52 protein-coding genes (2 of these 52 running past the window's edge) are annotated in these 56,273 nt (G+C 66.5%); 24 read left to right on the top strand and 28 right to left on the bottom strand.

Features of this window, described 5'->3' with window-relative positions; genetic code table 11:
• The 3 genes from PO78_RS18450 to PO78_RS18440 form a co-directional block, all read right to left on the bottom strand.
• A protein-coding gene (locus PO78_RS18450; protein ID WP_043745844.1) for a hypothetical protein crosses the window boundary here: on the bottom strand, nt 1-220 show its beginning. 452 nt of this gene lie to the left of the window's left edge; the window shows 220 of its 672 coding nt (coding positions 1-220); it begins with the start codon at nt 218-220; its stop codon lies beyond the left edge, outside the window.
• A 111-nt stretch (nt 221-331) separates the two neighbouring features.
• The gene (locus PO78_RS18445; RefSeq protein WP_043745841.1) at nt 332-571 is read right to left on the bottom strand and encodes a hypothetical protein; all 240 of its coding nucleotides are present in this window, start codon (nt 569-571) and stop codon (nt 332-334) included.
• 280 nt (nt 572-851) lie between these two features.
• The gene (locus PO78_RS18440; RefSeq protein ID WP_043745838.1) at nt 852-1,364 is read right to left on the bottom strand and encodes a hypothetical protein; all 513 of its coding nucleotides are present in this window, start codon (nt 1,362-1,364) and stop codon (nt 852-854) included.
• A 129-nt stretch (nt 1,365-1,493) separates the two neighbouring features.
• Here PO78_RS18440 and PO78_RS22535 point away from each other — a divergent pair, with 129 nt between their 5' ends.
• Nucleotides 1,494-1,724 carry a hypothetical protein gene (locus PO78_RS22535; RefSeq protein WP_082047890.1) on the top strand — a complete coding sequence of 77 codons (231 nt, stop codon included), beginning with the start codon at nt 1,494-1,496 and terminating at the stop codon, nt 1,722-1,724.
• On the opposite strand, the gene PO78_RS23475 is transcribed toward PO78_RS22535, so the two are convergent.
• Nucleotides 1,695-1,919, bottom strand: coding sequence for a hypothetical protein (locus PO78_RS23475; RefSeq protein ID WP_043745835.1), 225 nt, complete (start codon nt 1,917-1,919; stop codon nt 1,695-1,697). The two genes, PO78_RS22535 and PO78_RS23475, sit on opposite strands and share 30 nt — an antisense overlap.
• Nucleotides 1,920-3,017: 1,098 nt before the next feature.
• Between PO78_RS23475 and PO78_RS18430 the strand changes: the two genes are divergently transcribed.
• The 4 genes from PO78_RS18430 to PO78_RS18415 all read left to right on the top strand — a co-directional run bounded on the left by PO78_RS18430 (nt 3,018) and on the right by PO78_RS18415 (nt 11,054).
• Complete coding sequence (locus tag PO78_RS18430; RefSeq protein WP_043745832.1) at nt 3,018-3,320, top strand: hypothetical protein; 303 nt, start codon at nt 3,018-3,020, stop codon at nt 3,318-3,320.
• A gap of 114 nt (nt 3,321-3,434) precedes the next feature.
• Nucleotides 3,435-8,576 (top strand): nSTAND1 domain-containing NTPase, encoded by a 5,142-nt coding sequence (locus PO78_RS18425; protein ID WP_156147850.1) that lies wholly within the window; start codon nt 3,435-3,437, stop codon nt 8,574-8,576.
• An 80-nt stretch (nt 8,577-8,656) separates the two neighbouring features.
• A complete protein-coding gene (locus PO78_RS18420; RefSeq protein WP_197068807.1) occupies nt 8,657-9,877 on the top strand; it encodes a DUF6531 domain-containing protein in 1,221 nt (406 codons plus the stop codon).
• 223 nt (nt 9,878-10,100) lie between these two features.
• The gene (locus PO78_RS18415; protein WP_043745823.1) at nt 10,101-11,054 is read left to right on the top strand and encodes an IS1595-like element ISTha4 family transposase; all 954 of its coding nucleotides are present in this window, start codon (nt 10,101-10,103) and stop codon (nt 11,052-11,054) included.
• A 129-nt stretch (nt 11,055-11,183) separates the two neighbouring features.
• On the opposite strand, the gene PO78_RS18410 is transcribed toward PO78_RS18415, so the two are convergent.
• Entirely contained in the window at nt 11,184-12,392 is a 1,209-nt protein-coding gene (locus PO78_RS18410) for an integrase domain-containing protein (RefSeq protein ID WP_082047888.1), read from the bottom strand.
• Nucleotides 12,393-13,581: 1,189 nt separating this feature from the next.
• Between PO78_RS18410 and PO78_RS18405 the strand changes: the two genes are divergently transcribed.
• The 4 genes from PO78_RS18405 (at nt 13,582) to PO78_RS18395 (ending at nt 15,923) form a co-directional block, all read left to right on the top strand.
• Complete coding sequence (locus PO78_RS18405) at nt 13,582-14,625, top strand: PRTRC system protein D (protein ID WP_043745821.1); 1,044 nt, start codon at nt 13,582-13,584, stop codon at nt 14,623-14,625.
• On the top strand, nt 14,622-14,900 hold the full coding sequence (locus tag PO78_RS18400; protein WP_043745818.1) for a hypothetical protein: 279 nt from the start codon (nt 14,622-14,624) through the stop codon (nt 14,898-14,900). Before PO78_RS18405 ends, PO78_RS18400 begins: the two co-directional genes overlap by 4 nt.
• Nucleotides 14,860-15,381, top strand: coding sequence for a CFI-box-CTERM domain-containing protein (locus PO78_RS23650; RefSeq protein ID WP_443080479.1), 522 nt, complete (start codon nt 14,860-14,862; stop codon nt 15,379-15,381). The genes PO78_RS18400 and PO78_RS23650 overlap by 41 nt, the downstream gene beginning before the upstream one ends.
• Nucleotides 15,382-15,518: 137 nt before the next feature.
• Nucleotides 15,519-15,923: a hypothetical protein gene (locus PO78_RS18395; RefSeq protein ID WP_052484455.1), complete on the top strand. Its 405-nt coding sequence runs from the start codon at nt 15,519-15,521 to the stop codon at nt 15,921-15,923.
• 215 nt (nt 15,924-16,138) lie between these two features.
• On the opposite strand, the gene PO78_RS18390 is transcribed toward PO78_RS18395, so the two are convergent.
• From PO78_RS18390 to PO78_RS22990, 5 genes are all read right to left on the bottom strand, one after another.
• Nucleotides 16,139-17,989 (bottom strand): UvrD-helicase domain-containing protein, encoded by a 1,851-nt coding sequence (locus tag PO78_RS18390; RefSeq protein ID WP_231570759.1) that lies wholly within the window; start codon nt 17,987-17,989, stop codon nt 16,139-16,141.
• A gap of 53 nt (nt 17,990-18,042) precedes the next feature.
• A complete protein-coding gene (locus PO78_RS18385; protein ID WP_043745810.1) occupies nt 18,043-20,013 on the bottom strand; it encodes an ATP-dependent nuclease in 1,971 nt (656 codons plus the stop codon).
• A 200-nt stretch (nt 20,014-20,213) separates the two neighbouring features.
• Nucleotides 20,214-21,680, bottom strand: a complete 1,467-nt coding sequence (locus tag PO78_RS18380) for a hypothetical protein (RefSeq protein WP_043745807.1) — start codon at nt 21,678-21,680, stop codon at nt 20,214-20,216.
• Nucleotides 21,677-22,636 carry an MvdC/MvdD family ATP grasp protein gene (locus PO78_RS18375; protein WP_043745804.1) on the bottom strand — a complete coding sequence of 320 codons (960 nt, stop codon included), beginning with the start codon at nt 22,634-22,636 and terminating at the stop codon, nt 21,677-21,679. Before PO78_RS18375 ends, PO78_RS18380 begins: the two co-directional genes overlap by 4 nt.
• 197 nt (nt 22,637-22,833) lie before the next feature.
• A complete protein-coding gene (locus tag PO78_RS22990) occupies nt 22,834-23,019 on the bottom strand; it encodes a hypothetical protein (protein WP_156147848.1) in 186 nt (61 codons plus the stop codon).
• Nucleotides 23,020-23,419: 400 nt separating this feature from the next.
• Between PO78_RS22990 and PO78_RS18365 the strand changes: the two genes are divergently transcribed.
• Complete coding sequence (locus PO78_RS18365; protein ID WP_231570758.1) at nt 23,420-23,776, top strand: hypothetical protein; 357 nt, start codon at nt 23,420-23,422, stop codon at nt 23,774-23,776.
• 14 nt (nt 23,777-23,790) lie between these two features.
• Here PO78_RS18365 and PO78_RS23470 read toward each other — a convergent pair whose 3' ends face one another.
• Nucleotides 23,791-24,897 carry a hypothetical protein gene (locus tag PO78_RS23470; protein ID WP_231570757.1) on the bottom strand — a complete coding sequence of 369 codons (1,107 nt, stop codon included), beginning with the start codon at nt 24,895-24,897 and terminating at the stop codon, nt 23,791-23,793.
• A gap of 723 nt (nt 24,898-25,620) precedes the next feature.
• On the opposite strand from PO78_RS23470, the gene PO78_RS18355 reads away from it, so the two are divergent.
• Complete coding sequence (locus PO78_RS18355; RefSeq protein ID WP_043745798.1) at nt 25,621-26,535, top strand: YihY/virulence factor BrkB family protein; 915 nt, start codon at nt 25,621-25,623, stop codon at nt 26,533-26,535.
• A 35-nt stretch (nt 26,536-26,570) separates the two neighbouring features.
• On the opposite strand, the gene PO78_RS18350 is transcribed toward PO78_RS18355, so the two are convergent.
• Together PO78_RS18350 and cobA are read right to left on the bottom strand one after the other, a co-directional pair.
• Entirely contained in the window at nt 26,571-28,013 is a 1,443-nt protein-coding gene (locus PO78_RS18350; protein WP_043745795.1) for a putative nucleotidyltransferase substrate binding domain-containing protein, read from the bottom strand.
• 52 nt (nt 28,014-28,065) lie between these two features.
• Nucleotides 28,066-28,959: a uroporphyrinogen-III C-methyltransferase gene (cobA, locus tag PO78_RS18345; protein ID WP_004301736.1), complete on the bottom strand. Its 894-nt coding sequence runs from the start codon at nt 28,957-28,959 to the stop codon at nt 28,066-28,068.
• Between the two features lie 253 nt (nt 28,960-29,212).
• Here cobA and PO78_RS18340 point away from each other — a divergent pair, with 253 nt between their 5' ends.
• The 12 genes from PO78_RS18340 (at nt 29,213) to PO78_RS18285 (ending at nt 41,188) form a co-directional block, all read left to right on the top strand.
• Nucleotides 29,213-30,895 carry a cytochrome D1 domain-containing protein gene (locus PO78_RS18340; protein ID WP_012585579.1) on the top strand — a complete coding sequence of 561 codons (1,683 nt, stop codon included), beginning with the start codon at nt 29,213-29,215 and terminating at the stop codon, nt 30,893-30,895.
• Between the two features lie 68 nt (nt 30,896-30,963).
• On the top strand, nt 30,964-31,575 hold the full coding sequence (locus PO78_RS18335; protein ID WP_043745792.1) for a NapC/NirT family cytochrome c: 612 nt from the start codon (nt 30,964-30,966) through the stop codon (nt 31,573-31,575).
• A 42-nt stretch (nt 31,576-31,617) separates the two neighbouring features.
• Nucleotides 31,618-32,496: an ethylbenzene dehydrogenase-related protein gene (locus PO78_RS18330; protein ID WP_043745789.1), complete on the top strand. Its 879-nt coding sequence runs from the start codon at nt 31,618-31,620 to the stop codon at nt 32,494-32,496.
• A gap of 140 nt (nt 32,497-32,636) precedes the next feature.
• Complete coding sequence (locus PO78_RS18325) at nt 32,637-32,966, top strand: cupredoxin domain-containing protein (RefSeq protein ID WP_012585576.1); 330 nt, start codon at nt 32,637-32,639, stop codon at nt 32,964-32,966.
• Nucleotides 32,967-33,148: 182 nt separating this feature from the next.
• Nucleotides 33,149-33,532 carry a c-type cytochrome gene (locus tag PO78_RS18320; RefSeq protein ID WP_040828605.1) on the top strand — a complete coding sequence of 128 codons (384 nt, stop codon included), beginning with the start codon at nt 33,149-33,151 and terminating at the stop codon, nt 33,530-33,532.
• Between the two features lie 104 nt (nt 33,533-33,636).
• Complete coding sequence (locus PO78_RS18315; RefSeq protein ID WP_043745785.1) at nt 33,637-34,845, top strand: cytochrome D1 domain-containing protein; 1,209 nt, start codon at nt 33,637-33,639, stop codon at nt 34,843-34,845.
• Nucleotides 34,845-35,894 (top strand): siroheme decarboxylase subunit beta, encoded by a 1,050-nt coding sequence (gene ahbB / locus PO78_RS18310; RefSeq protein WP_043745782.1) that lies wholly within the window; start codon nt 34,845-34,847, stop codon nt 35,892-35,894. Before PO78_RS18315 ends, ahbB (PO78_RS18310) begins: the two co-directional genes overlap by 1 nt.
• Nucleotides 35,887-36,390, top strand: coding sequence for an Lrp/AsnC family transcriptional regulator (locus PO78_RS18305; RefSeq protein ID WP_004301749.1), 504 nt, complete (start codon nt 35,887-35,889; stop codon nt 36,388-36,390). The genes ahbB (PO78_RS18310) and PO78_RS18305 overlap by 8 nt, the downstream gene beginning before the upstream one ends.
• A gap of 68 nt (nt 36,391-36,458) precedes the next feature.
• On the top strand, nt 36,459-36,959 hold the full coding sequence (gene ahbB, locus PO78_RS18300) for a siroheme decarboxylase subunit beta (RefSeq protein WP_231570786.1): 501 nt from the start codon (nt 36,459-36,461) through the stop codon (nt 36,957-36,959).
• 113 nt (nt 36,960-37,072) lie between these two features.
• On the top strand, nt 37,073-38,281 hold the full coding sequence (gene nirJ, locus PO78_RS18295) for a heme d1 biosynthesis radical SAM protein NirJ (protein ID WP_004301753.1): 1,209 nt from the start codon (nt 37,073-37,075) through the stop codon (nt 38,279-38,281).
• Complete coding sequence (locus PO78_RS18290; protein ID WP_082047886.1) at nt 38,278-39,921, top strand: cytochrome D1 domain-containing protein; 1,644 nt, start codon at nt 38,278-38,280, stop codon at nt 39,919-39,921. The genes nirJ and PO78_RS18290 overlap by 4 nt, the downstream gene beginning before the upstream one ends.
• 79 nt (nt 39,922-40,000) lie before the next feature.
• Nucleotides 40,001-41,188, top strand: coding sequence for an NnrS family protein (locus PO78_RS18285; RefSeq protein ID WP_004301758.1), 1,188 nt, complete (start codon nt 40,001-40,003; stop codon nt 41,186-41,188).
• 164 nt (nt 41,189-41,352) lie between these two features.
• On the opposite strand, the gene PO78_RS18280 is transcribed toward PO78_RS18285, so the two are convergent.
• From PO78_RS18280 to PO78_RS18235, 10 genes are all read right to left on the bottom strand, one after another.
• Nucleotides 41,353-42,114 (bottom strand): Crp/Fnr family transcriptional regulator, encoded by a 762-nt coding sequence (locus PO78_RS18280; RefSeq protein ID WP_012585574.1) that lies wholly within the window; start codon nt 42,112-42,114, stop codon nt 41,353-41,355.
• A 4-nt stretch (nt 42,115-42,118) separates the two neighbouring features.
• Entirely contained in the window at nt 42,119-44,032 is a 1,914-nt protein-coding gene (locus tag PO78_RS18275; protein ID WP_043745779.1) for a nitric oxide reductase activation protein NorD, read from the bottom strand.
• A 4-nt stretch (nt 44,033-44,036) separates the two neighbouring features.
• Entirely contained in the window at nt 44,037-45,056 is a 1,020-nt protein-coding gene (locus tag PO78_RS18270) for a 4Fe-4S binding protein (RefSeq protein ID WP_012585572.1), read from the bottom strand.
• Between the two features lie 17 nt (nt 45,057-45,073).
• Nucleotides 45,074-45,481, bottom strand: a complete 408-nt coding sequence (locus tag PO78_RS18265) for a hypothetical protein (protein WP_004304121.1) — start codon at nt 45,479-45,481, stop codon at nt 45,074-45,076.
• 16 nt (nt 45,482-45,497) lie between these two features.
• Nucleotides 45,498-46,298, bottom strand: coding sequence for a CbbQ/NirQ/NorQ/GpvN family protein (locus PO78_RS18260; RefSeq protein ID WP_043745777.1), 801 nt, complete (start codon nt 46,296-46,298; stop codon nt 45,498-45,500).
• Nucleotides 46,295-46,576 carry a cytochrome C oxidase subunit IV family protein gene (locus PO78_RS18255; protein ID WP_004304117.1) on the bottom strand — a complete coding sequence of 94 codons (282 nt, stop codon included), beginning with the start codon at nt 46,574-46,576 and terminating at the stop codon, nt 46,295-46,297. Before PO78_RS18255 ends, PO78_RS18260 begins: the two co-directional genes overlap by 4 nt.
• Nucleotides 46,577-46,586: 10 nt before the next feature.
• The gene (locus PO78_RS18250; RefSeq protein ID WP_004304115.1) at nt 46,587-47,201 is read right to left on the bottom strand and encodes a cytochrome c oxidase subunit 3; all 615 of its coding nucleotides are present in this window, start codon (nt 47,199-47,201) and stop codon (nt 46,587-46,589) included.
• Between the two features lie 66 nt (nt 47,202-47,267).
• Nucleotides 47,268-48,314, bottom strand: coding sequence for a type I glyceraldehyde-3-phosphate dehydrogenase (locus PO78_RS18245; protein WP_082047948.1), 1,047 nt, complete (start codon nt 48,312-48,314; stop codon nt 47,268-47,270).
• Nucleotides 48,315-48,579: 265 nt separating this feature from the next.
• Nucleotides 48,580-49,962: a cbb3-type cytochrome c oxidase subunit I gene (locus PO78_RS18240; RefSeq protein WP_012585570.1), complete on the bottom strand. Its 1,383-nt coding sequence runs from the start codon at nt 49,960-49,962 to the stop codon at nt 48,580-48,582.
• 31 nt (nt 49,963-49,993) lie between these two features.
• The gene (locus tag PO78_RS18235; RefSeq protein WP_012585569.1) at nt 49,994-50,419 is read right to left on the bottom strand and encodes a c-type cytochrome; all 426 of its coding nucleotides are present in this window, start codon (nt 50,417-50,419) and stop codon (nt 49,994-49,996) included.
• Nucleotides 50,420-50,687: 268 nt separating this feature from the next.
• Here PO78_RS18235 and PO78_RS18230 point away from each other — a divergent pair, with 268 nt between their 5' ends.
• Nucleotides 50,688-51,431, top strand: a complete 744-nt coding sequence (locus tag PO78_RS18230) for an N-acetylmuramoyl-L-alanine amidase family protein (protein WP_012585567.1) — start codon at nt 50,688-50,690, stop codon at nt 51,429-51,431.
• Nucleotides 51,432-51,507: 76 nt separating this feature from the next.
• Here the strand turns inward: PO78_RS18230 and PO78_RS18225 are convergent, their stop codons facing one another.
• The 5 genes from PO78_RS18225 to PO78_RS18205 form a co-directional block, all read right to left on the bottom strand.
• The gene (locus PO78_RS18225; RefSeq protein ID WP_004304105.1) at nt 51,508-52,596 is read right to left on the bottom strand and encodes a BMP family ABC transporter substrate-binding protein; all 1,089 of its coding nucleotides are present in this window, start codon (nt 52,594-52,596) and stop codon (nt 51,508-51,510) included.
• Nucleotides 52,597-52,693: 97 nt separating this feature from the next.
• Nucleotides 52,694-53,701 carry a quinone-dependent dihydroorotate dehydrogenase gene (locus tag PO78_RS18220; RefSeq protein ID WP_004304102.1) on the bottom strand — a complete coding sequence of 336 codons (1,008 nt, stop codon included), beginning with the start codon at nt 53,699-53,701 and terminating at the stop codon, nt 52,694-52,696.
• Nucleotides 53,702-53,743: 42 nt separating this feature from the next.
• Nucleotides 53,744-54,472, bottom strand: a complete 729-nt coding sequence (locus PO78_RS18215; protein WP_004304100.1) for an arginyltransferase — start codon at nt 54,470-54,472, stop codon at nt 53,744-53,746.
• A gap of 30 nt (nt 54,473-54,502) precedes the next feature.
• A complete protein-coding gene (gene aat / locus PO78_RS18210; protein ID WP_004304098.1) occupies nt 54,503-55,210 on the bottom strand; it encodes a leucyl/phenylalanyl-tRNA--protein transferase in 708 nt (235 codons plus the stop codon).
• Nucleotides 55,207-56,273 carry the 3' portion of an ABC transporter ATP-binding protein gene (locus PO78_RS18205; RefSeq protein ID WP_004304095.1) on the bottom strand. It continues 43 nt past the right edge of the window, so only the last 1,067 of its 1,110 coding nucleotides appear in the window; the start codon falls outside the window, past its right edge; its stop codon occupies nt 55,207-55,209. Before PO78_RS18205 ends, aat begins: the two co-directional genes overlap by 4 nt.

Genomic DNA, 56,273 nt, shown 5'->3' with positions numbered 1-56,273 from the left:
TCAGCGGGGACCGGCTCCAGGCCTCGACGGCGGTGGAGTACTTTTCGTAGCCGGCGAGGGTGGCGTAGTCGCCCTCTGTGAACGCGAGGTCGGACCGGCCCAACTGATGGGCGATCTGGTTGGCGTGATCGCGGGCGTTGGCAAAGCCTAGGCAGCTGTAGCCCCCGCCGCAATCGATCACGTAGCGTTGCTGCTCCGGATCGATGCTCACCTTGTTCATGTCGGATTCCTTTCGAAATACCGTGGAACCCGACACCCGCAGGGTGTGAGCCCCACGGAAGTTGGGTGGTTCGCTGCGCCAGACAGCGGCTGGCGTACCGAAAGTGTTGATTCAGGCCGCTTGCACTGCCGGCTGGAAGGCTTGCTCAACGACGCTGTCATCGGCGACGACGACCTGGTCGGACAGCAGGCGGTCCAGCTTGAGCAGCAAGGCGTCCGCGTGCTCCTGGTCATCCGGGTAGAGGGACGGGCGCAGTTTCTCGACCTCCTTCTTGATGAGGCGAAGCTCCGGCACGATGGCGCACTCAGCGTGCGCTTCGATGGCATTCAGGACGGCGGTGATGGTGATCATCAATGGCTTCCTTTCATTGCTGGAAAAACGGACCGGCATGCCAGGGGCAAATCGGCGGGCGGATTGGGACTCGACGGGGCGCGGGTCGTGCATCGGCGGGTCTCGGTGTCAGGCGCGGTCGCCTCGCAGGCAATCGCGGGCGTGCAAGTGGGGGTGGGATCGGAGCGAGCACCGCACGCACCGCTGGGTGAACAGCGGGCGTGGGCGTTCGACGATCCGGATGCGGCGACGGGTTTGCCGCATCACACGACGGGCCGGTGATGGCCCGGCGCTTCTCGGGTCAGGCGGCGCGCGATGCCTTGGTGCCGGATGAGCCCTGGGTCTCGGCTGACGCTGCTGCCGTATCGGCCGCCGGCGAGGTGGCCTGCTGCTCGAAAGCCGCGTGTGCCGTCGCGAACTCGGCCTCTCCGGCCAGGCGGTGCACCTGGGCCACGGCCGGTTCCTTGGCCACTTCGGGCAGGCATTCGACGGCGACGTCGCGGCCGTGCCGCAAACCCGCCTGCAGACTGCGCCAGGGCTGGACAAACAAGCCGTGGCATAGCCAGCGGACGAACTGACCGATCCGTTGGTGGCGTGCCTGGCGCGCCTTGTGCCGGCGCAGGGATTCCTTGCAGCACAGGTACAAGGCCAGGTGGGTGCGCTTCATTTCCTGATCGGACTCGAGCTGGGCCACGACTTCGGTCGCGATGGCCGGATCACGGCCGACGCGCCGATAGAAGCCGACCCAGGCACGCTCTTCCTCGGACTCGATGCTGGTGCGCCGTGAGCGAGGACGGGGCTTCTCAAGGGACATGGTGTTTTCTCCAAAGACGAACAGAGGGAACACCTGTCCCCGTTCGGGGAGGCGGTGGACTCCCCGGGGTTGCACGGACATGCGGCGCTGCTAAGCTGAACGCTCACATCCCATGAGGGCCCACACATCATGCTTCGTGCAGGCGACGCGCTACGGTTCACGCCCGACGAAATCGATGCCTACCGAAAACTCGGTCTCGACTTCGACGGGGCGCGAGCACGGGATGACATCGAACAGGCATTGACCCGGTGGACCGGTACGCTGAACGATGAACGTCCCGATCTATTGGAGAAGATCGCCGTGGCAATGGCGAAAGCCAGGGGCATCAAGCTACCCGCGCGTTTGACGCGGGTGCGCTGACGCGGCCTTGTTGCCATTTGCCTCGGCAATCCTCATCCAACGGTCGGCGATCCGGTCCAGGTAGACCAGATCGTCGGCTTCGATCTCGCCCGACTCTCGCAAGCGGGCGATCACCTCCTTGACCAGGGACGGGTCGTCTTTGGCCAGTTGGACCACGGTGGCGGCAATGCGCCGGCGGTAGAGGCTGATCGACATGATCAACCGCCTGCCGCACGGAACTCGGACGCCCGGCCGGACCGCTTGGGAGCGATCGGCCGCGGCCTCAACAACGCCGGCACGGCCTGTGTGCGCGGGGCCGGCCGGGCATGGCCCGAACCGCCCAGCAACACGGCGACCGGGCGCGACGCTCTGGTGACGGGGATTGCGAACATGGTGTTCTCCTTCGGAAATGAAAGGGAACACCCTTCCCTGGCGGGGAACTCGGAGTTCCCCGTTCGGGATGCTCGGCCGTGGACGGCAGAGCGGCTCGGCGACGTGCCGGGCGGCACGCACAGGATGAAGGCCCACGGTTCTTGCGAACGGGGCCTTCGCTCGATGCCGGGCGGCCCGAAGGTCGCGCGGCGGGACACAGCGTTCAGCCAGGCGGCTGAACCGGACACTCGGCCAAAGACACGGCCGGACCCGACCGAAGCCGGGGATCCACGAGGCAGGTAACGACTGCGACGCCAGCAAAGCTGGACTTCAGGGTGGCCGAAGCCACCGATGAAGGCTGTGTAGACGCGATGTCCACAGAAAGCTCCTGCAGTATCGCGGCAGGATCAATGAGACTCAAGTCCGCGACACGGGTTGCCACCCGCAAGCGCCGGGAATTCGGGGCGATCCCCGCAAGTGACATTCAACGCCGCGTGCGGATTCCTGTCGCTCGTAACCGCCGAAACCGATTCAGAGTGCTCTGCGTCAGCGCATTCGTTGTGACGAGCGTCAAGCCGGGGCCCGGGCGGCTAGCGTCACGCTGATGCTGACGCACCCTCGAAGTGCTCGATCGTCTGGCCGCCCTGATCCCACTGCCGCACCGGCATTGCCACGGCCACCTCGGCGTGCTGAAGCCGAACTCACCGCTGCGCGCGGCAGTGAACGTGCTGGTGGGTCCGCGGGCCTAAACGCCGGGCGAACAGTCAGCGGTTGCGGCGCCCGCCGCAGCGCCACCCGCCCGCGCAAGCGCATCCGCCCAGGGGGCACAAGCCGCCGAGGACCCGCTCCATCGCCGGGAGGCGCGCTACGCCTGGGACCTACCTACTGCTGGCCCGCATCTATGAGTTCTTCCTGCTACTGTGCCTCAAGTGTGGCGGAGAGATGCGCATCATCGCCCTCATCAAGGAGGCGATCGCCGTTGGCGAGATCCTCGCGCATCTTGGGAGCCCACATCAGCGCTGCGCATGGCGCCGGCCAGTGGTCCGCCGCTGTGGAAGGTGCCCGATGGCGGGACGGGCGAGTGCGACCCGCAGGCTGTTCCGGCGCCGGACTACGCTCGATCAGCGCAACGCTTGGTGGCGCGACGAGGATCCGATCTTGCGCGTCGGGGAGCGCGCCGAGACGGCCTTGGCGCCCGCACCGGCGACCCATGTCAGGAACTCGGTGATGATTCGGGGGCGGTGATTCAGGTTTCAATTGTAAGCAGCTCCCCGCGTGAGGACTGCCGACACTGTTTTGTAGTGATCCGGAATACCTGGGATACCTATAATAGGGTGTTGTATTTCCTATCCTTCTTCGATGACCGCTCAATTGCGTGTTTTCATCTCCTCTCCCGGCGACGTCGCAGCCGAACGCGAGGCGGCGCGGCAGGTCGTCGCCAAGTTGCAGACATGGTACGGAACGGAACAGGTCGACCTCGTCCCGCTGCTGTGGGAAGACCTCCCTCTTCAGGCCGTGACCTCGTTCCAGGCCGGGGTCGATACGGTCCTGTCGGCCACAACCGGGGTCGACATCGCCGTCTTCATCCTTTGGTCGCGCCTGGGAACGCCCCTCGGGCTGGAAATTCGCAAGGCTGACGGCAGTGTGTACCGCTCCGGTACCGAACGGGAATTCGATCTGATGCTGTGTGCCAACCGCCAGACCCAGGGCGAAAGGCCCGCAATGCTGGTGTATGTGCGCAAGGACGACGCCGCTTTCCATCACCGCCTCAGCGGCCGGAAAACCGGCGAACTCAAGGAGATGGTGGACCAGCGCGACGCCGTCGAACACTTCATCCGTACGCAGTTTCAAGACGCCGAGGGACACAATCGCGGCGCTTACCACGGGTATTCCGACCCGGCGAGCTTTGCGCTGCGGCTCCGAACGCACCTCAGAGAACTGATCGACGCCCGCCTCCAGTTGTCGTCCGGGCGCGACCCCTTGTGGACCGATACGCCCTACCGAGGCCTCGATTACTTCGACATCGATCACAGCCGCATCTTCTTCGGCCGTGGCCGGGAAACCTGCGACGTCCTTCAGTTGCTGCGCGATCGGGAAACACATGGCGAAGCCAGCTTCGTGTGCATCGTAGGCGCCAGCGGTGCGGGAAAGAGTTCGCTGGCGCGTGCCGGCGTCGCCGCCACCCTGCGCGACGAGTTGGACGACACAGAGCTTGGCCCCTGGCGGATCGGTATCCTGGTTCCTGCCGAGGCCGACGGAGTGCTCCAGCGCGGTTTGCTCAAAGCATTGATGCGGGCGTTTCCCGAACTGGCGGAGACTCTTGGAACGGAGCCGTCTACTGATCTGAGTTTCGACAATCTGGCCTTCGGCTTCGACACCGCTGTCAAGAATCTGCTCACAGGGCTTGACATGGAAGACAAGGACGCACGGCTGCTCCTGATCGTCGATCAACTCGAAGAGATCTATCTCGATCCGCGTATCGGCCAGGAACAACGGGCCAGCTTCTGGCGGTTTCTCGGACACGCAGCCCGCAGCGGTATCGCTTCGGTGGTAGTAACCCTGCGCAGTGACTTCTACGCCGCCGCCCAGAAGGATGAAGGCTTTCTCGATCTCAAGGGGGCGGCCGGCATGCTGGACCTGGGCCCGCCCCGGCCCGAAACCCTGGAATCGATCATCCGCCGGCCCGCGGCCATGGGTGGCCTGACCTTCGAACACGATGCCGACGGCCACAGCCTGAGCTCACGCATTCTGGCCGACGCCCAGGCACACCCCGAATCGCTTCCGTCGCTGCAGGACTTGATGCGCGCCCTGTACGAGCGCCGCAACCACGGCACGCAGTTGACCTATGCGGACTATGAAGCGCTCGGCGGTATCGCCGGCGTCATCGGCAGGCGCGCCGAAGCAGTGTTCGGCGCGTTACCGCAGTCTCAGCGCGATGCCCTGCCAAGACTTCTGCGCCGCCTCGTGACCATCCGGCCCGATGACGGCGTGGCAGCAGCGCGCGCGGTGAATCCAGCGGATCTCAAGCCGGAATCGCCGGAACGCCAACTCGCCAACGCCCTGCTTGCACCTGAAGCCCGCCTTCTCGTGGCGCGTGCGGATGGCCTGCGGATCGTGCACGAATCGCTGCTGCACAATTGGCCGCTCGCCGCACGGTGCATCGAAGACGATCGCCCGCACCACCAGACCCATGCCCATCTCAGGAACGACTTCGAACAGTGGATGGAGGCGGGACAGACCGACGATCTGCTGCTTCCCGAAGGCCGCAAGCTCGAACGCGCCCGGTCGCTGATCCTTGCCTGGGGCGACGACGTGGTGGGCGACGCGATTGTCCGGTATGTGAGGCGGTCGGGCGAGAAGGTCGATGGACGGCGCAGCAGGAGACGCGTCGTTGTGTCCATTGTCGGCCTTGTAGGGTTGCTGATGGCTGCACTTGGAACACGATGGTTGATTCAGGCCCGGGCGGAGGCCGACAGCCGGCTCCATGCCGAGGAGTTGAGCCGCATGGAACAAGCCGCGCGCCGGGGAATGGAGGGAATCGATGCCTCCAAGCGCGGCGAACTGAGCCTCGGCTGGTACTTGGCCGCCGAAGCGGCAGCCCTTGTGCCACGCGAGGGCACCCCACCCGCGCAAGTGGAACTGTCGCTCGACGAACTTCACTCGCACCCGCGCCCGCCGGTCGTCCTGCGCGGCCACGATGGCCCCCTTACGCGGGTGATCCTGAGCCCGGACGGCCGGCGTGCGCTGACCGCGTCCGAGGACGGTACCGCGCGCCTGTGGGAAACCGAAACGGGACGCCACCTCGCGACACTACGCGGCCACCAGTACACTGTCGCGGCGCTTGCCTTCAGCCATGACGGTACGCTCGTGGCCACCGGTTCGGACGACGCGACGGTCCGCCTGTGGGAGACCCGGACGGGACGGGAGAGCCTTCCCTCGCTCGACGCGCACAAGAACAACCACAAGGACAACATCACCGGAGTGTCCTTCTGCGGTACTTGCGCCCGGCTACTCACAGCGTCGAGAGACGGCACGGCCATCGTCTGGGACAGTGGCAGCGGCAAACCCGTCAGTGTGCTGCCGGAGCACGAGGGGCCGATCTTGGTCAGCGCACTGAGCCCGGACGGGAATTACGCGCTGACAGCATCCGACACCAACAAGGCCCTGCTGTGGAAAGTCGATTCCGACGCACCGCCGAAGATCCTCGATCATCCGGCCACTATTGCACTCGGAACCTTCACCACCGACGGCAAGCACGTCGTCACCGCCACGAATAAGGGCGCCATCCGGGTCTGGGATCTCTCCGGCAATCCGCTTGGCGCCTGGGACGAAAGTGATGCGATGCCTGTCGAAACCGACGGCAGGCAGATGATCCTGCAGCGCTTCGAGGCGAACCGCTGGAGGGTGATCTTGGTTGAGGTGGCGACCGGCCAGCGTGTCAGTGAATTCGATAGCGACGCGCGCATCGTAGCAGCCGGGTTCAGCGCCGACGGCAAACTGCTTGTAACGGCCGCTGAGGACGGCGCGGCCCGTCTTTGGGAAACGGCTTCGGGTCGCGAACTGGCAGCATTTCGCGGACACCGGGCGGCGCTGACCTCGGTCGCGATCAGCGCCGATGGCAAGCGCGCGATCACCGGCTCGGACGACGAGACGGCGCAGCTCTGGGACACGTCCGAGCCGCAGACCAACTTCACGGTGGCTGCATCGGCGAGCGCAAATGCCGTGGCGTTCAGCCCCGACGCTCGCCGCCTGCTCGCCGCTTTCGATGACAAGACCGCGCGCCTTTGGGACATGAAGGGCCACGAGTTGGCGGTGCTGCGAGGGCACGACAATGCGCTCACCAGCGCGGCTTTTGGGCCGGCAGGAAATTCGATCGTGACCGGCTCGCTCGACGGCACGGGTCGCCTGTGGGATCTCGATGGCCAGGAACTTGCCATGTTGAAGGGGCACGAAAACGCCCTGCGGTCCGTCGCGTTCAGTCATGACGGAAAGTTGATTCTCAGCGCCTCGGTCGACGGCACGGCGCGTCTGTGGGACGCGGCGACGGGTCGCCCTGCCGCGGTCATGCGCGGCCATCGCGGCCCAGTGCGGCAGGCGATCTTCGCGCCGGACGGACAGCGCGTGGCGACCATCTCCGCCGACGAAACCGCGCGCCTGTGGAATCTCGACGGCAAGGCACTCGCTGTGTTGAAGGGACACGACGACGCCCTGCTGTCCGTCGCATTCAGCCCGGACGGCAAACTGCTGGCCACCGGATCGCGTGATGCGACGGTCCGCGTGTGGGACGCCGGCACCGGTCACCAGATCAAGGTTCTCACAGGCCATCGCGGTTCTGTCAAGGCCGTTGCCTTGAGCCCAGACGGAACCTGGCTGGCCAGTGGCGGCAGCGACAAGGACGTGCGCATCTGGACAGTGGAATCAGGGCAGGAACGGGCGGTATTGCGAGGTCACGACGACGCGATCAATGCCCTAGCCTTCAGCCCGGATGGCACCTCGCTGGTCTCGGCGTCCGATGACAAGATGGCCCGCGAATGGGATGTCGCCACGTGGCGCCAGACAGGCAAGTTCTCCGGGCACACCCACTGGATCGGCGCACTCGCGTACAGCCCCGACGGCACGCGCATCGCCACCGGCTCCGAAGACCACACCGTGCGCATCTGGCCGACACACCGAAACGTGCGCGACCAGGCCGACTACGCACGCGCAATGTCCCCGGAATTCGCCGATGCCGCACTCGTGGAACGCCTGGGGCTGACGCTGGAACCGCGCTTCGAGCGCGCCATTCCGCAGCGCGGCACGGCCACCCCATGCGACCAACTCGCCGCGCATCCCTTCGATGGCGCGCGCGTGGCAGGCGGGGTGGCCTGGAACAAGCTCGACGGCAAGGCAGCGCTGACCGCCTGCACGCGTGCCGCCGAAAGTGATCCGGGTAACGCGAGACTGAGCTATCAACTCGGTCGCGCACTGGAAAAACTCAAGGATCCGGCTGCCCGCGCACCATTGCAGAAGGCCGCTGAGGCCGGATACGCGCGCGCCCAGGGCGCCGTCGGCGACTTCCTGATCGACACACAGAAGGACGAAAATATTGGCAGCGGTGTCGAGTGGCTGAGGCGGGCAGCGAATGCGGGCGATCCGGTGGCGCAGGACACGCTGGCCGATCTGCTGGTTCACGGCGAACGCGTGCCACAGGATCTGCGGGAGGCGAAGCGCCTTTTCGGTCTTGCGGCGACACAGGGACTTCCGTACGCCCACCAGCACCTTGCCGAACTGGCCGAAAGCGGTGACCCATCGGCTGGTGTCGAGCCAGACTTCGCCGCGGCCTTTTTCCATCACGCGCTGGCGGCGCGCTGCGCGCAGGCCGTTGCCGACGAAGGCTCCGCGCGCGCCGAATCCGAACGCCGAGCGGCCATCGCGCGCCTGCTGCCGGAAGAGACCGTCATCGCACTGTGGCGCAAGGCTTCGCAGTGGAAACCCGGCCAAACGCTGGACCTTCGACCTTAGACGCGAGACCGATCATGTTCCGGCTTTGCCTTTCCGCTGCTCTCGCCCTGCTGGCATCTAACGCGCTGGCGATAGTCGACATGAAGAACGCCAACTACTCCAACACCTGGGTCGACTTCCGATTGCCGGCCGTCCCTTCGGGTGTGGATCTGACGCTGCAAAGAACGTACAACAGTAGGACGCTGTTCAACGGAATGTTCGGGTTCGGCTGGTGCACGCGCTATGAAACCTCACTGACGATCACCGCGGAGGGCAACCTCAAATGGAAGGATTGCGGCGCCGGAAGCGAGCAGGTGTTCGTCGCTGCACCGCTAACACGTGCAGACCTCGAGGCGAAGGTCGACGAGATCATCGGCAAGTTGAAATCCTCGGCTACCGAGTACCGGGATGAACAGGCCTGGCGCAATCTGCGCGCCGAACTGCTGGAATACGACGATCTTCGTGCCGAGCGCGCGCATGAACTCGGGCTGCTGACTCGGCCGGTGGACGGCGGCAAATACCTGCAGCGTTCATCTGAGCCCGACACCGTGGTGGAGTCGGGCAATGCGCGCCAGGTGACCGATGAGGAATCCGGGCAGGTCGTGTTTCAGGACGGGATCTTCCGCTTGACGTGGAGCGATGGCAGCCGGCAATACTTCGATCGCCGCGGCAAGCTCTTGCGCTGGGTGGACGAAGCGGGTCACGCGCTCGAACTGGACTACTTCGACAACGGACTGCTGCGCCGCGTCACCGACGGCGAGGGCCGCTGGCTGCGCTTCGAGTACTACCCCGCGAACAGCAAGATCGCCAAGGTCGTCGCATCCGACGGCACCGTCGCCCAATATCAGTATCGGAACCAGGATGACCTGACCTACTCGATCGATGCGAAGCGTTTTGCCACCGCATACAGCTACGACGATCTACACAACGTCGTGAAGATCGTCTTCACGGATGGATCGAGGATCAGGCTCCGCTATGACAAAGATCATGACTGGGTCGTCGAACTCCTCGATCGTTGCAACTGCCAAGAAACCTACACCTACGAGATCGACGCGAAGGATCCGAAGGGTCACTTCTGGTCGACGGTGAGCAAGGTTTGCGACGGGCAGGAGACGGCGAGAACGCGATACGAGTTCTGGTTCAAGCCCAATGCCGTTGGCGAATATGTGCTGGACAAGATCGATGTGAGTCCTGGAGCAATGCATGCTGCAGCGACCTGCGGCAAGCCGTTCTCACCGCCGGACGCGCCCAATTCATTGCCCATCTACTGCGCGGGAAAGGCGCTCGAGGTGGAAGCCGCGGTTGGCGCGTGTCCACGGTAGGCGCGGCAACGACACAGGTGGATGTTTGTGCCCCGCGACTTGTGAGCGAGCCGGAATAGGACACGGCCCTGCCATTGCTGGTGGGGCCGTCGCTTGTGGATCGGTGGATAGAATCTAACGGGCCGGGTTCGAATTGAATTCCTGATTAGCAACGATGCTCAGCCAGGCACCCCAACGGGTCTATACTGTACGGAAATACAGTTTTTCTGCCGGGAGGTGCGCCATGCCGATGAACCGAATCCAGTTTCAAGCCGGACTGTCCATGCCCGAGTTTCTCCAGCGCTACGGAACCGAGCCGTCCTGCGAGGCGGCTTTGGAGAAGGCACGCTGGCCTGCGGGGTTTCGGTGTCCGCGCTGTGATGGCGTTACTTACAGCCGGGTACGCGGGCGAACCTACGCGCTGTTCCAGTGCCAGGCGTGTCGACATCAAACGTCGCTGATCGCCGGCACCGTGATGCAGGGCACCAAACTGCCGCTGACGACCTGGTTCCTCGCGATCTACCTGATCAGCCAGGCCAAGACCGGACTGTCGGCGCTCGCACTCAAGCGCCACCTCGGGGTGAGCTATCCGACCGCTTGGCTCATCCACCACAAACTGATGCAGGCGATGGCCGATCGTGAGACGCGTTACGTGCTCGATGGCCAGGTCCAGGTCGATGATGCCTACCTGGGCGGCGAGCGCAGCGGTGGCAAAGTCGGCCGGGGCTCGGAGAACAAGGCCCCGTTCGTCGCCGCCGTCTCCCTCAGTGACGAGGGCCACCCCCTGCGCGTCAAACTCACGCCTGTCTCGAGCTTCAGCATGGTCGCAATCGGCCAGTGGGCCAAGACCCATCTGGCTCCGGGCAGCACCGTGTTCTCCGATGGACTGGCCTGCTTCGGTGCGGTGAGCGGTGCAGGTTGTGCGCATCAGCCAACCGTCGTCGGCAAGCGCAAACCGAAGGACTTGCCCGAGTTCCAGTGGATCAACACCGTACTCGGTAACCTCAAGACGAGTTTGAGCGGCAGCTACCATGCGTTCGACTTCCGCAAATACGCAACGCGATACCTGGCCGCGTTCACCTACCGATTCGACCGCCGATTCGATCTGCGCGCGCTTCACACGCGACTGCTCGTGGCTGCCGCCACCTGTGTGCCGCAGCCTCAGCGGGTGATTCGGTCGGCTGAACATCATTGCTAATCAAGATTGAATTTGGTCTGAAGAATGTCGATGCGCGTCTAGAAGGAGTGGCTTCCTCGCCACCAATGAACGCTTGGGCGCCAAAGCGCCGCGCCCAAGCATGACCCTGGGCCGCAGCGGGTGTAGTTACTAAGCCGTGCTGGGCAGCGCATCGGTAGCTTCCTGAGGGGAGGCGGCCGCAAGGCCCTCGTCCGTCGTCGCGGGTGTGTGACGCGATGGCCTGGCTCCCAAGTACGCGCCAGACGCCCTGATCCTCCCGTGGCCAGCCATTTCGGCGACGGCCTGACGCGCAGCTTGGTCCAGGTCGGGGGGAAGGGGGCCTCCGCCGCGCACCGGCGGCGCCTCGCCACCGGTTTCATCGCCAAAGCGCCGGATCAACGCTTCGTGGCGCAGCCCATGGGCGGTGATCCCGCGCTCGCTCGACGTGATGCCGAATTTTTCCATCACATAGTCGAAACGGCGCAGATTGCGCTTCAAGTCATGCCGAGGATCGCCCAGGTGCGCGTCGTCACCTTCCGCCACGGCACGGGCGTAGTCGAGGGCGGCCATGCCGGCTGCACTGTCCAGCGCCACAAACCGTAGCCGTCCCCCCTTGCTACCCTCCTTGATCCGCACGTACTGGTCCGCCCGCCGTTCGTCAGGCGACAGGCCGGTGGCCTCAAAGGGCACGACACAACGGTGCGGCCGGATCATCACCGATTCCTTGCGCCGCAACCCGAAGGCGTGGATCAGCCGCAGCGAGGCGCCGACATGGCGGTCGTAGGCGCAGACCTGCTCGATCAGCGCGTCGATATCGACACCCTGGCCCGACCAGCTCTTGTCGCGCTGCGCATACTCGTGCCGCTGGTATTCCTCGGTACTCAGCCCGTAATCGGCCGGTTTGCGGATGAAGCCGGGCTTGCCCAGCCACATCGCCAGGCCGCGCAGGAAGCTCAGGTAGGTCTGGATGGTGGCCGGCGCGAGCTTCTCCGCCTGCCAGATCTTCACCATCGCCCGGATGTGCCGTTCGCCGAGGTTGCGTGGGTCGGGCAGGGTCTTGAAGCCGGCCTTCGTTTTGAGGTCGCGGAAAAAGCGGCGCAGGAAGTCGGCGCGCTCCTGCCGGGTCTTGTGCGAGACCGTCTTGTCGAGCGAGGTGTGCAGGCTGTTGAAGAGTCCGAGCAGCACCTCGAGCACCTTCATGGGGTCGGCCTTGCCAGGCTTGTAGCGGGCGAGGATGGCCGCAGGCGGCAGATTGGCCTGGGCCTGATCGCGCGTGGGCTGCAGCGGGGCGGCACGGCCCAGCCCGGCAGTGCCTTGGACGCGGCGACGGGTGGATGCGGTGGGATTGGCAGTGGACATGGCTTTCCTTCGAATGAACGCCGTGCGGCCGTCCCGGCGGCGCATAGCACAACAATGGATGGAATCCCGGCATGGCGGGCGAGACGGATTCCGGCGTCTGGCCCGCCCGTGGTTGCAGCCGTTCAGTGCAGCGCCTGACCACGGACAGCGCTGCACCTACCCAGGGATTTGCCGATGGGCTGCTTGCAAGCGCAGGCATCGGCTCGGTCGGTCTTAAAAATGAAACGGTGATCCGTCCCACTCACGCATTTCTGCGCTCGCGGGCTTGGGGATGCCGCCATGCCTCTGGGGCAGGGCACGGCATCGGCACGCCGGTCGAGCCGGGTGCAAGTGGTGGATTAGTCCTCGATTCGTAACGTCATCCACCTGCATGGGTCCGCCCCTGACCGAAAGTCCAGGGCGGTGCCAGGTTGACGAGCGAAGACACACGGGGAGCCCATCACGGGCAGGCACGGCCGTGTGCGGCGCAGGATGCGCAGGCTCGAAGGATGACGGGAACAGCGGGGCGGCATCGGGTGCCGTCCGGACCGTTTGCTCAAGGCATCGGCGCGTCCTCGAAGGAACGCCCAGCGGACAACTGCTGGCAAGCCGGTGCAGGCACTACGAAATGAAAGTTCTCGGGGGCGAGGCCTTGAAGGCCACACCCACCCCGACTCGACAGGTCGGGGCGTTTGAAGGGCGGGTAACGACCGCAACGCCTTTTGCTCCGCGATGGAGCTGGCCAGGAGGCCACGGGAGCCCACAGTTGACTCCTCCCCCTCGATGGCGTCAACGACCGACGGCCGCAAGCCCATCGAATTCCGTGGGCTTGCAGGTGGCACTTGAAATCGGGGTCTGAGGGTCGCTTATTTTTCGGGCGAAGACGACAACCGGGCGCAGCCTGCCCTTGACGAGCAAATCTTTGGCCTCTGGGGCCGACCGGGACCTGTCCAGCGCTGGCGGGCACCCCCAGCCAGTCCGGCACATGGGGTTGATATCCGCAGTTTGAATGAGAGCGTAGTGACACACACGCAGCCCCGCCGGGCGATGACGCTTTCAGGTGTCAGCGAAACGTCTGTGCATCGCCGGTTCGCTGACAGCGGGCCGGACCCGATGCCGAAATCGGGCTCATTGAGTGGGGATTCCGTGTGGCGGGATCAGGTCGCCGTGTCGATGCTGATCGACCTCAACCCTACCTCGGAGCCTTGCCATGGAATTGATCGTCAGAGCGGTGGATGTCGGATCGGGCAACACCAAGTTCGTCACGGCCGCAGCCGGTACCGACATCCGCTGCGCCAGCTTCCCGTCGGTGGCCTATCCGTCGAGCGACGACACGCCGTCGTGGCCGGCGAGCGAGCGCAAGAAGACGGTGTGCATCCCCATCGGCCCGCTGTTCTACGAGGTCGGGCCGGACGTGATCCTCGCCGCCGACACCTTCCGTGCCAAGCAGTTGCACGACGAGTACACCGAGACGCCCGAGTACATGGCGCTGCTGCGGGGGGCGCTCTCCATGATGAAGCTGAGCCGCATCGACTTGCTGGTGGTCGGCTTGCCGGTGGCGCTCTTCGCCGTCAAGAAGGTGGCACTGGAGAAGGCCATGACCGGTCGCCACGACATCGGCGGCGGCAAGGCGGTGACGGTGGGCAAGGCCCTGGTCGTGGCCCAGCCGCAGGGGGCGCTGGTGCATTACGCCTCCGAGCACCAGAAGATGGCGGTCATCGGCAACGAGCAGAGTCTGATCATCGATCCGGGCTCGCGCACCTTCGACTGGCTAGTGACCAGGGGCATGCGGCTCGTGCAGAAGCAGAGCTACTCGTTCAACCGCGGTATGTCCGATGTGCTGCGCCTGCTGGCGGCCGAGATTAGCAAGGATATCGGCTCGCCCTACCGGGACTACGACGCCATCGACCTCGCACTCCGGACGGGCAAGCAGCCGGTGATCTTCCAGAAGCCCTACGACATGAAGCGTCTGCTGCCCCTGGCCGAAACGGTCGCCGAGCAGGCGGTCTCGACCATGAAGCAGTGGATCGAGGCGCCCCACAGCCTGCAGAACATCATCCTGGTCGGCGGCGGGGCCTTCCTGTTCCGGAAAGCGGTGAAGGCGGCGTTCCCGAAGCACCGTATCCATGAAGTGAAGGAACCGATGTTCGCCAATGTGCGGGGCTTTCAACTGGCGGGGCAGAACCACGCGCGCAGTGTGATGGCCGCCAACGGGAAGGAGCGGGGCCAGGACGATTCCGGAGAAATCGAATGAGTACCGATACCGGGAAGGACTTCAGGCCGATTCGTCTCGTCTTCGAACTGGCGCGGGCCGACCATCCGCGCCTGTACGACGACCTGATCCGGTTCCACAAGGGCACCAAGCGGGTCAACCGTCTGCGCGTGCTGGCCTACGACGGCTTGCTGGCCCAGAGCGGTGTGTTCGCCGGGATGGGGTTGGGCTTGTCCTTTCAGCCTTCCGCAGGTGGCGCAGAGGAGGGCAGTAGCGATGTCACCAACGACATCTTCGCGCCAGCGATCGACGGGTGAGGCGGCCATGGGAAAGCGATCGCGCCATTCGGCGAACAATCGGATGGTCAGTGCTTCGGAACTGGCCCAGATGGGCCGCTGCGAACGGCTGGTCATGTTCGAACATCGGCATGGCAGCCGCCGCACCGCTCGGCAGCAGCGCGCCCGGGAGCGCGGGATGGTCGAGCATGAGCGCTTCTATCGGGAAGGCCTGGCGGCGTCCGCACCGGCCGCCCGGAAGGGGCGCTGCTTCATCGCCACCTGCGTGTTCGGCGAGGGCTGGCAGACTCTGGTGCTGCGCGGGTTTCGGGACGTTGCGCTACGCTCGAACGCTTGGGGGCGTCGCGTAATCTGGTTCTACTACCGAGTGGCGCCTAGCATCTGCAAATGCCTGCGCCGATGGCCTGCCTTGCAGGCTCCGGTACGCGTGGTCTTGGGTGCGATGGCGGCGTGCCTTCGATGGTGGCCAGGTTTGCGCGGAGGCGGGCAATGTCGGCGGTAGGATGGGGCGTCCTTGGCGGTCTTGTCGTCGTATGCCTCGCGCTGGTCATAGCGTGGCGGCGGTCGGTTTCAACCGATCCTGCATTGGCTGAGCGAGCCTCACGACCGGCAGCGTTGCAAGATGCCGAGTTGGTCTATATGGAGAGACTGTTCCGGGCCCTCAGGCCTGTTGGAGTGGTGGCGAAGATTGATCGGGCATACCGCCTGCCTTCCGGTCTGCTCGTGCTGGTGGAGCTCAAAACGCGCTGGATCAACCAGCCCTGCCTGTCGGACGTGATCCAGTTGTCGGCGCAGAGGGTGGCGGTAATGGGTCAGACGCACCAGGCCGTAGCGCCCTACGCGTATGTAATGGTGAAAGCGCCGACGGGGCGAGCCTTGCCGATCGCGCATCGTGTCCAGTTGATGACCGACGAGCAGGTGGTTGCCTTGGTCAAGAGGCGGGAAGACATTTTTGCAGGCCGGGTCTTGCCGCGCTCGTCATACTCTCAGAAGGCGTGCCTGACGTGCATGTTTCGAGCGCAATGCGACCATCCCGGTGTTTGAGGGAGCTCGACATGAACTCTCCATATGTGGTCTCCGCCATATTGAGTGCGAATTCTTAGTGGCCGGACGCCAGGGTAGTGCAGTGAGATCGGGTGTCCTCGCTGCGCTGCGGGCCGTACCAACCCGGCGCTTAGCTCCTCGATGCCGCCCGTCCGCGCGCTCCTGAGTGCCGCGGGCGGTGAATTCAGGAAAGACGGTGGCAATGAGGCCTCGCTCTAAGCTATCGAGGTTGTTTGCACGCCAGCCGCAGCCAGAAGGCCATATAGCGGCGCAATGTTGGTTCGTGCCCCGCGCTCCGGCGTATAGGTAAAGATCACCCGCTGCTTTGCTCGCGTGAACGCCACGAAGAAGCCTGCAGTGGCGTCGGCGGTGTCCTGAGCGTAGCTCCACCAAGCCGAGTCGTCGAGGCCTACGAAGATCACGGTGTGGTACTCCAGCCCCTTGCTCTTGTGCAGCGTCATGAGCGGAAGTGCCTTCGTCCCCTCGTAGGCCTCAAGTGCCGCATGCCAGTCGGGCGCCTGGGCGGCGCTCGACTGCAGGTGCAACGCCAGGCTGTTCTCGACCTCCTCTAACCAGCCCCCTTGCCCGTAGGGAGTGTAGGCCGCGATGAGGGCATTGCGGCCTAAGAAAGCGATCACGTCCTGGACGATTGAGCGGGCAGCCGCCTCCGTATCGGGAGGTCGGGGATGCTGCTTGCTGAACTGGCGTGCAAAGGCATCCAGATCTTGGGCCAAGGCGCGGCGAGCGCGGTCGTCGGTCGGCGCAATGCCGTGCAGGTCTGCCAGCACATGCTGCGCTTCGCTCCAGGTCGACCCGCTCCGGGCGGCGCAGGCGAGGCGAAGGATCAGCAGCACCAATTCCGACAGCGGCTCGGTAAGCAGCTCCTGCAGCATCTGGGAACCGACATAGGCGGCTTCGTTGCGCAGCGGGATCCCTGCGGTCACGAAAGCGGGTGTCAGGACCTGCGCATAGTCTTCCGCCTTCTGCCGCACCAGCAGCACGAAGTCGTTGGGCCGCAGGTTGTGCTCGCGCATCTGTGACGCAACATACTGGGCCAGGGTCAGGGCTTCAGCGTTCACGGTGGAGAAGTCCCAGATGGCACAGCAGGCGTCGTGGATGCTGGCCGGGGCTTTTGACTGCGGGTGCACCGCGGCCGTGTCGAGCGCTTGCGCCAGCACGTGCTGAATGCGGACGAGTTCGGGCGAGGAGCGGTAGTTGCTGAGCAGCGGGATTCGCTGCGCGCCGAAAGACTGTTCGAAGGCGCCGAACGGATCGTCCATCGCGAGTGCGAAGCGCATGATCTGCTGCTTGTTGTCGCCCACGGCCGTCATGATCGTCGGCGTGCCCAGGAAGATCGCCTGGACGAGGTCGAACTGAGCCTGCGTCGTGTCCTGGAACTCGTCCATGAACACGTGCGAGTAGGTCAGCGCCAAGGCGTTGCGCACGGAGGCGTTGACGCGGATCAGCAGTTCAGCCAGTCGGCTGATCATGGGGAAGGTGAGGTAGCTGCGCGCGATGCCGCGCAACTGCTCGTCCCAAAACCGCTGTCCGGCCCAGCGGCCCGCAGTTACCGGCGGCCAGCCGGCCTCGGGCAAGCGCTCATCAAGCACATGGCGGCGCTCGAAGTAGTTGACTGAGAGCCCCTGCACCGCGGCCTGCCCAAACAGGTTGTCCTGGGCGAGACCTGCGCGCCGTAGGAAGTCAGCCCAGTGGGCCCGCTTGGGGAACAGGATGCCGTAGTCGGCCGTCGGCCGCCAACGGTCCGGCAGCGCCTGTCCAAACCGATCCACGAGACCCTTCGCGAATGCATCGAAGGTCAGCGAGTCGAAGCGGCTGGCGTGGTCGGGGTGACAACGCTGGCGCACGCGTCGCGCAAGATTTCGTGCGGCATCTCGTTTGAAGCTGATGGCCAGGATGCGCTGCGGAGCGGGGGATGCGCCTGTCTGCAGCAGGAACGCGGCGCGCTGCGCGAGCAGTTCCGTCTTGCCGGCGCCGGGCCCGGCGAGCACCGAGCAGTGTTCGCCGGACCTCACCACGGTCAGTGCATTGGGTTCCAGGCTGTCCACGCCGACCGGCTGCCAGTCGCCGGGCGGGACGCGTCTCGGCGGCAACGACATGGTCACAGCCCCGACAACTGGGCAGCGATGTGCCGCAGAACGCGCTCGAGCGGCGCCGGCATGCCGGCCTTCAAAGCGGGCAGGTCGACATGCGTCAGCGCGCGCAGGTGCGTGGCGGGTTTGCTGTGCGTCAGAAAATGGTACCGATACGCAGCCATATGGTCGCGGAACGCCAGTGCGTTGCCGGTGTAGCTGGCCAGCCCCGGTCCTGCAGTTCCCAGCACCACCTCGGCGGCGTCTTCGTTGGTCATGCGAGGCCCGGTGCCGTCGATCGTGGCCGCGTAGGCGGCCGGGAAGGCGGCCAGCATCGCCAGGTCGAGGTCCAACGGGTAGGAGAAGAAGACCGCAGACGAGTTTTCCAGGTAGCTAAGCCAGCCCTCGAGATGGGCTGTGTCCCAGGTCTCCATCTTGGCCAGGCTTTCATCGCTGACGTAGGTGCCGTCCGAGAGCGCAAGGATCTGCTCACGCGGAACCCCGAGCGTCAGCAGTTGCTGCAGGGCATTCTTGACCCGGCCGAAGCCTCCACCGTCGCGACCCAGGTCGAGATCGAGCAGGGTGGCGTAGGAAATACCCAGGCCGTGGAGCAGGCGCCAGAAGTGGTTCACGTGGCGGCCACCGAGCGGCACGATCGCGACGAACGATGGATCGACGAGCAGGCCCAGCGCCTCGGCGAGGCGCGGTAGCACGATGCGCTCCGAATCGCCTTCGACCAGCAGCACGAACCGCGCGAAGTACAACTCGGGGAAGGCCAGGAAGGCGTTGCGCACGAACTTGATGGCCTCGACGTCGCCCGCCGGCATGGGGATGGGCAGCACCGTCGACACGCCGGTCGCCATGTCGCGCCGGCAGTAGCGCACGTCGTCGGGCGGGACGCGCCCCAGGACCGACGGCGAATGGCTGGACACAAAGGCCTGGCCGGCACCCGTCTCCACGAGGGTGCGGATCTGCTGCAGGATGCGCGAGAGGTAGTAGGGCACCAGGTGGTTCTCAGGCTCCTCGACCGCGAACAGGGTGAGGGCGGGCACGCTGAGCTCCTCGGCGCGGAACCCTTTGATTTGGCCTGCCACCGCCGCGCGTTCCACGTCGAAGACAGCGGCCGCGAGTGCGAAGTAGAAAAGGGACTGCTGTCCATCGCTCAGCGCCTCGAGTCCCCGGTCCTCGCCGGCCGGCCCCCGCTTGAACATCACGCCGATACGCGCGACGACCTCCTCGAAGCGCCGGCTCATCAGGCTGAGTTCGGGTTCGCAGTCGATGTCGCCGTCGTGCAGCTTCCCCCAGCGCTTGGACAGGGATTCGCTGATGGCCTGGATGGCTTTTTCGCTGCCGAACGCGGTCATCAGCTGCTCGCTGGCCGTGTTGACCGCCTTTTCCGTGTCCTCCGACCACTCGATGGCCTTGAGCAGACGAGCGGCCAGGGCTCCCGTCGTGGCCCGGATCTGCGTGGCGGCGTCCCTGCTGGCGGGCGTGTAGAACAGTTGGATCAGTCCGCGGTCGCCTGGCGCCACCGGCGATGCCTGATCGTCGCGAACGACGTCGTCAACCGTATTGATCCAGTTCAGGTCCTGGCTGACGGCGCCCTCGGCCGTGCCGTCATCATCCCAGCGCGCACGCAGCCGCAGGCGGCACAGCGGGGTGCCGCCGGGACGCTCAATGCGCACATGGCGGAACACGGGCGCGACCGTCGCGGCGGTCGCGCTGCCCTCCACCAGTTCCGGCAGACTCAAGCGCACGTCGATCGTCAGCGTCCGCGACTTGGGGCGCTCGGCCTCCGTCGTCGCGACATGGAAATCGGAGGGGACGATCGTGCGTTGCGCCCGGGTGACCCCAAAGAGCCGCATGAGTGCCTGCAGCACCGCGGTCTTGCCAGAAGCATTGGGTCCTACGATCGCGGTGAGCCCTTGGCTGAACAGGATAGTCGCCGGGGTGGGGCCGAAGCAGCGGAAGCCGGTGATCGTGACGCGCTCGACATGCATTGACGATGCTCCCTCTTAGTCGATCTATGGATAGCTTGATACGGATTGTCGCAATTCATACCGCATTTTGGTGCGGGCGTCGCGCTACGGCGCCGACACCTGTTGTTCTTTGAGCTCGTCAGCGGGATGGCGTGGTGGCTTCACGGGAAGCCGATTGGCCGATTGCCTTGACGCGGGCATTGCCCCGGTGCAATGGGTGCCTACCTTGGGGCGGTAGGAGGGGAGCAGACAACAGGATCGGGCAGGTCGACGGTACCGTTCGTGTTCGTGCCGGCATTGACCAGGGCGAAGACATCGACGGCCCTGTCGGATTGCAGGTCGTTCGTTGCGACCGACGCGCCGATACCGCGAGCGCCCCCCACCGTGATGACCGCGTGTGCTAAGTCAAAGGATGGCCGCGCAGCAAGAAACTGCCGGGCTACCCAGGTGGCCCGCGACATGGCTAGGGCTTGGTTGGAGCCATAGATCGCCGCTCGCGCCGTCGTCAGTTGCCGCTTGTCGACTCGGCCGACGATCTCCCAACCGCTGATGCGCATCCCGTTGTATTGGTCGAGTGCGGACGAAACGCACTGGGCGACCTGCTCTTCTGCCAGCGAGTGATCTCCGTCGGGGAAGGGGCCCACGGTCACCAGGCGCCTGATGTAATAAGCCGGTTGCGGTCGGAGCGGGGGGGCCAGGGACAATTCGAACTGCAGTTCGCCGATCAGCTTGTCAATCTTGAAGATCGCATTGTCAAGCTTGGTACCGGCCAACACGCTCATTCCGAGCCCACCGAGGGTCATGGTGATGCCCACGATCCGTCGAGTGCTTGTGCCGCCAGCCGCGAACAATGCGATCCCCAGTGTCGTGATGCAAGTTCCAGCGGATATCAGGATGACGGGCAGGCTCACGTCTCGGCCGGTTATGCCGTATTCATTCCCTGGCGGGTGTTGACTGCCGGGAGAGGGTATGGACGGCAGCTGTTGGGTGTTTGGCCCGCACGGATTGCCGTTTGGGCACGTCGCTGCAGGAGGAGATGGCGGCCACACCAGCGAAACGACGCTCGCGGTAACCGCCACGCCGAACAGACCCCACAGGAAATTGCGCATTGCGCAGTGTGCGATGTTGAGCTGGTCCAGCTTCCCGTTGTTGATGCCGCGGTGCTCCGCGACTCGGCCCAGCAGTCGCTCAACACGTTCGCGGAGGTAAGCGGTGCGCTTGAGGCCATCCCGGGGCAGCAGTTCGTGAGGTAGGTCTTCGACGTATCCCCTGGCCTGCAGGCCCTTGATGGCAGCATGGAGTGCTGCAACCAACTGAACGGCGAGATAGAGGCATCCGAGAGTCAGGGTGATTCTCGCCCAAGGCGCGCTCAGCGTCAGTTTCTCGCTGGCCAGCGAAAACAGGGCACCCAGAACGACCGTGCCAGCGATGGAAACCAAGCCGGCAGCGTTAAGAAGCCGCGACTCGATGCCCCCTTTTCGCGAATTCTCCGTCTCCAGGAGCTTTTCGCTGGCCGCCAGATAGCCCTTCAGTTCGTCTTCATTGGGGCGAAGCTTGGTGACGGCCTGCTTGATGGCCTGCATTTCCGTATCAAGCCGCTCGCGCTCTTGAGCCGCGTGTTCGTTTGCGTCTCCGTCGAGTGATGGCCATATGAGGTCTACCGCGGTGTCGATGAACCTGGCCGTCATTTGCTGGCCAGCCAAGCGACGATGGCGTCAGTGATTCCGAGTTGAAGCTGGTCCTCTATCCAGAGCCACTGCCCGTTCGGGTTTACTTCAAGGAATACGAAGTCATGATCGGGAGTCTCGACCAGGTCGACGGCTCCGAACGTCAAGCCGAGCGCTTGCATCAGCGCCAGAACACCTTCGCGCACTTTGGAAGGTAATTCGATTGGCAAATGCGGAAGGTTCGGGTTGGCAGTATGTCGCCAATCGACGGCTGCGGCGGGGTCACTTTGAGAGTCGATGGCGGCTGCGAAGATCTCGGTTCCGACGACGGTTGCGCGGATGTCGTAGCGTTTGGGGATCTGCTCTTGGTAGATGGCGGGACTCAAGCGCGCCTCTTCCACGAACTCCAGGTGTTCAGCCAATAGGCGAGACGTGTAGATTGAGCGTTCTTCGCCGTCTACAACGGCGTAGCCGCTACGACACGGTTTCACGATCATCGGGCCGAACGTGTGAAAGGCGTTCCGTATGGCGTCTGGGGCATTGGTGACAAGCGACTTCGGTACGCGCAGCCCTACTTGCTCCGCGAGAGCCAACTGATACGGTTTCAATTCGGCGCGCCAAACGTCGGCCGGATGGCTCATCCAGGTAGTCTGGCGGCTTGCAATGCTACCCAGCAGTGCTGCACGGTTTTCCTGCAGGCAAAATTCGTAAACACCTTCCTGCATTTCAGACGGCCGCGATGGCGAACGGACACGCCGATACCAGACAGCCGAAGGTTGCGCAATTTCGTGATCGTCAAAGGCAAGGGACGATGCGCCTCTACCGCCCAAGGACAGCGTCAAGGTCCGCGAGAACGGTAAGTCCTCCGTGTTGATGCGGTGATGCGCAACCCCGCGCCGCGCCAGACCATGGACGACGTAGTCGGTTGCAACGTCCGCGATCGTGCTGACGATGAGCACTTGGCGGTCAGGCGTCATCCGTGGTCTCGGCTTCCACCCGCGTGACTCGCGTGCCAGCGTGATGGGCCGTGGTCGACGTGGCGTCGACCCACCGGCCAGCCACGTCAACCAGTGAGACTTGGCGCACGGGATCGTACTTCACCCTTACCGGCTCTTGCGCCGGGATGGGCTCGGAGAACCGCAGCAAGAACGGCGTCGAGCGGGTGGTCCAAGCATCAGTTGTCATCGGTCGTCTCCCGCTTCACCTCGGTCAGGCGTGTCTCACGGTGTGCCACCGCGCCGTCTTTCACTTCGACGATGCACGGCAGGCGTTCGTCCGCAGTGATGTCCGGCTCACGGCACGCGTCACTTCGAACTTCAGGCATGCCGATATGCATGAGTAATGGCGTTGCTGCAGTCATCTCTTTCTCCCTTGTTACGAGATCTTGAACGTCCAAGTCGATGCATCAGGTATCGTCCGTCGTTTCACGTTGGACGGCCGTCGTCCTCGACTTACGAACGAGGGAAGCGGAACCTGCGTCTCTGTCGAGGACGGTTGCGGTCTGCTCAAGGCAGGTGAGGCTGTCGTCTGCGGCCGCACTGCGTGATTCGTTCGACATCGCTGCCCGCAACGTCAATGGCAACTGGGGGGCGAGCGTAGGCGTTTCCATTGCATTCCTCGTACTTTGTCATACTGTGTAGATTTTGCACGCCGAGTTTCAGCGGCTCAAGCCCTTGCCAGTCCCTCTCGAACTGGCAAGGGCCAGTGGTCAAGATTTTCCCAGACACTGCGAAGAAGATCACCAGCCCGACCGATACTCGGTGCCGGGCGCGGTGTTGGGGCAAGGGCTGGGCTCGGCGAGACCCCAGGGAAGCCTGCGCCTGCCCTGCGTCACCGAACTGTTCACCGAATTGCTGGACGCCAGCGTCCCCGACGACAATCAGCCATCGTGTTCGGTCCGCGTGTCGCTCGCCTCGCGCGGGCTATTCGTCAACGACGTGGCGGTACGTTTCGCCGCGCAGTTGCTCTACGAACTCTTCTCCAAGGAGAGGCTCGACCAGCATCGGGTCGTGGTCAATCTCGACTCGGAGCATGCCGGTTCCATCGAGGGCGATCCGAAGACCTGGGCGCACTTTGGTTACGTCGTCTGGGCGGATGAACGGGAAGCGACGACGTAACCGGGGTGTCTGCGCTAGCGGTCCCCGGCATGCTGAGAACGGCGTTTGGCGAGATGGTCGGCGATGACAATCAGGCCGCCCCAGCACCAGAGTAGGAACACTGCCAATTGCACACCCCCCAACGCGGTTTGAAGTGCGTTGCCGCTTCCGGTTGTCTGCCAGCAAACTGTCGCCACGACGACCACGCCGGACAGTACCGATACGGCACGCAACGCGCCTGGAAGTCCCCAACGTAAGGTGTCCAGGAAGTCGCCATAGGCGAGATGGGCCACGCGGCCTTTAGCGTGCAGCGCGAGCAGGGCCACGATGCTTGCGGCCAGCAGCAGGACGATCAGAGACCAACCGAGGCCTGCCGTGAGCTTGAACGCCCATACGGCGAGTAGCGACGTGCCCCATCTCCAGCCGAGCAGGCCGATTCCCAATCCGACACCGAACCAAAGCAGGGAGGTCGAATCGCGGAAGTGACGAAAGCGCAGGTTGAAGGTCGGTGCGGCGTCGTTCATGGTGGATATCCAGATGAGACAGGCCAGTATAGGGGGCGGGTAGGGGCATTCTGAAATTTCCTTGGCTGGTTGGCCCCCCTCCCGGATAACAGTCAGACGTCTTTCTGAGCTTTTCCGTGGGGGGACGGCGACGTCTCGCGGTCCTGCTGACGAACCCAAATACGCGCCAGCGGCGCGAACGCGGTTATGGCCTGCGGGCTGCGCTGCTGCGAGCGTCGCAGTGGCGTCCACTTCGGGCGGAACCGGGCCTCCTCCCCGCACCGGCGGAGCCTCGCCGGCCTTGCTGATGTAGCGGTCGATCAGCGCCTCGTGACGCAGGCCGTGCGCCGTGGCGCCCAAGCCATGCGCCGTGACGCCAAACCGCGCCATGACGTAGTCGAATCTTCGCAGGTTGCGCTTCAGGCTGTGCAGGGGATTACCCAGGTGGGCGTCCTCGCTCCCGGCCTCTGCCTGCGCGAAGGCCAGTGCCGCAGTGCGCTGCGGCGTGTCCAAGGGCACGAAACGCAGCCGTCCCCCTTTCGCACCTTCCTTAATCCGCACGTAGTGGTCGGTTTCCCGTTCCTCGGCCGGCAGGCCGGCCGCCTCGAACGGCACGACGCATTGATGTGGCCGGAACATCACCGATTTCCTCAACAGCCTTGAGCAAAGGAAGGCGACCGCTCAGATGGGAAAAGTGCTGTCCGTCTGTAGCCGCTTTGGCATCGAGGTGAGACTGCGCTGGCCAGGAGGGACGACATGAGCGCCTTGACCGTCCTAGCCAACGGAATTCGGGTCGGTATTGGAAGATGCCCTCGGACAGGCGGTTGGGCGTGGGGGTGTCGATGCGTCCTTTTAGTGCTGCATCGGTAGGCTTTCGTGGTGCTCTATGGCACCGCGTGACACTGACTTGACGGAATCAGATAAGGGGGCGGGGCCCTTCAGTCGCTGATACCGTCAAAAATACGCGGCGACTTCCGGGGCTGATACCGTCTGGCCCACTGAAAACGCTGCTGCTGCGATGGTTAGAGCAGGGGGGAAGGCTGCCTTTGATACCGTTAACCGTCAGCATTCGACGCGGTTCCGCCCGTTGGAAGGGGCTTAACCACCCTTCAGTAGGGCAGTCTTGAGGGCCCCGAAAGCGATGTCGGTACGATGGGACAGTATGAGCCGATATGGTGCTATCAGATGATCTCGGCGAGGCGTGGCAATTTGTCGGTATCGCTGTCGGTATTAGCCGCCCGCATCAGGCCAGAAAGCCTTCCTATACAACGGTTTCCACGGTCCTGTTGACAATCGAGTGGGAGTGAGCTGAGGGGCGCGTTCTGGAAGCGGCTTCCAGGGCAATGGCGCTAACATGCGGCCATGACCGAAGCCCGACCGTCGATCCTGCAATACTGGTCCGCCGTGATCCGGACCACCGTGAAGCTGTGGCTGGAAGCCCAGGTCTTCGTACATGCGGCTGCGCTGGCGTTCTTCACCGTGTTCTCGGTGGCGCCGGTGGTGATCATCGCGGTCAGCCTGGTGGGCCTGGTGCTCGGCGAGAGTGCGGCTCAGGGCCGCATCGCCGAGCAGCTCGAGGTGGCGATCGGGCCGGAGGTGGCGGCTGCGATCCAGACCGCGGTGGTCAACAGCCGCATCCAGCACAGCGGGCTGCTGCCCACGATCGCCGGCGTCGGTGCCATCGTGTTCGGCGCGACGACGGTATTCACCCAGATGCAGGAATCGCTCAACGCGATCTGGGGAGTGGCGCCGCGGCCCACGCGCAGCGGCGTGTTCATCCATCTCAAGACGCGCCTCCTGTCGCTCGCGGTGGTGCTCGGCATCGGCTTCGTGCTGCTGGTGTCGCTGTCGCTGAGCATCTTCGTGCGCGCGCTCGTCGCCTTCGCGCAGGACTGGCTGCCGGTGCCGGTGGGGCTGATCATCGGGCTGGACTGGGCGATCGCGCTGCTGGTGGTGACGCTGCTCTTCGCCACCATCTTCCGCGTGCTGCCCGAGGTGGTGCTGGGCTGGCGTGACGTGCTGCCGGGCGCCTTCGTCACCGCGCTGCTGTTCGCGCTCGGGCGCGCGCTGATCGCGATCTACCTGTCGACCACCGCGACCGCGTCCACCTACGGGGCGGCGGGCTCGCTGGTGCTGCTGCTGCTGTGGGTGAATTACTCCTCGTTGATCCTGCTCTTCGGCGCCGCGTTCACGCGCGCCTATCTGGAGGCGCGCGGCCGGACGGTGCGGCCGCGCGCGACGGCGGTGCTGGTGCATCGCCAGCTGATCGAGGATTGAGTCCGCTTCCCGTGGGTAGCTCGGCCGCGCTCCGCTCAGTTGCGCAGCAGCTGCAGCTTGAAGTGCTGCTGGATGAAGGCCTGGAAGTTGGCGACGCCCTCCAGGGCGAGGCGCAGCTCGCCCTGCTGCATCGCGTTCAACTGGTCGAGCGCGATGTAGTTGCCCGGCGTGCGCCCGCCGCGCAAGGCCTCGACCTGGCCGCGCAGGCGCATCCGCACCAGGAAGTCGAAGGCCGCGCGCAGGTCGGCGACCTGTTCGGGCTTGAGCACGCCGGCCTCGACCAGCGCCTCCATGCGGTCGTGGGTGCTGCCGTCGAGCCGGCGCGCCTCCATCGCCAGCGCCTTGATGCCGTCGGTGATGGCGAAGATGCCGGCCTTCTTGAGGTCGACCTCGCCGCGGCGCTCGCCGGATTTTTCCACCTTGATGCGGCCGAACCAGCCCAGCGGCGGGGCGAAGTTGACCATGTTCTGCGCCATCCGCACGAGGAAGCCCTGCTCGTGGCTCATGTAGTGCAGCGCGTGTTCGCGCAGGGTGTCGGCGAGCTCCCGCCGACCGTAGAGCGGGCGCAGGTCCATGAACATGCTGCCGGTCATCACGTTGTCGGGCGTCGGCGTCGATAGCCACTGCGTGAGCTCGCGCTTCCAGGCCGTCAGACTGCGCCGCCAGGCGGGGTTGCGCGCCATGATGCCGCCGGGGCAGGGCGGCACCCCGATCGAGATCAGGGCGTCGATGAGGTCGTCCGAGAAGGCTTCGAGGCGTGCCAGCGCCTCGCCTTGCACCGCGTCGGCGTAGATGATCGCGTTGTCCTGGTCGGTCGATAGCGTCTGTTCGCCGCGCCCTTCGCTGCCCATCACCACGAAGGCGAAGTCGGTGGTGAGATCGGGGTAGCGATCGCGGCGCAGCAGGTCGATCAGGCGGATCAGGACCTGGTCGTTGAGGTTGGCGATCAGCTTCACCGTGTCGCGGATTGCGATGCCGGTGCCGGCGAGATGCACGATCAGCTGCTGGATGCGCTGATGCAGCTCGCGCAGGGCGTCGATCGATTCGGCCTTCTCGATGTCGAGCACGAGCTGGTGGGGCGAGTGCGCCTGCAGGCGCAGCAGGTCGGTGACGGTGACGATGCCGGCGAGTGCGCCCTTGCGGTCGACCACCACGAGGCGGTGGATGCCGTGGCGCGACATGCGGTAGAGCGCCTCGTAGAGCACGTCGTCCTCGCCGATGGTGATCACCGGCGCGCTCATCACGTCGCGCACCCGGAGCCCCGCCGGGTCGCGCCCAGCGGCGATCACCTTGTTGCGCAGGTCGCGGTCGGTCAGGATCGCCGTCGGGTGCGTGCCGTCGACGACGACCACGCAGGAGATGCTCATCTCGCGCATGCGGCCGACGATATCGACCAGCGCGTCGTCGGCGCTGCAGCTCACCACGCGGCGCTGCTCGATCTCCCGGATCGGACGAAAGAACTCGTTTTCTCCTGCCATGGCTGCTCCCCGGGGTGCGTCGAATTCGCCATTTTACCCGGGCGCGGCCGTTTCAGCCCGCCGTCGCCGCGGCTGCGAGCAGCGCGCCGGGGTCGAGTGCGACCACCTCTCCGATCATGATCAGCGCCGGCGCGCGGATGCCGGCCGCGCGCACCGCCCCGGGCAGGGTCGCGAGCGTGGCATGCACGCCGCACTGCCGCGGTGTGGTGGCGGCGTGGATCACCGCCGCCGGCGTGTCCGCCGCCAGTCCGTGGGAGATCATCTGCGTACAGATGATCTCGAGCGCGCCGAGGCCCATGTAGACCACCACGGTCTGGCGCGGGCGGGCGAGCGCCGCCCAGTCGAGGTCGACGGTGTCGTCCTTGAGGTGGCCGGTGGCGAACACCAGGGTCTGCGCGTGCTCGCGGTGGGTGAGCGGGATTCCGGTGGCCGAGGCCGCGCCCGCCGCGGCGGTGATGCCGGGCACGATCTCGCACTCGACGCCGGCCTCGAGCAGGGCCTGCATCTCTTCGCCGCCGCGCCCGAAGATGAAGGGATCGCCGCCCTTGAGTCGCACCACGTCGTGCCCTTCGCGTGCGAGTTCGACGAGCAGGCGGTTGATCTCGTGCTGGGCGAGGGCGTGGTTGCCGGCTTCCTTGCCCGCGTACAGGCGACGCGCGGCGGGCGGGATCAGCGCCACCACCGCCTCGCCGACGAGATGGTCGTAGACGACCACTTCGGCGCCGGTGATCAGGCGCAGCGCCTTCACGGTGAGAAGGTCGGGGTCGCCCGGGCCGGCGCCTACCAGATGGACCTTGCCATGTCCCTGCGCACGCGTGGATCGCGGCCGCTCGCCGATGCCCTCGGGCGTGCCGCGGGGCGGCAGGGCGGCGCGACTGGCGCGAAGGGAGCGCGGCTTGGCCGCGCCGGCCGGCGAAGCATCCGATCGAAAGGTTCCTGCCTGCATGATGTGGGCTCCAGCACGGTCTCGGGAAATCCGTTGCGGCGAAAAATCGGTTCCGCCAGGGGCCGGAAAACGCTTGTCCAGGACACCGCGAAATCCGCGGGCGTGCGCATGGCGACGTCGTTCCGGCGTCCCCGAACTTTATCCTCGGCGCTGGTGTGGAAAATTAATTCACATCAAGGATGGGCCTGCCCCGGAAAAACCATACTGCCGTCGCAATGTTGTTTCACATCCCGTGTCGTGTAAGGAGAGGGCTATGCAAAAGAAAGGTTTGATCGGATCGGCGTTTGCCATGGGGGTGCTGTCCCTCGCGATGAGCAGCGCCTGGGCCCAGGAAGCGCCCAAGCTGACCGCCGAGGAGATGGAAAAAGGCAAGCAGATCTACTTCGAGCGCTGCGCAGGTTGCCACGGCGTGCTGCGCAAGGGCGCCACCGGCAAGAACCTCGAGCCGCACTGGACCAAGACCGCTCCGGACGGCACCAAGCTGGAGGGCGGCACCCTCAAGCTCGGCACCGAGCGCCTCGAGAAGATCATCTCGTACGGCACCGAAGGCGGCATGGTCAACTACGATGACATCCTGACCAAGGAAGAGATCAACCTGATGGCGCGTTACATCCAGAACACGCCTCCGATCCCGCCCGAGTTCTCGCTCAAGGACATGAAGGACAGCTGGAAGCTGCTGGTCCCCGTCAAGGACCGTCCGACCAAGCAGATGAACAAGGTCAACCTGAAGAACGTGTTCGCGATCACGCTGCGCGACGCGGGCAAGCTCGCGCTGGTCGACGGCGACACCCACAAGATCTGGAAGATCCTCGATACCGGCTACGCGGTGCACATCTCCCGCCTGTCGGCTTCGGGCCGCTACGTCTACACCGTCGGTCGTGACGGCCTGACCACCATCATCGACATGTTCTACGAAGAGCCCACCACGGTCGCCACCGTGCGCCTGGGTTCGGATGCCCGTTCGGTCGATACCTCCAAGTTCAAGGGCTACGAGGACAAGTACCTGATCGGTGGCACCTACTGGCCGCCCCAGTACTCGATCATGGACGGCGAGACGCTCGAGCCGATGAAGATCGTGTCGACCCGTGGCAACACCGTCGATGGCGACTATCACCCCGAGCCGCGCGTGGCCTCCATCGTGGCCTCGATGACGAAGCCGGAGTGGGTGGTCAACGTCAAGGAAACCGGCCAGATCCTGCTGGTCGATTACTCCGACATCAAGAACCTGAAGAGCATCGCGATCGAGTCCGCCAAGTTCCTGCACGATGGCGGCTGGGACATGTCGAAGCGCTACTTCATGGTCGCCGCCAACGCGTCCAACAAGGTCGCCGCGGTCGACACCAAGGAAGGCAAGCTGGCTGCGCTGGTCGATACCGCCAAGATCCCGCACCCGGGGCGTGGCGCCAACTTCGTCCATCCGAAGTTCGGTCCGGTGTGGTCGACGGGTCACCTCGGCGATGCCGTGGTCTCGCTGATCTCGACCGCTTCCGACGATCCCAAGTTCGCCAAGTACAAGGAGCACAACTGGAAGGTCGTCGAACAGCTGAAGATGCCGGGCGCCGGCAACCTGTTCGTCAAGACGCACCCGAAGTCGAAGCACTTCTGGGCCGATGCGCCGATGAACCCGGAGCGTGAAGTGGCCGAGTCGGTGTACGTGTTCGACATGAACGATCTGTCGAAGGCGCCGGTCGCGCTCAACGTCGCCAAGGACTCGGGCCTGCCCGAGAGCAAGGCCATCCGCCGCGCCGTGCAGCCGGAGTACAACGAGGCAGGCGACGAAGTGTGGATCTCGCTGTGGGGCGGCAAGACCGACCAGTCCGCGATCGTGATCTACGACGACAAGACGCTGAAGGTCAAGAAGGTGATCACCGACCCGGCCATCGTCACGCCGACCGGCAAGTTCAACGTGTACAACACGATGCACGACGTCTATTGATCGATCTTCCGGTCAAGCTCTGAAAAACCCCCGCGCCCCTGGCGCGGGGGATCGAGGGGAAGAGTTCCATGTCTGATCAAAACAGCGACAACTCCAAACAAGAAAATCCGGGCGGCCTGTGGGCACGCCTGCGCCGTCCTTCCGGTAAGTCGCTGGGCGGCCTGTTGGCTGTTGGATTCATGGTGGGCGTGTTGTTCTGGGGCGGCTTCAACACCGCGCTGGAGGCCACGAACACCGAGAAGTTCTGTATTTCGTGCCACGAGATGTATGACAACGTGTACATGGAGTACAAGGAAACCATTCACTACAACAACCGGACCGGCGTGCGCGCGACCTGCCCGGACTGCCACGTGCCCAAAGACTGGACGCACAAGATGATCCGCAAGGTTCAGGCGTCCAAGGAACTGTGGGGCAAGATGGTCGGCACCATCGACACGCGCGAGAAGTTCGAGGCCAAGCGCCTGCAACTGGCGCGCAACGAGTGGAAGCGGATGAAGGCGGCCGACTCGCGCGAGTGCCGCAACTGCCACAGTTTCGAGAGCATGAATCCCGAGGCCCAGAAGCAGCGTGCGCGCAAGCAGCACGAGATGGCGAAAGAAGACAACATGACCTGCATCGATTGCCACAAGGGCATCGCCCACCACAAGCCGGAAGGCATGACGGACGCGGACGAGGAGTAAGATCCCTCGTGGATCACAGGCCAACCCAAGCACAGCGAGGATATGACGATGAAGAAGAACCTGATTGCCGGCGCCGTCGGTGCTCTCCTGGCTATCGGTACGGGTAGCGCGCTCGCAGCCGCGCCCGACTGGAGCAAGGTGCAGGGCAAGGACATCACCGCCTTCTACCCCGGCGTGTCGCCGCTGGAGTGGATCCAGAAGGGCACCGAGCACGGGGGGGCGCGTGCGCTCAAGAAGGGCGAGACCTGTGCCGACTGCCACAGCGACGAGGCGGGCGACATGGGCAAGAAGATGGCCAGTGGCCAGAAGATCGAGCCTAGCCCGATCCCCGGCAAGGCCGCCTTCATTCCGGTGAAGGTGCAGGCTGCGCACGACGGCGAGAACCTCTACATCCGCTTCTCCTGGAAGCAGCCGGCCGCCTCGGGCGCCGCCAAGATGGACGACAAGAACCCGGTCAAGATCGCGTTCATGCTCGAGTCGGGCGGCAAGGTCGAACTCGCCGATCAAGCGGGCTGCTGGGCGACCTGCCATACCGATTCGCGCACCATGCCGGGTGCGGACGATGCCAAGACCAAGTACGTCAAGGGCGGCTCGGTTGCCGAGGGCAAGTTCTACGACCTCTACCAGTGGCGCAGCGGCGAGAACAAGGGCTACAACGGCTACGTCGCCGACAAGCGCGTGATGGAGGGCGGTAACGCCCTGGTCAGCGCCGAAGGCAAGAAGGACGGCGACAACTGGTCGGTGGTGTTCACCCGCAAGCTCGCTGCGGGTGACGGTGACGTGAAGCTCGAGTCGGGCAAGGCCTACAACTTCGGCTTCGCGATCCACGACGACAACGCGGCCGGTCGTTTCCACCACGTTTCGCTCGGCTACAAGCTCGGCCTCGACACCGACGGCCACATCAAGGCGGCCAAGCAGTAATCCGGTCCGACCCCGCCCGTGCTCCTGGGCGGTGTTCGATACGGCGGAAGCATCCGGCGAACCCGGGGCTTCCGCCGTTGTCCTTTGCGGTGGATCCATCGCGACTGCGTGGTCGCGTGGGCATGAAACGGGAGATTTCCATGAACGCCAGACTCGTTCCGGCAAGTCTGTTCGCGGTCGCAATCGGGCTTTCCGCGGCCGTTCCGGCGCAAGCCGCCGAACATCAGGTCGTGGTGGAGAAATACGCCTTTTCGCCGATGGAGTTGCGCATCAAGCGTGGCGACACCGTGACCTGGGTAAATAACGAAAAGCGGGTGAGTCATTCGGTGCTGCTGATCGGCCGCAACGAGGAGTCGGAGCGCTTTTTTCCCGGCGAGAAGTGGTCGCGCGCCTTCCCGGAGGCCGGGCGCTTCGAGTACCGCTGCGGACCGCATCCGGAAATGCTCGGCGTGGTGATCGTCGCCGAATGATGCGCGCGTGGCTCGCCGACGGATTTCGCTCGTGGGCCCGGGCGGTCGAGGTGGAAAGGGTGCGTGAGCGGATGCAGCGGGTGCGGCGGAGACCCCTCGCCCTTCGAGGTTGATGCGAGTCAAGGTTTCGACCCGGTCGAGGCCCCATGCTCTTCACCGATGCCTTACCGTCGGATGCCAGCATGAAGATTCCGCCACTCCTCGCCCACGCCGTCGTCTTCCTCGGCGCAGCGCTCGTCTCGGCCTATGCCGCAGCCTCCGGGCACGTCCCGGTCGAGCCCGCTCCGGCGCGTGCGCGCGAACTGGTCCACATCGTCCGCCAGGATTGCGGTTCCTGTCATGGCCTGACCTTCAAGGGCGGGCTCGGCCCCGCACTGACCGCCGAGGCGCTTGCCGACAAGCCGGCCGAGGGCCTTGTGGCCACCATCGTCGGTGGCCGTCCGGGGACGCCGATGCCGCCTTTCCAGTCCATCCTCTCCGAAGCCGAGGCGGAGTGGATCGTGTATTGGCTGATGCGCGGTTTTCCCGCCGATGCCGGCCTGCCGCAGGCCCCCGCGCGCAACTGAACCATCGCCGTCCGTCGTACGGCCCCCGTGCCACGCCCCTGTTGGCGAGTGCGGACGGCAGTCTTCCCGGTGGCCCTCCGCCACCCCAAGTTCCCGGAGCTCCCATGTCTTGCCGTGAAGTTCGTCTCGCACCGCCCGCCCTATGGGGCGTGGTCCTCTCCGCCATGGTCGTGCTGCTGTCGGCCTGTTCGAGCGTGCCGCCGGTCGCCGTGCGCGGCACCGGCGACCTCGGCGTGGTGATCGAGCGTGCCGACGGCAAGGTCAAGGTGATCGAGACCACTGGCCGCAGCGTGCTGGCCACCGTGGATGGCCTGGGCGATCTCTCCCACGCCTCGGTGGTTTTCTCGCGCGATGGCCGCTACGCCTTCGTGTTCGGGCGCGACGGCGGGCTGACCAAGGTCGATCTGCTGGCGCGCCGGATCGTCGGCCGCAAGGTCCAGGCGGGCAATGCGATCGGCGGCTCGATCTCGCACGACGGCAGCCTGGTGGTGGTGCAGAACTACGAACCGGGCGGCATCAAGGCCTTCGACGCCGACACGCTCGAGCTCGTCGCCGATGTGCCTGCGACCACGGACGACGGCACCCGCTCCAAGGTGGTGGGCCTCGCCGACCTCTCGGGCAAGCGCTTCATCTATTCGCTGTTCGAGGCGGGCGAGATTCGCATCACCGACTTCTCCGACCCGAAGAATCCGCTGACCCGGCGTTTTGCCGGCGGCAAGCAGCCCTACGATGCACTGGTCACGCCCGATGGCCGGTACTACATCGCCGGCCTGTTCGGCGAGGACGGCCTTGCCCTGATCGACCTGTGGAACCTCGACAAGGGCAGCCGCAAGATCCTCTCCGGCTACGGTCGTGGCGAGCAGCCCCTGCCGGTGTTCAAGATGCCCCACCTGCGCGGCTGGTCGATCGCCGGCAATCGGGCCTACCTGCCCGCCATCGGTCGCCACGAGGTGCTGGTGGTCGACACCGCCACCTGGCAGGAGGTCGATCGCATCCAGGTGAAGAGCCAGCCGGTGTTCGCCATGGCGCGCCCCGACGGGCGCGAGATCTGGGTGAACTTCGCCTTCCCCGACAACGGCTGGGTGCAGGTCATCGACACCGTCTCCGGCAAGGTCACCGACACCCTGCAGCCGGGCCGCGGCATCCTGCACATGGAGTTCCTCTCCAAGGGCCACGAGATCTGGCTGTCGGCGCGCGACGACAACAAGGTCGTGATCTACGACACCGCCAGCAAACAGCCGATCGGCGGCTTCGAGTCGGCGAGCCCGAGCGGCATCTTCTTCACCACGCGCGCCGCGCGCACGGGCTTCTGATGCCGCGCCAGGCCATCCTGCCCGCGGCGCTCGACGCCACCGGCTTCCGCCTGCTCAACGAGTGGCAGCGTGACTTCCCGCTCGAGCCGCGACCTTTCGCACGCATCGCGCAGGCGGTGGGCGCCGCCGAGGAAGACGTCATCGCGGCCTACCGCGACCTGAGCGCGCAAGGCCTGGTGAGCCGGGTGGGCGCGGTGTTCGCCCCGCGTCGCCTGGGTGCGAGCGCACTCGCGGCCCTGGCCGCGCCGCCGGAGCGCCTGGAGGAGGTCGCCGCGCGCGTCACGCGCGAGCCGGCGATCAACCACAACTACCAGCGGGAGCATCGCTACAACCTCTGGTTCGTGGTCACCGCGGCCTCGCGTGCGCAACTCGAAGAGGTGGTCGCCGGCATCGAGCGCGACACCGGCTGTGCGGTCATCGTGCTGCCGCTGGAAGAAGAGTTCCACATCGACCTGGGCTTCGACCTCAAGGCGGGCGGGGAGGGGCGGCGACCGCATGCGGGCGCGCGCGGCGATGAGCCGATCGCACGGGGCGACGCCGAGGGCGGCTGCGCGTTGCCTGCGCTCGAACGCAAGCTGATCGGCGCGCTGCAGGGCGGCCTGGTGCTGGACGCGCGCCCCTTCGCCACGCTGGCGGCGTGCGTCGGCCTCACCGAGGGCGAGGTGATCGCCTGCATCGCGCGCTGGGTGGACGAGGGCTTGATCCGCCGCTTCGGCGTGGTCGTGCGCCACCATGAGCTCGGCCTCGAGGCGAACGCCATGTGCGTGTGGGACGTCCCCGACGCCGAGGTCTCCGGGCTTGGTCGCCGGCTCGCGCAGGAGGCGGCGGTCACGCTGTGCTACCGCCGCCGCCGCGTGCTGCCCGGCTGGCCGTACAACCTGTTCTGCATGATCCACGGCAGCGCGCGCGAGGAGGTGCTGGCCGCGCGGGCGGATCTCGCCGCGCGCCTCGGCCTCGACCGCCATCCGCACGCGGTGCTGTTCAGTTGCCGGCGTTTCAAGCAGACCGGCGCGCGCTATCTCGACGCCAAGGATCTCGCCCATGTCTGAAGCCCAGCCGGCCGCGTCGGTCGGCCGTCGTGGCGTGGCCGCGAAGCGTGCGCCCGACGACACCGACCGTCGCCTGATCAATGCCATCCAGGGCGAGTTCCCGCTCTCCGAGCGCCCCTTTGCCGAGGTCGGCGTCCTGCTCGGCCTGGCGGAGGACGAGGTGATCGCGCGCCTGCAGTCGCTGCTCGACGACCGCGTGCTGACCCGTTTCGGGCCGATGTACCAGATCGAGCGCATGGGCGGCGCCTTCTGCCTGGCCGCGATCGCGGTGCCCGAGGCGCAGTGGACGAGCGCGGTGGAGGCGGTCAATGCCTTCCCCGAGGTCGCGCACAACTACCGCCGCGAGCACGCGCTCAACATGTGGTTCGTGCTCGCCACCGAGACGCCGGAGGGCATCGCCGACTGCGCGCGCCGCATCGAGGCCGCTACCGGCTTGGTGGTGCATCTGTTCCCCAAGGAACGCGAGTACTTCGTCGAGATGAGGCTGGAGGCCTGATGGTGCAAGGCATGTCCGGGAACGGAGCCCTCGCGCGGGCGGATGCGCAGGATGCCGCGGGTGCCGGCATGGATGAAGCTGCCCTTGCGGAGTTCGACCGCCGCCTCGTGCTCGCCACCCAGGGCGGCCTGCCGCTGGTTCCACGCCCCTACGCCGCGCTGGCCGAGACGCTCGGCGTGGCCGAGGGCCGCGTGCGCGAGCGCCTCGCCGCCATGCTCGCCGACGGCCGCATTCGCCGCATCGGCGCGGTGCCCAACCACTACGCCATCGGCTACACCGCCAATGGCATGAGCGTGTGGGACATCGACGCCGCGGTGATCGACGCGGTCGGCGAGCGCGTCGGTGCGCTCGACTTCGTCACCCACTGCTACCGCCGCCCGCGCCATCTGCCCGACTGGCCCTACAACCTGTTCGCGATGGTGCACGCCGCCAGCCACGAGGCCGCGCTCGCGCGCGTGGAAGAGATCGCCGCGCTGATCGCGGCGGAGTTTCCTGGTGCCTGCCGCAACCGCGACGTGCTGTTCTCGTCTGGCATCCTGAAAAAGACGGGCCTGCGCATCGGCGCCTGATCCGGCAAGCGACTCTTCCGGCCGGCACGAGCGCCCGCCCCGGGCACCCTTGACGCGCATCATTTTCATTCGCGGGCGCCTCGGGTGAAATGGCCAGCATTCAGGAGGCTCCCATGTTCCGCATCTCCCAATTCATCCGCGAGCTCGACCACCCCACGCCTGCCGGCCCCCGCCGCAACCCGCCAGGTCCGGTGGTGATCTGGAACCTGATCCGGCGCTGCAACCTCACCTGCGAGCACTGCTACTCGATCTCGGCGGACAAGGATTTCCCCGGCGAGCTGAACACACAGGAAGTCTTCAAGGTCATGGACGACCTCAAGGACGCACGCGTGCCGGTGCTGATCCTGTCCGGTGGCGAGCCGCTGCTGCGCCCCGACATCTTCGACATCGCCCGCCGCGCCAAGGGTATGGGCTTCTACGTCGGCCTGTCGTCCAACGGCACCCTGATCGACGAATCCAACATTGATGCGATCGACGAGATCGGCTTCGACTACGTCGGCGTCAGCCTCGACGGCATCGGCGCCACGCATGACCACTTCCGCCGCAAGCAGGGCGCCTTCGAGGCCTCGATGCACGGCATCCGCCTGTGCCGCGAGCGCGGCATCAAGGTCGGCGTGCGCTACACGATGACCGAGGGCAACGCCCACGACCTGCCCGCGCTGTTGAAGCTGGTCGAGGACGAGGCCATCGACAAGTTCTACTTCTCGCACCTGAACTACGCCGGGCGCGGCAACAAGAACCGCGCCGGCGACGCCCGCCACCGCACCACCCGCGAGGCCATGGAGCTGCTTTTCGAGACCTGTCTCGACCTGCACCGGCGTGGCATCGACAAGGACTTCGTCACCGGCAACAACGATGCCGACGGCCCCTTCCTGCTGCACTGGGTGCAGCGCCGCTTCCCCGACAAGGCCGCCCACATCGAGGCCAGGCTGCGCCAGTGGGGCGGCAACGCCAGCGGGGTGAACGTCGCCAACATCGACAACCTGGGCATCGTGCACCCGGACACCATGTGGTGGCACGTGCCGCTTGGCAACGTGCGCCAGCGCGCCTTCGGCGAGATCTGGAACGACCTGTCGAACCCGCTGCTCGCCGGCCTCAAGCAGCATCCGCGCAAGCTGGAGGGGCGCTGCGGCGCGTGCAAGTACCTGGAGATCTGCAACGGCAGCTCGCGCGTGCGCGCGGAGCAGGTCACCGGCAACCCGTGGGCGGAGGACCCGGCCTGCTACCTCTACGACGAGGAGATCGGCGTGAATCCGGCAGACTACGGCGCCGAGCGCGTCGTCACGACGCCCTGGACCCGCATCGACAAGGTTTCCGCATGAAGATCCGCGCCTCGACCCTGACCGGCCTGTTCGCACTCGCCGGTGCACTGGTCGTCTTGCCTGCCGCCGCTTCGCCGGACAAGGCCGTCGCTCGGGCCGCGTCCGGGGCAGCGGCGTCGCCGGCTGCCATCGACGTACCCGCGCTCTACGCGCAGCATTGCGCGGCCTGCCATGCGCCCAATCGCCTCGGAGCGATGGGGCCCGCGTTGCTGCCCGACAACCTGGGCCGCCTGCGCAAGAGCGAGGCTGCCAAGGTGATCGGCGAGGGCCGGCCCGCGACCCAGATGGCCGGCTTCGCCGCGCAGCTGGGCAAGGACGAGATCGCCGCGCTCACCGAGTGGATCTACACCCCGGTGGTGCCCGAGCCGCGCTGGACCGACGAGGACATCCGCGCCTCGCGCGTCGTCCATGTCGACACCGCGACCCTTTCCGACAAGCCGGTGTTCGACGCCGACCCGCTCAACCTCTTCCTGGTGGTGGAGGCGGGCGACCACCACGTCAGCGTGCTCGACGGCGACAGGCTCGAGCCGATCCACCGCTTCCAGTCGCGCTTCGCGCTGCATGGCGGGCCCAAGTTCGCCGCCAACGGGCGCTACGTGTTCTTCGCCTCGCGCGACGGCTGGATCACCAAGTTCGATCTGTGGAACCTCAAGGTCGTGGCCGAGGTGCGTGCCGGCATCAACACACGCAACGTCGCCGCATCGCCCGACGGCACCCACGTCGCGGTGGCCAACTACCTCCCCAACACGCTGGTGCTGCTCGACGGCGAGCTGAACCTGGTCAAGACCATCCCGGCGATGGACCGCGACGGCAAGAAGAGCTCGCGGGTGTCGGCGGTGTACGACGCCACCCCGCGCCAGTCCTTCATCGCCGCGCTCAAGGACGTCGGCGAGGTGTGGGAGATCAGCTACACCAAGGCGGTCGAGGACATCCCGGTCAGCTACATCCACGACTACACACAGCGCGAAGGCAGCTTCATTCCCGGTTACCTCAACCCGCGCCGCACCATCCTCGCCGAGGTGCTCGACGACTTCTTCTTCACCCAGGACTATTCCGAGCTGATGGGGGCCTCGCGCGAGGGGGTCGGCCAGGTGGTGAACCTCGACGTGCGCAAGAAGATCGCCAATCTGCCGCTTGACGGCATGCCGCACCTGGGCTCGGGCATCACCTGGGAATGGCAGGACCCCGCCGCCGGTCCGGGCGCCAGGCCGCGCACGGTGATGGCGAGCACCAACCTCAAGGCGGGCGAGGTCACCGTGATCGACATGAAGACCTGGGAGGTGGTGAAGCGCATCCCCACCCGCGGCCCGGGCTTCTTCCTGCGCAGCCACTCCAGCAGCCGCTATGCGTTCGTCGATTCGATGATGAGCGCGGAGGCCAAGCACATCCTGCAGGTCATCGACAAGCAGACGCTGGAGGTGGTGTGCGAGATCACCGGTGAGCCGGGCAAGACGCTCGCCCACGTCGAGTTCACCCGCGATGGCCGCCATGCGCTCGCCAGCCTGTGGGAGGACGAGGGCGCGGTGATCGTCTATGACGCGCGGACCCTCGAGGAGGTCAAGCGCCTGCCGATGAGAAAGCCTGTGGGCAAGTACAACGTATGGAACAAGATCACGCGCGAGGAAGGCACCAGCCACTGATTCCTCCCGGCCGGGCAGGTGTGCGGCCGTGCGCAGCTTCATCCGCCTTCAACCCGTTCAGCAGAAAAGAGAACCGAACATGGCGCTGATCCGCCTCGACGAACCCACCACCAAACGCATTCCGCCCGACACCTTCTCGCTGTGGGCGCTCGCCTTTCGTCCCTTCTACCTGCTCGCCGCACTGTTCGCAGCGATCGCGGTGCCGGTTTGGGCGGTGGCCTACTCGGGCGCGATCGACCTGCCCATGCCGGGAATCTGGTGGCATTCGCATGAGATGATCTTCGGCTTCGCCGTGGCGGTGATCATCGGCTTCCTGTTCACCGCAGGGCGCAACTGGACCGGGCTCGACACCCCGACGGGCAAGCCGCTCATGGTGCTCGCCGCGGTGTGGCTCGCCGGGCGCCTGGCGATGGCCTTCGGCAGCGGAGCCTGGGTGGCCATCGTCGATCTGGCCTTCCTTCCGGTCGCGGCGGGGATGCTGCTGAAGGTGCTGATCAAGGCCAAGAGCAAGCGCAACTACTTCGTCGGTGCGCTGCCCGCGATGCTCGCGCTCGCGAACCTGTTCTTCCACCTCGCCGTGCTCGGCGTGATCGAGGCCGATCCGCTGACCGCCATGCACCTGGCCCTCGGCCTGGTGGTGGTGCTGGAGACCATCGTCGGCGGCCGCGTGATCCCGATGTTCATCTTCAACGCGGTACGTGGCGTCAAGCAGTGGCGCAACGTGAAGGTCGACTGGGCGGCGGCGATCGCCACCGGTATCGCGCTGCTGCTGTGGGCGCTGGGTGCCGGAGGCTGGGCGGGTGTGGTGTCGTTGATCGCAGCCGTTCTGCAGGCGGTGCGGCTAGGCGGCTGGAACCCTTGGGCGACGCGCGGCCATCCCATCCTGTGGGTGCTGCAACTGGCCTATCTGTGGATTCCGCTCGGCCTGGCGCTGCTCGCGCTTACCCAGTTCGGCGTGCTGCCGCGCTCGGCCGGAGTCCATGCCCTGGCCATCGGCGCGACCGGCGGCCTGATCATCGGCATGATTACCCGCACCGCGCTCGGCCACACCGGCCGCATGCTGATCGCCGGTCGCATCGAGACCGCGGCCTACGCCCTGGTGCTGATCGCCGCGCTGGTGCGGGTGCTGACCGTGGGCTTCTTCCCGGCCGCACAGTTCGGCGGCGTGCATGCGGCCGCCACGCTGTGGTCGATCGCCTTCCTGCTCTACCTGTGGCGCTACGCCCCTTACCTCTGGTATGCGCGGGTGGACGGCAAGGAGGGTTGAGCGCTTGCGGGGCGCCCACAAACAGGAAAGGGGCCTGCGGGCCCCTTTTGCATCGCCCGGACATTCACGACGGCTCAAGAATCGCCCTGCAGGAGCGATGCGAGACGCGATTGCGACGTTCCGGAAGCGTGGGTGCGGGTTTGACGCGCTGAAAGGCGTGACCCTCAACCCAGGCTTCGGCGCAGGCGGCCGATGTCGGGGATGTGGATGGTGCGGCCTTCGACCTGGATGAGGCCTGCGCTGGTGAGTTCGCTGAGGATGCGGGAGAAGTGTTCCTGGGTGAGGTTGAGCCGCGAGGCGATCGTGCCCTTGCTGGTGGGCAGGCGCAACGACACCGAGCCTTCGGCCACCCCGTCGCCGTCACGCTCCTCTTCGCGCAGCAGATAGCCCACCACGCGGTCGCGACCCGAACGCAGCGAGTAGCTCTCGACGTCGGCCATCAGCAGATGCAGTCGCTGGGCCAGGCCGGCGATGATCTTGCGGCAGAACAAGGGATCGCCCGACATTTCCTCGAAGAAGATCTGCTTGCCGATGTGCAGCAGGGTGGCGTCGGTCAGTGCCTGCGCCATCACGACGTAGGGCTTTTCCATGAACATCACCGCCTCGCCGAAGCTGCGTCCGGCGTAGAGGATGTCGACCACCTTCTCGTTGCCCTCGGCCGAGGTGAAGGCGAGCTTGATCTGGCCGTCGAGGATGAGGTGGAAGCCGTGGCAGGGGTCGCCGCGATGGAACAGGATCTCGCCGCGCGCGACCCGTACCTCGCGCACACCACGCGCGAAGCGGACGATATCCTCGCAGGCGAGGCCGTTGAAAAGCGGCGCGCGCGCGAGCAACCGGCACAGGCGGTCGATCTCCGTGACCGGGCTGGCGGGGGAGGAATCGATCCGGACAGGTCTTTCCCCGACCGGGGTGGCGTTACGAGGCATGGCTTCAGCGGGTGAGCTGGGCATAGAACATGGGCAGGCGTGCGGGCAACTCGTCGGGTTGGCGGATCACCGCGTAGCCGGCCGGACCGAAGAGGTGCGGCAGGTAGCTTGCGCCTTCGCGGTCGATGGTAACGCAGAACGGCACCACACCGCGGTTGCGTGCCTCGACGACGGCGACGCGGGTGTCCTCGATGCCGTAGCGGCCGTCGTAGAGATCGAGGTCGTTGGGTTTGCCGTCGGACAGGATCAGCAGGATGCGGCGTGCGGCGCGCTGGCGGTCGAGGATCGTGGTGGCGTGGCGGATCGCCGCGCCCAGGCGGGTGTAGTAGCCCGGCTTGATCGCCATGATGCGGCCGCGCGCGCGGTCGTCGAAGCGCTGGTCGAAGTCCTTGAGGCGGTGGAAGCGCACGTTGCTGCGCTTGACCGAGGAGAAGCCGCATAGCGCGAAGCTGTCGCCGGTGGCGAGCAGGGCTTCGCCGAAGAGCAGCAGCGAGTCGCGGATGACGTCGATCACACGCGCCTCGGAGGAGACCCAGGAATCGGTCGACAGCGACAGATCGGCCAGCGCCAGGCAGGCGAGGTCGCGCTCGCGCTTCTCGAGCGAGAGGTAGAGCTGATCGGACGGATGGTGGCCGGTGGCGCGGTCGGTGGCGGCGCGCACCACCGCGTCGAGGTCGAGCTCGGTGCCGTCGACCTGCGCCTTGAGCCAGCGTCTGCCCGGAGTGAGCGCGGCGAACTGGCGGTGCAGCCGGCGCGCAGTGCGGCGCAGGTGCTCGGGCAGGGCGCAGGGGGCGGCGCGCGGGTCGTGGATCGAGGGGGTGAGCTCGGCGAGGCGGACGTGGTCCTCGAGCAGCAGGTTCTTGCGGTAGTCCCACTCGGGCAGCGGGATGCCGTCGCCGAGCACGACGTCGTCCTCGGCAGCCGAGGGCAGGTCGAGGTCGAAGCGCACCTTGGAGGCGACGCGCTCGCCGTCGCGGGTGATCGACAGGTGGTCGAGGTTGGCGGCGGCGTCGGCGGCGTTGTCGTCGGGCTCGTCGTCGGTGCTGCGCTGGACCTTGATGAACTCCGCCACCGACAGCAGGCTCTCGGCGCGGAAGGGGATGATCATGCCGTGCTTTTCCGGCATTTTCTCCTGGCGCTCGACACGGTGGGCCTGGCGGCTGCTGTCCTTGCCGGGACGGCTGGCGCCGGCCTCGCCGAGCTCGCCGCCCGCGCCGGCGCCGCCGCTGCCGCCCGCGGCGCTGGCGTGGAACTCGCTCAGCCACAGCAGCACGGGCTGGGTGGCGCGCGCCTTGGCGGGCAGGCGGGGCAGGGCGGCGACGCTGCCGGGGGCGTGCAGGGCGAGGCGGATCAGCTTCTCGCGTTCGGCCTCGGCGGGCGGCAGCTTGTCGAGCCTGGGGCGCTGGGCGATCACCGCGTCGACCAGGCGGCGGTAGCGTGCCTGGATGCCCGGCCAGCGCGCCAGGGCGCGCAGGGTGGCGGCCTGGTTCTCGCGCAGCTCGCGGGTGGCGGCCTCGTCGATCGGCTCGTCGGGCACGGGGCCGAGCGCGGGGTGGCCGTCGCCATCCTCCGCGGGGGGCGCGGCGGCCACGGCGGCGAGCCAGAGGTAGAGGTCGCGGTTGAGGCCGCGCTCGGGCAGCACGTCGAGCTCGGGCGGCAGGCGCAGCGTGGACACGTCCATGCGCGCGCGCGCGACGCGTTCGTCGGCGCCGGCGATGCGCTGCAGCAGGCTGCGCCGCGCGCCATGCTCGTCGGTGGTGGCGGCCGCCAGGCGCAGGCCGGGGTCGCCGCCGAGGGCGCGGAAGAACACGCCCGCGGTCTTCTCGATGTCGCGCAGGCGGACCGCCGCCTTGGGGAAGTGTCCGCCGGCGGCGCGGGTGATGAGGCGGTGCCAGAGCAGGCCTACGGTTTCTTCCATGGCGTCAGCGATCCTTGAGTGCGCGGAACCCTGCCTCGTTCTGGCGCGCCGCCTCGCCGGCCACCCAGGACAGCAGCGGCCCCTGCGGGTTGGCGTGCTGGGTGGTCGCGCAGGCGTCGACGCATTGGCGGCACTGGGTGCAGGTGAACATGTGGCGCTTGATGTTGCGCGGGCGCAGCCGCATCGGGCAGGCGGCGTCGCAGGCGGACTGGCGGTCGGGCAGGCAGTTCGAGCAATCGCTCGCGCGCTCGCGCTCGAAGCCGACCACCAGCGCGTCGCGGTTGCCCATCCAGGCCAGGCTCTGGAACAGCCCGACGGCGCACACGAAGCGGCAGAACAGGTGACGTGCGAAGAGGAACTCGAGGCTCAGCACCACCGTGGCCGCGGTGAGGAAGATCGCCTGGTTGCGCGTGAGCTCGCCGGCGAAGAGGTTGCCGTACACCTGCGCGGGCGGCAGCAGGTAGGTGAGCAGCACCACCGCCCACAGGAAGGCGAAGCCCACCGCCGCCGGCACGACGACGCCCCACCAGCGCGCGTCCACCCGCGCGGGGCGGCCGTCGGGCTTCCACGCCGGCAGCAGGTGGCGGTCCCATACCGAGGCCTTGCCCGAAGCGCGCGCCATCAGCCGGTTGATCGACTCCACCACCGAGAAGTGCGGGCACAGCCAGCCGCAGTACAGCCTTCCCCACTTCCACGCCGCGCCGATGACCAGCGCGGCGAGCGCGAGCAGGGGCACGAAGAGATTCAGGATGATGCTCCCGGCCGCCTCGAGTGCGCTCGCCTGGCCGGCGAGGAAGGGGTCGAGGCCGAGCCGCCATTCCATGCCGAGCAGCCAGGCGTGGTCGGCGTCGAGGTCGTAGCGGAAGAGATCGAATACCGGCGCGAGCACGAAGAGCGCGAAGAAGCCGGCCTGGAACGCACGCCGGCGGCGCTGCATCGCCGCGGCGGCGGCCGCATCGCCCGCAGGGGCGGTGGCGATCGGGATGACACGCTGCGGTTTGCGCGCAGGGGCTCCGGTGTTCATCGTGGTCACCGGCCGGCTCAGGAGGGCTCGCGCGGTCCGAACACCGGGAAGCGCCAGCTGCGGCCGTTGATCGCGCGCGACAGGCCCATCACGCCGAGCAGGATCAGGCTCGAGTGGACGAAGGTGAAATAGAGGACCCCGATCACCCAGGTCCACGGATTGTCGAAGCCGCCGAGCAGGAAGATCGCGACGCTGATCACGACCAGCAGCAGCCCGCCCCAGATGCAGGTCCACCCGGTCTGGCGCAGGTGATTGCGCACCAGCGGATCGGGGTGCCCGCGATGCAGGTACCACAGCACCATCAGCGCGAGGAATGCCAGCCCGGGCAGGAGCATCAGGTTGATCAGGAACAGCGCCTCGGCGACGACCGCCAGGCGCGGGCCGGGCATGACGTGGCGGAGCGGATCGGCGCGCTTGATTTCCATCTCGATGTCCCGGCCGTCAGCGGCCGAAGGTGGCGGCGACCACCTCCATCAGTCCCTCGGCGACGTCGGCGTCGTCGGTCAGGCTCTCGACGATGCCGACCCGGCTGGCGGCGACCGGGTCCATGCCGTCCTTGACGAGCAGGGCGGTATACACGAGCAGGCGGGTGCTCGCGGCCTCTTCCAGGTCGCGGTCCTTGAGCGCGCGCAGCGCGTTGGCGATGGCAACCAGGCGCTTGGCCAGGTCGGGTGCGCACGCGGTCTCGCCGATCAGCACCGCCTCTTCCTGCTCGGGGCGCGGGAAGTCGAAGCGCAGGCTGACGAAGCGCTGGCGGGTCGAAGGCTTCATGCCCTTGAGCAGGTTCTGGTAGCCGGGGTTGTAGGACACCACAAGCATGAAGGAGGGTGGCGCCTCGAGGAGCTCGCCGGTGCGGTCGATCGGCAGCACGCGACGGTCGTCGGCGAGCGGGTGCAGCACCACGGTGGTGTCCTTGCGTGCCTCGACCACCTCGTCGAGGTAGCAGATGCCGCCTTCGCGTACCGCGCGGGTGAGCGGGCCGTCGCACCACATCGTCTTGCCGTCGCCGATCAGGTGGCGGCCGACCAGGTCGGCGGCGGTGAGGTCGTCGTGGCAGGCCACGGTGTACAGGGGCAGGCCGAGGCGTGCGGCCATGTGCGAGACGAAGCGCGTCTTGCCGCAGCCGGTGGGGCCCTTGATCAGCAGGGGCAGGCGGTTCTTCCAGGCGTGCTGGAAGATGTCCACCTCGTCGCCGGCGGGTTGGTAGAAGGGAATGTCGAGGTTGGGCGTATCGGGCTTCATTGGGCGAGTCCCTTGATGTAGGCGATGGCGATCAGCGCCCAGACGACGATGATCCAGCCCATCGTGATCGCGCGCCAGAGCAGCGGTGCATGGCGCAGCGCCATGAAATCGAGGATGACCACCGCGCCCTTCCAGAACGAGATCGCGGCGAGGATGGCGACGCCCCAGGTGCCGGTCACGCCGAGCGAGCCCATGCCCCAGGTGGCGACGGTGGCGAGGATCAGGGTGGCGAACAGGATCGTGGAGCCGCGGGGCGTTCCGTGCATGCGTGCGCTCATGGCGGGCTCCTCAGTGGATGACGTAGACGAGCGGGAAGAGGATCAGCCAGACCAGGTCGACCATGTGCCAGTAGGCGGCGCCGGTCTCCAGTCCGTTCATCTCGCCCGGGCGGTAGCGGCCCTGGCGCGCGCCGTTCCACATCGCGATCAGGATTACCAGACCCAGGATCACATGCATGAAGTGGAAGAAGGTCAGCGACAGGTAGAACATGTGGAAGGTGCTGCTGGAGAGGCTGATGTTGTGCTCGAACGCTGCGGCGTACTCGCTCAGCTTGACGACGATGAAGCCGAGGCCGGTGAGGATCGCGCCGCCCAGCCAGTTGGCGCACTGTCGCGAGGCCTGGGCCTCGGCGGCCTGCACGGCGCGCACCACGAAGTAGCTCGCGGTGAGCAGCAGCACGGTGTTGAGCGCGCCCGCGTTGCGGTTGAGTGCGGCCTGCTCGGCGGCGAAGAGTTCGATGTTTTTGGCGCGCGCGAAGGCGTAGGCGGCGAAGAAGACCCCGAAGGCGAGCAGCTCGGCGAGGATGAAGAACCAGATCGCGAGGTCGCCCGCAAGGCGGGGGCCGTGCGCCTGTGCCGGTCCGCCGGCCGGCAGGGAACTCGGCGGAGTGGTGACGGTATTCATGCGGCGCAGTCTAGGCAGAAGGGCGCGGGTTTAACTTGATCGTGGTTAATTGGGATTCGTTCGTGTTCAGCCCGCCGCCGCCAGCCAGCGCCGGGTGACGTCGACCATGCGGCTGGCGAAGCCCCATTCGTTGTCGAACCACACCACCAGGTTGAGCATCTTCGCTCCGACTGCGCGCGTCTGGCTGCAGTCGATGATCGCCGAGTGCGGGTCGTGGTTGAAGTCGATCGAGGCGTGCGCCTCGTCCGAGCACGCGAGCAGGCCGCGCTGCGGCCCGGCGGCGGTCTCGCGCAGCAGGCGGTTGACGGCCTCGGCCGAGACCTCGCGGCCGAAGCTCAGCACCATGTCGATCGCGGAGACGTTGTGGGTGGGCACGCGGATCGCCTTCGCCTGCACGCGGCCGGCGAGCGCCGGGAGCAGGCGTTCGACGCCGCGCGCCAGGCCGGTCGACACCGGGATGATCGACTGCATCGCCGAGCGTGTGCGGCGCAGGTCGGCGTGGTGGTAGCCGTCGATCAGCGGCTGGTCGTTCATCGCCGAATGCAGTGTGGTGAGCAGGGCCTGCTCGATGCCGATCTCGCGGTGCAGGCAGTCGAGCACCGGGACCACGGCGTTGGTGGTGCACGACGCGTTAGACACCAGGCGCTCGGGGCCGCGCAGCTCGTCCTCGTTGATGCCGAACACCACTGTGACATCCACATCCTCGGCGCCGTTGCCGGGGTGCGACAGCAGGAGTCGCGGGCAGCCGGCAGCGATGAAGCGCTGCAAGTCGCGGCGTCCGCCGTACTGTCCGGAGCACTCGACGACGAGATCGAGCCCCATCGCGGTCCAGTCGACCTCTTCCGGGGCGCTCGCGTGGCTCACGTGGATCGCATGACCGTCCACGATCAGCTCGCGCTCGCTGCGGTCCACCACCCCCGGAAACCTGCCATGGGTCGAGTCGAAGCGGGTGAGGTAGGCGATGCTGGCGAGGTCCGCAGGCTCGTTGATCGCGACGATGCGGTAGCGCTCGGCGAGGCCGGCTTCGTGCAGGGCACGCAGGTAGCAACGACCGATGCGGCCGTAGCCGTTGATCGCGATGCGGAAGGGGCGCTCGACGCCGCTCGGGTGCAGGACGGGAGGTGCGTCGTGGGACGGCGGGGAGGGCGGAAGGGAGGCGTTGGGCACGGGCGGAGGGGAGCGAGCGGAGGCGATGGGACGCGCGCGCCGGGGGGATCCGGTGGCAGCGGAGTGCCGTTCGGGCGCGGACGAAGCCCGACATTCTAGCGGCCGCTCCATGCTGCGAGCGTGGCACGCAAAAAAAGAGGGGCGGCTCGCGCCGCCCCAACCCCTTACCCTGGATGATCCAGGCTTGTTACCGCATTTCGGTCGGCAGGGCTCAGCCGTGCACGACCCCCTTGGCATCGCCCTTCACGAAGAAGCTGGCGAGATAGGCCAGCAGGCCGATGAAGAACATCACGCCCGCCCATTCGCGCATCCAGTAGAACAGCATCAGCTGATCCTGGGTGGCCATGAAGGACATCGGGGTGTCGGACACGCGCTGCAGCCAGACCTGCAGGATGCCGGCGGCGGTCAGGAACAGGGTGATGAAGACCATCGCGATGGTCATCAGCCAGAACGCCCACATCTCCAGCACTTGCGCCTTGGTCGAGTTGGCGGCGCGGCCGCGCAGGATCGGCATGGCATAGCTGATCATGGTGATCACGACCATCACGTAGGCGCCGTAGAACGCCATGTGACCGTGCGCGGCGGTGATCTGCGAGCCGTGGGTGAAGTAGTTCACCGGAGCCAGGGTGTGCAGGAAGCCCCACACGCCAGCGCCGAGGAAGGCCATCACGCCGGTACCGAGCGCCCACAGCACGGCAGCCTTGTTCGGGTGCTCGCGACGACGACGGTTGACCATGTTGAACGCGAAGACGGTCATGGCGAAGAAGGGGATCGGCTCCAGCGCGGAGAAGATCGAACCCCACCACTGCCAGTATTCCGGCGTGCCGATCCAGAAGTAGTGGTGGCCGGTACCGATGATGCCGGTCACGAGCGCCAGGGTGATGATGACGTACAGCCACTTCTCGATCACTTCACGGTCTACACCGGTGACCTTGATGAGCACGAAGGCGAGCATCGCGGCCATGATCAGTTCCCACACGCCTTCCACCCAGAGGTGAACCACCCACCACCAGTAGAACTTGTCGCGGACGAGGTTGACCGGGTTGTAGAAGGAGAACAGGAAGAAGATCGCCAGACCCCACAAGCCGAGCAGCAGCACGATGCTGATGACGGTCTTGCGGCCCTTGAGCACGGTCATCGTGATGTTGAACAGGAAGGCGAGCGCGACGATCACGATGCCGATCTTGGTCAACAGCGGCTGCTCGAGGAACTCCCGGCCCATGGTGGCGAGGATGTCGTTGCCCGTCATGGACGCCAGCGTGCTGTAAGGCACGAGCAGGTAGCCCACGATGGTCAGCGCACCGGCCACCAGGAAGATCCAGAACATCGCCAGCGCCAGCTTCGGGCTGAAGAGTTCGGTCTCGGTCTCTTCCGGGATCAGGTAGTAGGCCGCACCCATGAAGCCGAACAGCAGCCACACGATCAGCAGGTTGGTGTGAACCATCCGCGCGACGTTGAACGGAATCTCCGGGAACAGGAAGTCCCCGACGACGTACTGCAGGCCCAGAATCAGGCCGAAGATGATTTGCCCCACGAACAGACCGATCGCCGCGATGAAGTAGGGCATGGCGACCGCTTGTGATTTGTATTGCATGGATATCCCCTTGTGGTCTCCAGAGTTCCGATCAGCCCTCGATGTTGGGCGGCCAGTTGGCGGTGTTGATTTCCGAGGTGTACTTCAGGAAGGCCACCAGCTGGTCGAGCTCTTCATCGGTGAGGTTGAACTGCGGCATCTGGCGACGGCCGGGGGCTCCGGTGGGCATGGCCTGCATCCAGCCCTTGATGAAGTCGCCGCCGCGGCGCTTGTAGACGTTGCCGAGTTCGGGAGCGAAGTAGGCGCCCTCGCCGAGCAGCGTGTGGCAGCCCAGACAGTTGCGGGTTTCCCAGATGTGCTTGCCGGCGGCAACCTCGGGGGTGATGGCGGCGCGGTTGTCCCGGTTGGGCAGCTCGCGCTCGGTGTCGAAGGTGAGCGCCAGGAACAACAGGAAGAAGAACGTCGTCCCCCCGTAGAAGATGTTCCGCGCCATCGATTTTGTGAAAATACCGCTCATGGAGTACTCCTCATCGCTTGTCTCGTTTTGTCAGGAAGGTCTCGGTTCGCCCGCGTGGGTCAGGGGTACAACTGTCCACGGCAATGCCGATGGTGGGCGGATTGTCACGGCGGGCACCCGCGCTCTCCATGATTTGAATCAAGATGTAGCCCGAGTGGAACTTTTCCATCCGCATGGGCGCTCGCTTTGCGGGTCTTTGCAGGCCTCGGGGCACGCACGGACCGGGGATGCGTGGCGGCGCGCGCCGCGCCACGGGCTGCTTGCGCTCGTGCTGGCGGCGATCGCGGGGGGGGCGCTGGCTGGCGGGGAGGGGCCAGGGCCGGTGGCTGTCGACGTCGGCCACACCCTGGACGCGCCCGGGGCGACGAGCGCGCGCGGCCGCAGCGAGTTCGAGTTCAACCGCGATCTTTCCGTGCATGTGGTCGATGCACTGCACGCGCGCGGCTGGGCGGTGAGCACCATCAACGCCGACGGCCGCATCGCGAGCCTGCGCGCGCGGCCGCAGGCCGCCGGCGAGGCCGGAGCGGCCTTCCTGCTCTCGCTGCATCACGACTCGGTCAATGCCGTCGAGTTGCGCCCGTGGACCTGGGAGGGGCGTGCGCTCGACTACAACGACGAGTTCGCCGGGCATTCGCTCTTCGTCTCGCGCGACAACCCCGATACGGCCATGAGCATCCTGTGTGCGCGTGCGATCGGCGCCCGCCTGCAGCGCATGGGTTTCGAGCCCACGCACAAGAACGGCCGCCGGCGCAGCTACGCCGACCGCGAGCACGCGGTGCACCACTACGACGGGCTGGCGGTGCTGCGCCACGCGCGCATGCCGGCAGTGCTGTTCGAAGCCGGCATCCTGAAAAACCGCGACGAGGAACTGTTGCTGCGCGACCCCGAACGCCAGGCGCGCATGGCCGACGCGATCGCCACCGGGATCTCGGCCTGCCTGCGCAACGGCCTTCCGGCCGACGACGAGGCGTGGGCGGACCGCCCGGATCGCGCCGACCCGCCCACACCGTGAAGCGAGCGGGGGGCTGCCCGCTCCGCACGGGGGCGGTCTCGTCGCCGGGTGGAACCGACGTGGTGGGGAAGCAGGCTTACTTGGCGGTGGGCAGGCGCGAACCGACGCCCTGGACGAAGTAGTCCATCCTGCCCAGGGTGGCATCGTCCATCACCGCACCGGCGGCGAGGCGTTCCTTCCCGGCCTGGTCGAGCACCGGGCCGGTGAAGGGATGCAGGCTGCCGGCGGTGATGCGGCCCTGGAGTTCCTTGACCATGGCCTGCACGTCGGCCGGAATCGCCGGGTTGAGCGGGGCGAGGCGGATCATGCCGTCCTTCATGCCACCCCACACGCCCTCCGGCTTCCACGTGCCCCCGAGCACCGCGTCGACGGTGCGGGCGTAGAACTCGCCCCAGTGGTGGGTGGTGGCGGTGAGCTGGGACTTGGGCGCGTACTTCGACATGTCGGAGTGGTAGCCGAAGGCGTACACGCCCTTTTCTTCCGCGGCCTGGACGGTGGCGGTGGAGTCGGTGTGGTGGGTGAGCATGTCGGCGCCCTGCGAGATCAGGGTCATCGCCGCCTCGCGCTCCTTGCCCGGGTCGTACCAGCTGTTGGCCCAGATCACCCGCACCTCGACGTTCGGGTTCACGCTGCGCGCGCCCAGGGTGAACGCGTTGATGCCCTGCAGCACCTCGGGGATCGGGAAGGCGCCGACGTAGCCGAGGACGTTGGACTTGGTCATCTTGCCGGCGATCACGCCGTTGAGGTAGCGGCCCTCGTAGAAGCGCGCGTTGTAGGGCGCGAAGTTCTTCGCCGACTTGTAGCCGGTGGCGTGCAGGAAGGTGACGTTGGGGAACTGGCGGGCGACGCGCTCGACGTAGTTCATGTAGCCGAAGCTGGTGGCGAACACGATCTTGCTGCCGCTGGCGGCGAACTCGCGGATCACGCGCTCGGCATCGGCACCTTCCGCGACGTTCTCGACGTAGCGCGTCTCGATCCTGCCGCCGAGCGTCTTCTCGAGCTCCTTGCGACCGAGGTCGTGCTGGTAGGTCCAGCCGGCATCGCCGATCGGGCTCACATAGACGAAGCCGACCTTCGCGGCGTCCGCGGCGTGGGCGGCGAAGGGCAGGGTGGCTGCGACCGCAAGCGCGGCGGCGGAGAGGACGAACTGGCGGCGATGAGTCATCTTGGGCTCCTCGGAGGGTCGGAAGGTCGGCACGGGCGCCGCTGCGGACGAGCGCGGCGTGCTGCTCGCCGGGTGAAGGAAGAGGTCGGGGAAGGACTCACCCCGCGGTGGCGCGCACGCATTCGCGCACCAGTGCCGGGCCGCGGTAGATGAGTCCGCTGTAGAGCTGAACCAAAGCGGCGCCGGCCTCGAGCTTGGCGCGCGCCTGTGCGCCCTCGAGCACGCCTCCGGCGGCGATGATCGGCAACTCGCCGGCGAGCGCGTGCGCGAGCTTGCGCACCACGGCGGTGGAAGCCTCGAACACCGGCGCGCCCGACAGGCCGCCCTGTTCGTTGCCGTGGGCGATGCCCTGCACCTTGTCGCGCGCGATCGTGGTATTGGTGGCGATCACGCCGTCGATGCGGTGGCGGCGCAGCGCGTCGGCGATGTTGCTCACCTGCGCGTCGTCGAGGTCGGGGGCGATCTTGAGGGTGAGCGGGACGTAGCGCCCATGTTGCTCGGTGAGGCGGGTCTGCGCCGCCTTGAGGCGGCCGAGGAGGTCGTCGAGTTCGGATTCGCCCTGCAGCTGGCGCAGGTTCTTGGTGTTGGGCGAGGAGATGTTCACCGTGACGTAGCTCGCCAGGGCGTACACTTTTTCCAGGCAGGCGAGGTAGTCGTCGGCGGCACGCTCGATCGGGGTGTCGAAGTTCTTGCCGATGTTTATGCCGAGGATGCCGCGGTACTTCGCCGCACGCACGTGCGCGAGCAGGACGTCGACGCCGTGGTTGTTGAAGCCCATGCGATTGATGATGCCCCGCACCTCGGGCAGGCGGAACATGCGCGGGCGGGGGTTGCCCGGCTGCGGGCGCGGCGTGATCGTGCCGATCTCGAGGAAGCCGAAACCGAGGCGGGCGAGGCCGTCGATCGCCTCGCCGTTCTTGTCGAGCCCGGCGGCGAGGCCGACGCGGTTGGGAAAGCGCAGGCCCATGACCTCGACCGCGCTCGCCGGCTCCGGCTCGGCGGCGGGCAGCAGCTTGCCGGCATAGTGCAGGCCATGCAGGGTGAGGTTGTGGGCGGTCTCGGGGTCGAGCGCGAACAGGAGGGGGCGGGCGAGTTCGTAGAGCATCGCGAGATTGTAGCGAGTCGACCCGACCGCCGGGCGCCGTGATCAGGCGAAATCGCCCGGAAAGGGCTGCCAGTCGCCGTCGATCAGCGCCTCGAGCGGGCGGAAGCGCGCCTTGTAGGCCATCTTCGGGCTCTCGCCGATCCAGTAGCCCAGGTACACGTGCGGCAGTCCGAGCACCCTGCACGCCTCGATCTGCCAGAGCACGCCCCAAGTGCCGAAGGCGCTGCGCGGCTGGTCGGGATCGTAGAAGGTGTAGACGCTCGACAGGCCGTCGGTGAGGCGATCGATCACGCTCACCATGCGCAGGCTGCCATAGCTGCGGAACTCCACCAGGCGGGTGTCGACATGGCTCTGCAGCAGGAAATGGGCGTACTGCTCGCGGTTGTCGAGGTCCATGCCGCCGCCGGCGTGGCGGGCGGTCTGGTAGCGCTGGTAGAGCTGGTAGTGCTCCTCGACGAATTCGAGGGGACGCTCGATCGGGATCAGATCTGCATGTCGAGCCCATGTCCTGCGCTGGCTGCGGTCGGGCTGGAAGCGCTCGACCGGCACGCGCACCGGCACGCAGGCCTGGCAGTGGTCGCAATAGGGGCGGTAGGTGAACACCCCGCTGCGGCGAAAGCCGCGGCGCACGAGTTCGCTATAGACCTGCGGGTCGATGAGATGGCCCGGGGTGGCGACCTGCGAGCGCGCGCTCCGCCCGGCCAGGTAGGAGCATGCGTAGGGCGCCGTGGCGTAGAACTGGATGAGGGCGTAGGGATAGTCCGATTTCATCGCGTCCGTCGTGCAACTTGCCGTCCTGCGTCAGTTCCAGTCGAAGTCCTGCATTGTTCGCTCGGCCCAGCGCTGCGGCGCCGGGCCGTCGTGCGCCCACTGGCGCAGGGCGGCGGTGAAACGCGCCCTCGGCACCTCGCGTGCCCCGAGCGAGCACAGGTGGGCGGTGGTCATCTGGCAGTCGATCATGCCATAGCCGCGTTCGGCGAGCAGCCGCGCGAGATGGGCGAGCGCCACCTTGGAGGCGTCGGTCTCGCGCGCGAACATCGACTCGCCGAAGAACACGCGGCCGATCGCCATGCCGTAGAGTCCGCCCACCAGCCGGCCCTCTCGCCAGCATTCGACACTGTGCGCCCAGCCCAGTTCGTGCATGCGCTGGTAGGCGGCGCGCATCGCGGGGGTGATCCAGGTGCCCGGGCCGCCGGCGCGCGCCGCGGCGCAGGCCAGCAGCACCTCGGCGAAGGCGGTGTCCGTCCTGACCTCGAAGCGCCGTCGGCGCAGGGTCTTGCGCAGCGAATGGCTGACGTGGAATTCGTCGGGCACGAGCACCAGGCGAGGGTCGGGTGTCCACCACAGGATGGGTTCGCCCTCGCTGAACCAGGGGAAGATGCCGCGGCGGTAGGCGGCGAGCAGCCAGGGTGGGGTGAGCGCGCCACCGGCGGCGAGCAGCCCGTTGGGTTCGCGCAAAGCGCGCTCGTCGGCGGGGAAGCCCGGCTCCGCGCCCAGCCAGGGGATCATGCCAGAGACGCTGCGGGATGGGCGGGCGCGCACTCGTCGGCGCGCTCGTCGGAGAAGGTGACGACGTGGTCGACGTCGAGGCGGATGCCGATGCGCTCGCCGATGGCGTGGTTGTGGTGGCTGGGCACCAGCGAGAGCACGCGCGCGCCGCCCGCCAGGCGCAGGGTGTACAGGATGTCTGCGCCGCGGAAAGCCTTATGCACCACCTCGGCGCGCAGCGCGCTGGCGTCGTCGTGCACGAGGTCGTCTGGGCGCAGCAGCACGTCGACCGGGCTGCCATGCACGCAACCGGCGCAGTCGGCGCAGCACACCAGCGGCTGCGTGCTGTCGAGCACGCCGAGCTCGATCTGCACGCGGTGATCGTCGAGCACCTTGCCGCGCAGGAAGGCACCCTGGCCGATGAAGTCGGCGACGAAGCGGTTGGCCGGGCGGTGGTAGAGGTTGTAGGGCGTATCCCATTGCTGGATGCGACCCTCGTGCATGATGCCGATCTCGTCGGCCACTGCGAAGGCCTCGTGCTGGTCGTGGGTGACCAGGATCGCGGTGGTGTCGGCGGCCTTGATGATCTCGCGCACCTCGTACGACAGGCGTTCGCGCAATTCGACGTCGAGATTGGAGAAGGGCTCGTCGAGCAGCAGCAGGCTGGGCTTGGGAGCGAGTGCACGCGCGAGCGCGACGCGCTGCTGCTGGCCGCCGGACATCTCGTGCGGATACTTGCGGCCCTGTCCGGCGAGGCCGACCAGCGCGAGCAGCTCGTCCACCCGCGCGTTGCGCACGGCGGCGCTGTCGCGCCGGAGGCCGAAGCCGATATTGTCCGCCACCGAGAGATGCGGGAAGAGCGCATAGTCCTGGAACACCATGCCGATGCGCCGGCGCTCGGGCGGCAGCATGTGGCGCGGCGTGCTGACGACCTCGCCGTCGAGGCGGATCTCGCCGGCCGCCAGCCGTTCGAAGCCGGCGATGCAGCGCAGCACCGTGGTCTTGCCGCAGCCGGAAGGCCCGAGCAGGCAGCCGATGCGGCCCTTCTCGAGCTGCAGTGAGAGCTGGCGGACCACGAGGTGGC

It is taken from the genome of Thauera sp. SWB20, from assembly GCF_000831325.1.
GTDB lineage: Bacteria > Pseudomonadota > Gammaproteobacteria > Burkholderiales > Rhodocyclaceae > Thauera > Thauera aminoaromatica.
The sequence above is the reverse complement of the archived record's forward strand: the minus strand, read 5'-3'. Positions and strand labels throughout refer to the sequence as shown.

Excerpts from the sequence above, each read along its gene's own strand:
- PO78_RS18445 (WP_043745841.1), bottom strand. The coding sequence starts at position 571 with ATGATCACCATCACCGCCGTCCTGAATGCCATCGAAGCGCACGCTGAG.
- PO78_RS18440 (WP_043745838.1), bottom strand. The coding sequence starts at position 1,364 with ATGTCCCTTGAGAAGCCCCGTCCTCGCTCACGGCGCACCAGCATCGAG.
- PO78_RS22535 (WP_082047890.1), top strand. The coding sequence starts at position 1,494 with ATGCTTCGTGCAGGCGACGCGCTACGGTTCACGCCCGACGAAATCGAT.
- PO78_RS23475 (WP_043745835.1), bottom strand. The coding sequence starts at position 1,919 with ATGTCGATCAGCCTCTACCGCCGGCGCATTGCCGCCACCGTGGTCCAA.
- PO78_RS18430 (WP_043745832.1), top strand. The coding sequence starts at position 3,018 with ATGCGCATCATCGCCCTCATCAAGGAGGCGATCGCCGTTGGCGAGATC.
- PO78_RS18425 (WP_156147850.1), top strand. The coding sequence starts at position 3,435 with ATGACCGCTCAATTGCGTGTTTTCATCTCCTCTCCCGGCGACGTCGCA.
- PO78_RS18420 (WP_197068807.1), top strand. The coding sequence starts at position 8,657 with ATGAAGAACGCCAACTACTCCAACACCTGGGTCGACTTCCGATTGCCG.
- PO78_RS18415 (WP_043745823.1), top strand. The coding sequence starts at position 10,101 with ATGCCGATGAACCGAATCCAGTTTCAAGCCGGACTGTCCATGCCCGAG.
- PO78_RS18410 (WP_082047888.1), bottom strand. The coding sequence starts at position 12,392 with ATGTCCACTGCCAATCCCACCGCATCCACCCGTCGCCGCGTCCAAGGC.
- PO78_RS18405 (WP_043745821.1), top strand. The coding sequence starts at position 13,582 with ATGGAATTGATCGTCAGAGCGGTGGATGTCGGATCGGGCAACACCAAG.
- PO78_RS18400 (WP_043745818.1), top strand. The coding sequence starts at position 14,622 with ATGAGTACCGATACCGGGAAGGACTTCAGGCCGATTCGTCTCGTCTTC.
- PO78_RS23650 (WP_443080479.1), top strand. The coding sequence starts at position 14,860 with ATGTCACCAACGACATCTTCGCGCCAGCGATCGACGGGTGAGGCGGCC.
- PO78_RS18395 (WP_052484455.1), top strand. The coding sequence starts at position 15,519 with ATGGAGAGACTGTTCCGGGCCCTCAGGCCTGTTGGAGTGGTGGCGAAG.
- PO78_RS18385 (WP_043745810.1), bottom strand. The coding sequence starts at position 20,013 with ATGCATGTCGAGCGCGTCACGATCACCGGCTTCCGCTGCTTCGGCCCC.
- PO78_RS18380 (WP_043745807.1), bottom strand. The coding sequence starts at position 21,680 with ATGACGGCCAGGTTCATCGACACCGCGGTAGACCTCATATGGCCATCA.
- PO78_RS18375 (WP_043745804.1), bottom strand. The coding sequence starts at position 22,636 with ATGACGCCTGACCGCCAAGTGCTCATCGTCAGCACGATCGCGGACGTT.
- PO78_RS22990 (WP_156147848.1), bottom strand. The coding sequence starts at position 23,019 with ATGACTGCAGCAACGCCATTACTCATGCATATCGGCATGCCTGAAGTT.
- PO78_RS23470 (WP_231570757.1), bottom strand. The coding sequence starts at position 24,897 with ATGTTCCGGCCACATCAATGCGTCGTGCCGTTCGAGGCGGCCGGCCTG.
- PO78_RS18355 (WP_043745798.1), top strand. The coding sequence starts at position 25,621 with ATGACCGAAGCCCGACCGTCGATCCTGCAATACTGGTCCGCCGTGATC.
- PO78_RS18350 (WP_043745795.1), bottom strand. The coding sequence starts at position 28,013 with ATGGCAGGAGAAAACGAGTTCTTTCGTCCGATCCGGGAGATCGAGCAG.
- cobA (WP_004301736.1), bottom strand. The coding sequence starts at position 28,959 with ATGCAGGCAGGAACCTTTCGATCGGATGCTTCGCCGGCCGGCGCGGCC.
- PO78_RS18340 (WP_012585579.1), top strand. The coding sequence starts at position 29,213 with ATGCAAAAGAAAGGTTTGATCGGATCGGCGTTTGCCATGGGGGTGCTG.
- PO78_RS18335 (WP_043745792.1), top strand. The coding sequence starts at position 30,964 with ATGTCTGATCAAAACAGCGACAACTCCAAACAAGAAAATCCGGGCGGC.
- PO78_RS18330 (WP_043745789.1), top strand. The coding sequence starts at position 31,618 with ATGACGATGAAGAAGAACCTGATTGCCGGCGCCGTCGGTGCTCTCCTG.
- PO78_RS18325 (WP_012585576.1), top strand. The coding sequence starts at position 32,637 with ATGAACGCCAGACTCGTTCCGGCAAGTCTGTTCGCGGTCGCAATCGGG.
- PO78_RS18320 (WP_040828605.1), top strand. The coding sequence starts at position 33,149 with ATGAAGATTCCGCCACTCCTCGCCCACGCCGTCGTCTTCCTCGGCGCA.
- PO78_RS18315 (WP_043745785.1), top strand. The coding sequence starts at position 33,637 with ATGTCTTGCCGTGAAGTTCGTCTCGCACCGCCCGCCCTATGGGGCGTG.
- ahbB (WP_043745782.1), top strand. The coding sequence starts at position 34,845 with ATGCCGCGCCAGGCCATCCTGCCCGCGGCGCTCGACGCCACCGGCTTC.
- PO78_RS18305 (WP_004301749.1), top strand. The coding sequence starts at position 35,887 with ATGTCTGAAGCCCAGCCGGCCGCGTCGGTCGGCCGTCGTGGCGTGGCC.
- ahbB (WP_231570786.1), top strand. The coding sequence starts at position 36,459 with ATGGATGAAGCTGCCCTTGCGGAGTTCGACCGCCGCCTCGTGCTCGCC.
- nirJ (WP_004301753.1), top strand. The coding sequence starts at position 37,073 with ATGTTCCGCATCTCCCAATTCATCCGCGAGCTCGACCACCCCACGCCT.
- PO78_RS18290 (WP_082047886.1), top strand. The coding sequence starts at position 38,278 with ATGAAGATCCGCGCCTCGACCCTGACCGGCCTGTTCGCACTCGCCGGT.
- PO78_RS18285 (WP_004301758.1), top strand. The coding sequence starts at position 40,001 with ATGGCGCTGATCCGCCTCGACGAACCCACCACCAAACGCATTCCGCCC.
- PO78_RS18280 (WP_012585574.1), bottom strand. The coding sequence starts at position 42,114 with ATGCCTCGTAACGCCACCCCGGTCGGGGAAAGACCTGTCCGGATCGAT.
- PO78_RS18275 (WP_043745779.1), bottom strand. The coding sequence starts at position 44,032 with ATGGAAGAAACCGTAGGCCTGCTCTGGCACCGCCTCATCACCCGCGCC.
- PO78_RS18270 (WP_012585572.1), bottom strand. The coding sequence starts at position 45,056 with ATGAACACCGGAGCCCCTGCGCGCAAACCGCAGCGTGTCATCCCGATC.
- PO78_RS18265 (WP_004304121.1), bottom strand. The coding sequence starts at position 45,481 with ATGGAAATCAAGCGCGCCGATCCGCTCCGCCACGTCATGCCCGGCCCG.
- PO78_RS18260 (WP_043745777.1), bottom strand. The coding sequence starts at position 46,298 with ATGAAGCCCGATACGCCCAACCTCGACATTCCCTTCTACCAACCCGCC.
- PO78_RS18255 (WP_004304117.1), bottom strand. The coding sequence starts at position 46,576 with ATGAGCGCACGCATGCACGGAACGCCCCGCGGCTCCACGATCCTGTTC.
- PO78_RS18250 (WP_004304115.1), bottom strand. The coding sequence starts at position 47,201 with ATGAATACCGTCACCACTCCGCCGAGTTCCCTGCCGGCCGGCGGACCG.
- PO78_RS18240 (WP_012585570.1), bottom strand. The coding sequence starts at position 49,962 with ATGCAATACAAATCACAAGCGGTCGCCATGCCCTACTTCATCGCGGCG.
- PO78_RS18235 (WP_012585569.1), bottom strand. The coding sequence starts at position 50,419 with ATGAGCGGTATTTTCACAAAATCGATGGCGCGGAACATCTTCTACGGG.
- PO78_RS18225 (WP_004304105.1), bottom strand. The coding sequence starts at position 52,596 with ATGACTCATCGCCGCCAGTTCGTCCTCTCCGCCGCCGCGCTTGCGGTC.
- PO78_RS18220 (WP_004304102.1), bottom strand. The coding sequence starts at position 53,701 with ATGCTCTACGAACTCGCCCGCCCCCTCCTGTTCGCGCTCGACCCCGAG.
- PO78_RS18215 (WP_004304100.1), bottom strand. The coding sequence starts at position 54,472 with ATGAAATCGGACTATCCCTACGCCCTCATCCAGTTCTACGCCACGGCG.
- aat (WP_004304098.1), bottom strand. The coding sequence starts at position 55,210 with ATGATCCCCTGGCTGGGCGCGGAGCCGGGCTTCCCCGCCGACGAGCGC.